Source organism: Planctobacterium sp. AWM4_229, from assembly GCF_056160305.1.
Genome location: NZ_JBSWWX010000006.1, coordinates 1 through 57671 on the forward strand (window position 1 = coordinate 1; position 57671 = coordinate 57671).

Below are 57671 nucleotides of genomic sequence, written 5' to 3' on the forward strand. Positions count from 1 at the left end.
CGGTGTAAGAACTATCCTCCATTGTCCGACTGGCCGATTTCTTGTTCCAGACAAAATCGGCATTCACTACGTCCTTGTAGCTCAAGTCGAATCTACAAGTCAATCACTGATGAATGATTGTCCACGACGGGTTATCTATGGCAGAGCAGCGGCTTATCGGTCAGCTCAACAAATTTTGTAGGTCGACATTTATGTCGACGACGGTGTAAGAACTATCCTCCATTGTCCGACTGGCCGATTTCTTGTTCCAGACAAAATCGGCATTCACTACGTCCTTGTAGCTCAAGTCGAACCTACAAGTCAATCATATCTGAATGATTGTCCACGACGGATTATCTATGACAGAGCAGCGGCTTATCGGTCAGCTCCCCAAATTTTATAGGTCGACAATGAGCGCCATGGATGGCGTAAATGTCTATTTTGCAGGGAGCAAAAATAGACCATGTCGACAATGCATCAGAAATCAACCGCTTTTGTCCGGCTAAAGCCGAACCTACAGGACAGTCATCGATGAATGATTGTCCACGACGGATGATCTATTGTAGGTTGCTTTTTATTCAGCCTGCTGATTCATTGCTTTCCGTTCCACCAATCGCCGTATCCAGGTTAGTGAGCGCAATGGGTTTAGTGAGAATATCGTCAATCATGCCCTGGTTTTTTAATTCACGGGCTGAGTCTTCTATGTCGCCAGTTACCATGATCGTTCGTATGGGCTTTTTCGTAAGGTGTCGGATGGCCAGGATCACCTCAGTACCCAATAGTCCCGGCATATTGTGGTCAGTGAGCAATACATCGTATTCATCTTTCGCTTGCTGGAATATGGCAAGGGCCTCCTGGCCGTTGGCCGCTTCGGTAACAGAAAAGCCTTTCATGGTTAAATAGGTGGAATAGATATTGCGCAGGTTATCTTCATCTTCCACAAGCAATATGCGCTGGTCACTGCCCATGGGTGAGCTTGGTTTGGCGGTGACAACTTCTTCCACTTGTAACTGCGTCGCCGGCAGGCGAATGGTGAAACGCGTTCCCTCTCCCTCGGTACTTACGACAGAAATTGTGCCTTTTATTTTTTGCACTATGCCGTGTACCACTGAAAGCCCTAACCCAGTGCCTTCGGTCTTTTTCTTGGTGCTAAAGAAAGGTTCAAACAGCTTATCCTGTGCCTCCTGAGGAATACCACTGCCATCATCTGAAACGATTAAAACAAATTCCTGTCCCTCCTTGCGCAGAGTTAAATCAACTCTTGTCGCGCCAGCTTGCGAGGCGTTCTTAACAAGGTTGATCAGAATTTGACTGATGGAAGATTCATCCGCCAGGATGTTGCCCTCGGCTTCACAATGAAAGACAACTTCACTCTTCTTTTTCAGTCCGGGCGTTAGCAATTCCAAGGTCTGTTCAATGTTTGCAACAATATCAATCACTTTCAGATATTCGGTATCTGCCCTTGAGAACTGTAGGATCTGTCGTACCATACTGGCACCACGCTCCCCGGCTTCGATAATATGAGCAACACATTTTTGAGCGTTGTTACTGAGATCCACACTCATTTTTAACAGTTCAGAACTACCGCGAATGATGGCTAAAATATTATTAAAATCATGGGCGATGCCGCTGGCAAGTGTGCCCATTGATTCCATTTTCTGGGCATTTTGAGAGCGTTGCTCAACTTCAATTATGGGTCTTAAATCCGTCATGTTGAGCCATACTAATTCTGCTCCGTCTTCTATTCGATGAGAGCTGAAGCGGTCAAATACCACTGGAATTTCACTGCCATCTATGGCAATCAGCCGGGCGGACATGACCGGATGGGTTTCATCGGTATGCACCAAATATACAGTATCAATGGATTCGCCAAGTAGCTGGTTTTTGCTTTGATATTGCAACATTTCCACACAGCTATTATTTACGAAGTTAATTTTACCCGAAGCCTTAACATAATTAATAATCGCGTTTTGTGAATGGTCCGTAAAGGTATCAAAGGTATGGCGTATGCGCGCTATCTGGGTGCGTTGCCTTTCGATTGCCGCTCTGTCGTTTTTAACCCTCCTCAATACCGGGACTACAACAAACAGGATGCTGACGGAAATAATGGTAAGGGAGAGGATTAGCAGTTGCTGTAAAGCCGTTATTTGAAATTCCTGGTGTTGGCGTTGGACTTCTCGCAGGTTGTCTGCAAGTTGGCGTAAGTTGGTGGTCATTTCTCGAATTGACGCTGAATTAAAGTCAGGGATTTGCTCTGGCTGTTCATCTTTCAGAACCGCACGGGTGATATTGATCAATGATTGCAATTGCTGCACTGCACTACTTTCGGGATGCAGAACATTATTCATTGGCTCAGGCAGGGGAGTACTCTGGAAGTAGCTGAGACTTTCGGAAATGCGGGAAAGGTGCTCAACAGCATAGCGCTTCAGGTTCACTCTATGCCTGCCAGGCTGGGCACTGAGCAAGCCTTGCAGTGTCATGGTAAGGGACTTACTGCGTTCGCTCAGCTCGTTAGCTATAGCTGCTTGCACCAGGTTGTGTTTTTGTTGCTCAATCAGACGTTGTTGAATCGCAAAAGACAGTAGCAATACCATCAGCACCGTGATGAGCGAAATAATCGAGCGTGTCTTAAAACCTGTGAGTGACAGTGCTTCCATCTTGCTGTCTATTTTGATTCCTGAATGGACATCGTTTAAAGATAGCACAACTTCCTGTCGTGCCAATGGTAATCAGCTATTGGGTTGCTTAACACCACGGTAAAACAGTTGTGTTCCCGCAAGTGACACCAGACAATAGGCCGTGAAATACCAGAAACCTTGGCCCACATTTGATAAGGTTTGTGAACTTAGCTCAAAAGTAATTTTGAACAGGCCCATGTTGATTTGCTCTGTGCTGGTGGTGCTGGCGTGATCAGTGGACAGTACTGCGAGAAAGATAGCCACTACGAATACGTCTGCCATAGACCATTTGCCAATGCTGGTAACAAAGTTCAGCAGTTTTTGTTTTGTCTCTTGTGAGTTAATAATACGCGCTATAGTCACTAAGCTGGTTTTGAGCAGTGGCACCACCACAGAAAAGAATAAGATAAGAAAGCCAACAAGATAACGCTGCTCATTCCAGAGCTCAGTTACCGTCCCTAATATCGACAGTTCTTTATCAATTAGCGCAGTTGAAAGCGCGGAATTACCAAGATCTGCCTGCATTTCCATATTCATAGAAAAAATCGGTAGCATAATACCGGGTACGAAAAGCCCCAGCGCTAAAATATTCAGTATAAAGCCAATGTTTTGTTTCATATTGGGAAAAATAGTTGAAGTCGTCTTAGTTTATGGTCCTGCGCTGACGCCTGGCTGAATCAGCGCAGTATTGAGATAGTTATAACGATTTGTTGCGCATGTTTTTCCACATTTGATACCAGGTGGGCTCTTTGCCAAACAGGGTAATATTAGCGCGGAAGATGCGACTTGCGTACAGCCTTACCAGCCAAATGCCAGCTACCATAGCGATAAAAGACAGGGATATTTGCCAGAAAGGCACTTCCATCGAAGCCATCCGCATTGGCATGAATGAAATCGCAGTGAGAGGGATCATAGACAGAATCGTTGCCACTTCACCTGCCGGGTCATCCAGCACCATAAAAACCAACATCACGGGCAGCATAGGTAATAGCATCAATCCGGTTTTTCCTGAGTGATTGGGATCGTCGATGGTGGCAGAAAATCCCACAAAAACATAATTCCAGAACACGATACCTAAGACACAGAACAGCACCATCATTGCCAGTGGCGAATCGGAAAGGCTTAAATCAATCTCATTGCCTGGAGAAAAAATACTGACAGCACTAAATATCAGCACCATGATAATCAGAGTGGAAATCAAGCTTTTAATACTGGATAAACAAAGTCCGATGGCTTTGCCATCAATCCACTGTTGAAAGTTAATGCAGGTAAGTAATTGCTCTGTCACTCTGTGCTGTTTCTCCTGTGTCACTGAGGTCATACACAAGGCAAAACTGTTAAACACTGCGATAGCCGTCAGGATGGCAACAATGCTACTCAACAGTTTGGCATCTTCGCCTACTTGTTGTTCCGCACTGTTAATGACTTCTATGTCCAGAGGATTTTCCAGCTTTTCCAGCTGTTCTTGCGATATGGCCAATTCATGTAACAATTGGCTGCGCTCGTAGTCCTGCAACTCGCTTTCCAGTGTTCGTCGCCAGCTGACTTCATTGGGAATAAGCAATTGATATTGATTGGACTCTTGTAGTTTCAGTAAAACACCTGCAAGTGATTTATCAGCCATCAAACGCTGATATTCATCGACAGTCAGGTTATCTGGCAGGGTCGAGACGTTAAATCGCTCACTAAAGCTGACGACTATTTCACCCACTACCGCCAATTCCACTTTTTGTTGCTGAGTTTGTTGCTGCCAATATTGCACGGCAAACAGCGCCCCGTAGAGGGCCAACATGACCAGGTAACCAATGATTTCTTGCTTGAGTTTGAGGTTTTTTAAAAATTCCCAACGAGCCACTATCCATATTTTAGCCATGTTGCTGTTCCTTCTCTGCGGTACTATCACTTAATGCATGCAAATAAATCTCATGCAATCCGGGCTGCTGTAATTGTAGGTTAGCCACGGGCAACAAGGCCATCACTTGCTTTAATAGCGTCGGAATATGACAACCCGCCGACAACTGTAGTTGAATGCTGAGCGGGTCGACTGGGGTTATTGCTAGCACATCGGATAGCTGTTGTTGCGCCATAGCCAATATTTCATTGCCTGGAGGCTCGGCGAGTTCTAGTGATAATGTGCTACCCAGCGTTGAAGCGGCTCTGATTTGCTTCATATCACCATAAAGTACGGCTTTGCCTTGCGCCATCAGCAGCAACCTGTCAGCCAGTTTTTCCACCAGAGACATTTGATGGGCACTGAGTAGTATCGTCGTGCCTTGTTCTTTTAAGGTTGTCAGAAACTGGATCACTTTTTCCTGATTGACGGGGTCCAGTCCGGAAAAGGGTTCATCCAGGATCACCAGTTCGGGGCGATGTATGATACTGCTCAGTAACTGTATTTTTTGTTGATTACCTTTGGACAAGGCTTTCAATGGTTCTTTTTGACGATCCAGCAGGTCAAATTCCTGTAACCAGAACTGAATTTGCTGTTCCGCGTCAGATTTTTTCATGCCTTTCAGCGCTGCAATGTAATGCAGTGTTTTATGAATTGAGGTTTCTTGGTACAAGCCTCGCTCTTCCGGCAGGTAGCCAAATTGTTCGCTACTGAGCCTGGTGATTTGCTGTTCGCCTTTGTTGATAAGGAGCTCTCCCTTATCAACTGTGGTAAGACCCACCAACATACGCAATGTGGAAGATTTGCCAGCGCCGTTAGGACCTAAAATCGCGAAAATCTCACCACTTTTTATATCAAAGCTGAGATTATTGACGGCGTTGACCGTTTTATAAGTTTTACATAGATTGCGAATTTGAATGTGCACAGGTGAACTCCTTGTCGTGCGGAACAGGCAAGCGTTAGATTTTTTGAAATCACTATTTGATGGGCATAACCCGATTGCGACCCAATCGCTTAGCTTCGTATAGTTGTTTGTCGGCAGTCTCAATCAATTTTCCGGCAGATTTACCCGGTTCAAATGCCGAAACGCCAAAAGAAGCAGTAATGTCGCCAATCACCTTACCCGAGGATTTCTGGGTGATCTGTAACTTTTCTATGTTGCGACGCATGGTTTCTGCCAGATGACAGGCTCGGTCCTGGTTGCTCATAGGGAGAATGATGGCAAACTCCTCACCGCCAAAGCGAAATGCTTGAGCACCATCACGGCAAGCCTTTTGCAATTTTTTGGCGACGGCTTTGAGTACCAGATCACCCATTTGGTGGCCATGGGTATCGTTAAACTTTTTAAAGTGGTCAACATCTGCCAGTATCAGTGCGGCCTGGCCACTGGCCACCGCTGTAGCGAATTCCGAGTCAAAATAGCGTCGATTGTTCAATCCTGTCAGGGCATCCACCAAAGCTTCTTTTTTACTGACTTCCAGCTTTTCTTTAAGATCGCTTATCTCTTTTTCAGCATTGGCCATCGCCGCAGAAAAGGTGAGAGTACTGTTGCGAATCTTTTGGCCTTCTTTGACAAGGTTCCGCACCATGGACATGGTTTGCTCTACCGAAAACCCTTCGTTTTCGACTTTTTTGAGACCATCCAGACTCTTATCCATGGCGTTTCTGAAGTCATTAGTTTCGTGTCGTGTATCTTTCACCGTTTGACTGAATTCGGTGATCATGGCGTCGATACTCTGTCGTAACTGCCAGGCACTGACTTCTTGCTTGTCAGCAACGTGAGTGCGATACATGTCTAATGCGCGTGCTTCAGAGATGGTTTTAAAGCTATCGATAGCCGAGTCTACAGCTTGATTGAGCTCAGGAGACTGATTACTGGCATAGGTATACCAGATAGCGTAATTAGTGGGATCAGCAGAAATCTTGTGTTTGATCAGCAAAGGAACCGTTTGCTTGAGGATCTTAAAGGAATTTTCCAGGTCGTCTGATGACATAATTACGCGTTAAACCGAGTTTTAGGATTGTATAGATTATTTCTTCCAAACTCGGTTAACGCAAGGCTCAATCCAGTTTTTCTGCTTCAATAGTGTTACCAAACCAATCAAATTTTTGCTGCATCGAAACAACCGTGCCCACAATAATGAGCGTTGGAGGCTGCAACTTAGCCACGTCGGGATTGTTTAAAATGGTCTGCAAGGTACCCGTTACGACTTTTTGATTTTGTAAGGTGGCTTGTTGTACCAGGGCAATGGGGGTATCAGTGGCAAGGCCGTGCTCTTGTAGCTTCTCGCATATAATTGCAAGACCCGTGAGTCCCATGTAAAAGACAATGGTTTGATTGGGCTGAGCCAGGCCGCTCCAATTCAAATTGATCGTATTGTCTTTCAGGTGACCTGTGGCGAAGACTACTGATTGTGCGTGATCGCGATGGGTTAAGGGGATGCCGGCATAACTCGCTGCACCATTGGCTGCTGTAATACCCGGTACCACCTGAAATTCAATACCAGCGCCAACTAAGGTTTCTAACTCTTCTCCACCGCGGCCAAAAATAAAGGGGTCACCACCCTTCAGGCGCACCACACGTTGTCCTTGCTGTGCTTTTTCTACTAACAAGGCGCTGATCTGCTCTTGGGGGATAGTGTGATTGCTTTTTGCTTTACCTACATAGATTTTTTCGGCGTCACGACGCACCAGATCCATTATCTGAGGAGAAACCAAACGGTCGAATATTACCACGTCGGCTTTTTGCATTAAGCGCAAGGCACGAAAGGTTAACAGCTCCGGATCGCCCGGGCCTGCACCGATAAGGTAAACCTGCCCCTTGGAAAAGTCATCATCTTGCGCCGCCGCAGCGAGTTTTTCCAGAAAAGGTGTTTCCGCTGCTTCTTGTTTGCCCTGTAAAACATTCTCAGCAACATCACTATCGAAGAACCATTCCCAGAAATAACGTCGTTGGGTTACCGTGGGGAGTTGACCCTTAACGGTTTCACGAAACTTCTCGGCAAAATCCCCAAGTAATCTAATATTCTGTGGAATGATGGCTTCCAGTTTTTGACGCAAATAACGCAGCAACACAGGGGCTACGCCGCCACTACTCATAGCAATGGTGATATTGCCACGGTCCACAATTGAAGGGGTGATGAAATCGCAAAGGGGAGGATTATCGACCACATTTACGATAATACCTTTGGCTTTCGCTTGCTGCTGTATTTCGGCATTGAGCTGTTCATCGTTGGTGGCAACAAACACCAGGTTCGAATTGTCCAGATGCTCAGTTTCAAAGGGGCTAATTGTGAGGGTGATTTTTCCTTGCTCCGCCAGCAGGGCCACTGTGTCCGATATAACCGGAGCCACAACACTGACTTTAGCTTCGGTTTTTAATAACAGCTCTATTTTGCGCGCGGCAACTTCCCCAGCTCCCACAACCAAGGCGTTAACGTTTTGTGTATCGTAAAATAAGGGGAAGTAGCGCATGTGTTTTAACCAATAATCAATCTGAGGAGATTTTGCCAGATTTATCTATAACCAATAAATCATTAATTGGTTATAGATATAATCATTGGTTATTTAAGGTTAGTCTTTTTTGTAACGTGGACGAGATGATTTTTCCGGACGGTCTTGCCATTCGGTTAGATCAAGCTTTTGTCCGGCAACCCGTGTTTTCTTCAGAATGTTGCGGATTTCACTCGGCATACCTTTAGGTAAATCAACCGTGGTGAAGTTATCGTAAATATTGATAGCGCCGATAAATTCACTGTCCAGACCCGCTTCATTGGCAATCGCGCCAACAATACTGCCGGGACGAACATCGTGCTTGCGACCCACCATGATCTTGTAGCGCTGCATGTTAGCATCGGGCTTGTTGTCGCGTCGATTGCGACCTTTGCCATCACGACCGCCATCTCTGCCGCGATCTCGTCCACCTTCGCGATTGCGGTCGCGACGATCACCACGATCCGAAACATTAATCTCTGGTACATCTGCTTCGGACAAGAAGATTTGTTCGCCGCCTTGGGCAAGGCTGGCAAATGCCGCCAGTAATGCTTCTGGGCTGGATTCCGTTTCCTGCTGGATCTGTTCTATTACGTCGCTCCAGGCGTCAAGGTTAGTATCATCCAATGCTTCAACTACACGCGCTTTAAAACGGCTCAGGCGCGATTCGTTGAGTTCGCTAACATTAGGGATCGGCAGCGGCGTAATGTTCTGCTTTGTAGCCCTTTCAATTGACTTGAGCATGCGCATTTCGCGCGGTGAAATAAACAGAATCGCTTCACCTTCGCGTCCAGCACGGCCGGTACGGCCAATGCGGTGCACGTAGCTTTCGGTATCGTAAGGGATGTCAAAGTTGATAACATGGCTGACGCGATCAACGTCCAGGCCTCGAGCCACAACATCGGTGGCAACAAGGATATCAATTTGGCCTTGCTTTAATCTGTCGACAGTGCGCTCACGAGATTTCTGTTGAATATCACCATTTAACGGCTCGACATCATAACCACGAGCGGCAAGCTTATCAGCTAACTCAGTTGTCGCGGTTTTAGTGCGCACGAAAATGATTACGCCATCAAACTCTTCCACTTCCAAAACACGGGTTAAGGCTTCCAACTTGTTGTTGGGAGATACCTTACAGAAGCGTTGACGGATTTTTTCTGCTGTGCTGGTTTTGGCTGCAATTTTTACGGTTTTAGGATTGTCTAAAAACTTGTCGGCAATCTTGCGAATTTGCGGCGGCATGGTAGCGGAAAACAAGGCAATTTGGCGCTCTTCAGGCACTTGTTCCATTACCCATTCAACATCGTCGATAAAGCCCATGCGTAACATTTCGTCGGCTTCATCTAAAACCAACATACTGACATTATCCAGTTTTAAGGTTTTGCGTTTAATGTGATCGATAACTCGCCCAGGCGTGCCCACAACGATTTGTACGCCGCGTTTAAGCTGGCGAAGTTGATGATCATAAGAAGAACCACCATAAATGGGCAAAATGCGAATGCGGTCACTGAACGCCGCATAGGCCTGGAATGCTTCAGCAACCTGAATGGCCAGCTCACGGGTAGGCGCAAGTACTACTAGCTGTGGTGAATTTATTTCTGGGTTGACCTTGGCCAACATAGGTAAGGCAAACGCGGCAGTTTTACCTGTACCCGTTTGTGCCTGACCGATCAGGTCATGGCCTTCGGAAAGCAACGGAATTGCTTCTGCTTGAATCGGGGAGGGGGTTTCATAGCCGATTTTGTCCAGTGCATCCAGCACTTGCTGGGGTAAATTGAGGTCACTGAACTTGATGGTATTGGATGTCATGTATAAGAATTTCCGGTAATGCGCGCCGGGAGGCGCAAAAATAAGCGTGATTTACGTTTTTCAGGGTTAAGAGAGCAATTGTAATTCAAATGCTCTCTTGGGGCCAATTTATTGTGCTTTATTTTTAAACAATTTAGTCAATCGCAAGTTAGCTCTTACCTCGTTGCTGCAAAATTTGTTCAAGTTGAGATTGCACCGCGGTTAATTTTGCATCGAGATCTTTGATGGTGGGTTCGTGATTCGCTTCTTGCTCAGCCTTAAGTACCTTTGCATGTTCTTGCTCCATCACATTGACAACAATACCGATGACCATGTTCAAAAAGGCAAAGGCAGTGAAGAAGATGAAGCTGATATAAAATATCCAACTGAGTGGGTAATGCTCCATCGTCTCATACATAACATCAGTCCAGTCTTCAAAGGTCATGACCCGGAATAAGGTTAGTAAGGAAATGGCGATATCTCCCCAAAGTTCTGGATTGATATCGTAGAACAACGTGCTCCCTACCGCGGCGTAGATATAAAAAATGATGAACATGAGCAGCATGACGTAGCCTAGTTGTGGTAAGGCTTTGATCAGACTGGTGAGCAGGATACGCAATTCAGGGATAAACGACACCATACGCAATACCCTGAAAACCCTTACCAGGCGGGCGATTACGGCCGCCTCAGAGTTTTCGATGGGGATTAGGCTGATTAAGACAATTGTCGTATCAAAAATATTCCAAAAGTCTTTGAAAAAGTTCCGCTTCTTGGTTTCAGCTAAAAAGCGGATGGTGATTTCCACAAGAAAAAATCCGGTGATGAACCAGTCCAAAACAAAGGTGATTTGATTAAAAGGGTCGGGTAGCTTGTAGGTTTTTGCACCCACCAAAAGAGCTGAAAAAATAATGACCGAAATAACAAATAATTCGAATATTTTATTCGAGCGAATACGCAAAAAAATGTTTTGAACTTCACGAATTTGCATGGTTGAAAAGCGCCTACCGAAAAAATGCGCATAGCATAGGGTTTTGCTCGGCTCTGTCAAACTAAATCACACCTCTGTTAAGCGCTGTTTACAATTGCGATTTGTGCTATTTTTTAAATAGGCTGCTAAAGCACACAATTGCATTACAATATCGCTAACTTATTTCTGGAAGAACACAATTGGAACAGGTTCTATTTGTCTTTACCTCGCTACTTGCGATGATCAATCCTATTGCTGCAATCCCGGTTTATATCAGTCTCACGCAATCATTGAGTCTTAAAACCCGGCGCAAGGTGATTTTGCTTTCTACTGCTGCCGCCTTCTCGGCCATGGTTATTTTTGCTCTGGCTGGCCAGGCAATTTTTAGTTTCTTTAGTATTCATGTCAGCTCTCTAAGAGTGGTTGGTGGGGTTTTGTTCTTCGTGATGGGTTATGAAATGTTGCGGGGCAGAACCGTGCCTAAAAAGCTACCAGAGGAAAGTGATGACAACTATGGAAAAGACATCGCTGTAACCCCGCTTGGTATCCCTATGATTTGTGGACCAGGAGCCATTACAATGGTAACGCTGTTTATGCAAGAAGCTACTAGTGCAATGCAGCAGGTAAATGTGGTTCTGGGGATTTTAGGAGCTTGTTTGGCCACAGCACTGGTGTTTACTATTGGTGAAAGCGTACTCAGGGTTCTGGGAAAAACCGGGGCGAATGTGATGATGCGCTTGATGGGGCTTATCATGATGCTTATCGCCGTAGAGTTTTTCTTTGCCGGGATACTGTATTACGTTAAAACTATCGGTGCCGCACTTTAATGGCCTTTTTGCATTTGTAAGCATTTTGTAGGAGATCACCTACAGGCTTTTCAGTCATGTCTACTCGTACGAATTTAAAAATAATCTAAACTTTGTAACTGATCAGATGTGTGGCCATTGGTAGTTAGAAAAGAGCGATGCAAAACAGCGGTAATTTAAAATCTTTGCAGGAAGAACTGCGTCAATTAATGGGGGCTTTACAGCAAAAGCCCGACGATATGGGGGATGTACGCAGACTCACAAAACAACTACAGCAGGTAGTGAGTAATGTGGATCAGCTCAAACAGCGGTTGAGCGCCGGTAACTAAACCCCTATTTTGTGTTCTGGTTCTCAATTTTCACTTCTTCCTGAAATAATCCCCGCAAGGAATTCTGGTTGTTGTCGATAAGTAATACAACAGTATAGTGATTAGCGGAGTAACCATGAAAATGTCTCACCAGGAACAGTTCCAAATTCAGGCTTTACAGTTATTCGGTGAATTGGATGGCGCTCATCGCAATGAACGAGATGGTGCACTTCTGGCTCAGCGCTTTCAGAAAATGGTTGAAGACTACAAGTTGGTTCAGCAACAACACCAAAGAGTCTAAGCCGCAAATACGTACTGCTCAGTCCCCTTTGATTTAAGCAAATTAGTGAAACACTTCACCAAAGTGATAAAACTAAATTGGTGGATCCTTGGGATTACATATAATCGTCAGAGATGTCTTACACAAGATTAAGTGTCATGCCAACGCATTAGCACTAACAGAGACATAAAATAGCAGAAATACGCATCCCAACCATGATGAACAGGAAGAGCACCGTGACACCGCAAATGTTATTGGAAGAGTTACAACAGAAAATTGGTAACATCGCAGTTAATCTGAATAATATGCCAAAAGGCGAAGAGCAAGTGGCCAATATTAGCCATTCGCTGGAAGATGTGATTATTGATCTGGAATGTGTTCGCGATTACATCAAGGTACGTGGTTAACAAAAGTTGCACTTACCCCAAATAAAAAAGGATGGCCGCTGCCATCCTTTTTTGTATCTGAGCTGCGCTTAACCTTGGGTTAAGCCACTGTTGATGTCTGCGACATCCTGCTCTGATAAAGTACCCGCCGCTTGTTTCAGGCTGAGAATGCTGGTGATGTAACCGTAGCGTGCACCCGCCAGGTTTCGTTTAGCATCGTAAAGATTTCTGGTGCTTTGCAATACGTCAACGATGGTACGAGTACCCACTTCAAATCCTGCCTCAGTAGCTTTAAGTGCGCTCTCTGCCGATACAACAGCTTGGTTTAACGCCTTAATACGGGAGATAGCTGCAGTTACGTCAAAGTAGTTGGAGCGCACACTGCGAACCACAGAGCGATACACCCGCTCGCGCTCTTCGCTGGTGGCAACAAAGCCGTGTCTTGCGGCTTCTACTGATGCGCTTGTACCACCACCTTGGTATAGTGGGACTTTTACACCCAATTGAAGAAAGCTGGTATTTTCTCTACTGTCAGCACTAACACCATTAATTTCAGTGTCATTCGAACTTAATTGACCGGTAAGCGAAACCGAAGGGTAATAGCCATCTTTTGCAAGTTCAATATCTTCTTTCGCGATATCTACGCCTAATTTCGACGCTAATAATTGCAAGTTGCGCTCTTCGGCTTGGGTCACCCAAGCATTGATATCGCTTGGTGCAGGCATACTGGCACTGAAAGTCTGGGTATTAAGTACATCGATATCAGGATGGTAATTACCCGTGATCTCACGCAAAGCTTCGAGTGAAATTTCTACGTTATTTTGCGCGCTGATTTCGCTGGCTACCGCCGTATCGAACTGGGCTTGTGCTTCATGCACGTCGGTGATGGCCGTTAAGCCCACTTCAAAGCGCTGCTTGGTTTGCTCAAGCTGACGTTCGATGGCGCGTTTTTCTGCTTTGGCAAATTCCAAATCGTCTTGCGCCTGTAACACATTGAAATATGCTGTGACGGTGCGCACAATCAGGTCTTGTTTAGCAAAGCCGTAGTTAGCGTCTGCCTGAGAGGCCTGAAGTTCGGCTTTATCTAAATTTCTCCAATTGGAATAATCCCACAATGATTGAGATACGGTAATGGTGGCATCATTGGACCTTCTGTGGCTATCTCCATTGGTTGTTGATGCAGTAAGATCCAGATCAATTTGCGGTAACAGGCGCGCTTGGTTTTGTGTGATTCCGGCGTACGCTACGTCTTTGTTTGCCTGTGATTGCAGAGTCGCAGGGTCATTCTGTAAAGCCTGTTGATAGACCTGAAGTAAGTCTTCTGCTGCTGCCGTACCAACCAGTCCAAAACCTATCATGATGGACAAGAGTGTTTTTTTCATGTGCATTCCTAGTAAATTGTGCAGCTAATTGTCACTGCAAGCTTAGTCCAATTCCCGTTTATCGGAGCTATCTGTCACCTAAGTTTTCAACAGACAGGTAAAGCAACCCCTATTGTTTTTATGCTGCGCAGTTTACTGAAAGCTTGGGCGATCCCCAAATGCTTTGCAGTAACAGTCATTAAGCAAGTGTAACAGAATATTTTTGCCTGTAACCTCTAAGACCGTGATAGTCTGAAACCGCAACGCTTAACTGACAGAAGGAGCTATTGTGTCCAACTGGCATCGTTTTACCGATTCTGATGTAGAAATTGAACAACAAGAACCTAAATTTGAAGGTTTTTTTACCGTTTTCAACTATAAACTTCGACATAAGTTATTCGCTGGTGGCTGGAGCAACTGGATTTCCCGTGAAGTTTTAGACAGAGGTCATGCTGTCGCCATGTTGCCTTATGATCCTATTCGGCAGGAATTTGTTATGATTGAGCAGTTCCGGGTGGGGGCTGTACCCACCTCTGGTAAGCCTTGGTTGCTGGAAATTGTCGCTGGCATGATAGACGAAGGAGAGAGCCGAGAAGAGGTGGCACTCAGAGAAGCGCAGGAAGAAGCCGGACTCGAAGTCAAAAGCTTGCTTGAGTTGACGGATTATTTGCCAAGTCCGGGTGGCACTACAGAGCGTTTATACCTTTATTTGGGGATCGTGGATGCGCAAGATGCCCAAGGTATTCACGGTCTGGATCATGAGGACGAAGACATACTGGTACATCGCATTCCTGAAGCACAAGTAAGGGAGCTTTTGAAGCAAGGCGAGTTTGACAACTCCGCCACCATTATTGCGCTGCAATGGTTCTTCTTACACAAACAAGAACTATTGGAAAAAGTAGCGGCAAATAAGGTATAACAATAGCCTTAACTGGTAAGCATATTTAAGGAAAACGAAAGATAGATGGCCACCAACGCGCAGCCAAATAAGAAATACTTCCCTAACCTCAAAGGTTTACACACCCTTTGTGAGGTGAATTACGCGCGTCTATTAAAGCTATTACCGGATTGCGATACAGAAAGTCTCAGTTATGAATTTGGTGATGGTGGGAATTTGAATTATCAAATTTCTATTCTCGAAACCAGCCGTTACACCAGTACCCTGGATGTACGCCAGTTAAATGAAGCGTTACCGGGTTGGATGAAGCCAACCATGAAAGTGCGCTTGTACCACGACGCCCGGATGGCAGAAGTGCTGAGTAGTCAGAATGTTTCAGCCATACAACCTAGCTATCCATATCCCAATAAAAACATGCATCAAAAGAATGAAAAAGAAATGACTAATCTGTTTTTGGCGGAATGGTTGGTATTTTGTTTGAAACAACAGGCTAATGCGCCTGTCTGAGTCCCTCATTGTTGTTCAAATACGTTAAGGAATCCCATTGAAAAAGGTGCTCATTTATTTGCATGGCTTCTTGAGTTCGCCCGCCTCGGAAAAAGCACAAGCAACCCTGGCTTACTGGCAACAGCATCACTGCGACATTGAGTTTGTGTGTCCACAATTACCTTGCTACCCCGAAGAGGCTAAAAGCCTGTTGGATGAGCTTGCGCAAACCTACAAGGGGGCCAAGGTAGGCTACATAGGCAGTTCTCTCGGCGGCTTTTTAAGTACCTACATGTCGGATAATTATGGCGGTAAAGCCGTACTGATAAATCCGGCGGCCAAGCCTCATGAAGTACTGGGAGATTATCTCGGTGAGCACGTTCACCCATACACACAAGAGTGTTTTACTTTAAAACCGGAACACATGCAGCAGCTCAAACAGATGTATCATCCCGTCCCTGTTGATCCCGCGCAGTTCTGGGTGTTATTGCAGACAGAGGATGAAACCCTGGATTACCGAGATGCGGAGCAAAAGTATCAGGGTGGTAAATTAACCATAGAGCAGGGCGGCGATCACGCGTTTCAAGGGTACGAGCGATTTTTACCTGATATTTTCCGTTTTTTGTTTGATTAAAGATTGCTAGTATCTTTGAATGAGTTTGACAGACCTGTTGGTCTGCTTGAATGCCGTATGGCGGCGTCGTGTATTTTCAACAAAATAACCATAAGAAAGAAGTATCCGCATGTCAGAACAATATAATGCTGAAGCCATTGAAGTCTTAAATGGATTAGAGCCTGTGCAACGCCGTCCCGGCATGTACACAGACACGACCCGGCCCAACCATCTCGGTCAGGAAGTCATCGACAACAGCGTCGATGAAGCATTGGCCGGACACGCTGATAGTATCAAAGTGATTTTGCATGAAGATCAGTCGTTAGAAGTGATCGACGATGGTCGTGGTATGCCGGTGGATATTCATCCGGAAGAGGGCATATCTGGGGTTGAGCTGATCATGACTAAACTGCACGCTGGCGGTAAGTTTTCCAACAAGAACTACCAGTTTTCCGGTGGTTTGCACGGTGTAGGTATCTCTGTTGTAAACGCCTTATCAACCCGAGTAGAAGTGAATGTGCGTCGTGATGGCAACGTTTTTGCCATTGCTTTCGAAAACGGCAACAAGGTCGAAGAGCTGGAAATTATCGATACCTGCGGTAAGCGCAACACCGGGACGCGGGTGCGCTTTTGGCCGGATGCATCTTATTTTGATTCCGCCAAGTTTTCGGTCAGTAAAATGTGCCACATCTTGCGGGCTAAAGCGGTGTTATGCCCAGGCCTCAAAATTCGCTTTGACAACAAAATCACCAAAGAAACCACGGAATGGCAATATCAGGACGGTTTGCGCGATTATTTGATGCAATCCGCCAAAGACTACATCAGCTTACCCGAAGATGAGCCCTTTGTAGGGCAGTTTTCCGGAAACAACGAAGCCGCCGATTGGGCGGTGATTTGGCTACCCGAAGGGGGCGAAATTGTTAATGAAAGCTATGTTAACTTGATCCCCACTGCCCAAGGCGGTACTCACGTTAATGGACTACGCCAAGGCTTGTTGGAAGCAATGCGCGAGTTTTGCGAATTCCGCAACTTGCTGCCTCGTGGCGTAAAACTCACCCCTGAAGATATTTGGGATAAGTGTAGTTACATTCTTTCTACGAAAATGCAGGATCCGCAATTTGCCGGACAAACCAAAGAGCGACTCTCTTCTCGCCAGGCATCAGCGTTTGTTTCAGGCGTAGTAAAAGATGCGTTCTCTTTGTGGCTTAACACCCATACCGATGTTGCTGAAACCTTATCTGAGTTTTTTATTGCCAATGCTCAGCGCCGATTACGCCAAAGTAAAAAAGTGGCGCGTAAGAAAGTGACATCTGGCCCGGCGCTTCCGGGCAAATTAACTGACTGTACCACTCAAGATACCAGCCGTTCTGAACTTTTCCTGGTGGAAGGGGATTCAGCGGGGGGCTCAGCAAAACAGGCTCGAGACAAAGAATTTCAGGCGGTGATGCCGCTACGGGGTAAAATTCTCAATAGCTGGGAAGTGGACTCCTCTCAGGTACTGGCTTCACAGGAAATTCACGATATCTCTGTGGCTTTGGGTATCGATCCCGACAGCGAGGATATTTCCGGTTTGCGCTACGACAAGGTGTGTATCCTTGCCGATGCCGATTCCGATGGTTTGCACATTGCTACGCTGTTATGTGCCTTGTTTGTTAAACATTTCAGAACGCTGGTAAATGCCGGGCATGTGTATGTAGCCATGCCGCCACTTTATCGCATCGATGTGGGCAAAGAAGTGTTTTATGCCCTGGACGAAGGCGAAAAAGAAGGTGTACTGGATCGCATTCAGGCCGAGAAGAAAAAAGGCAAAGTAAATGTACAGCGCTTTAAAGGTCTGGGGGAAATGAACCCAATTCAGCTGCGCGAAACCACCATGGACCCCAATACCCGCCGCTTAGTGCAACTCACCGTTGATGACACACAAGAAATGCTGGAGTTGATGGATATGTTACTGGCTAAAAAACGCTCCTCAGAGCGCAAGGACTGGTTGGAAGATAAGGGCAATTTGGCGGTGGTTTGATGTCAATTACACAATAAACTTGCCATGGTTTTAAGGCGTCTACATTAGACGCCTTTTTAGTACAATTAAATACTGTTGATGTTGTGCTTCGCTAGCTTTCGTGCGATTTGTGAATGTGATAAACCGAGGCGTTTTGCCAATTTCCTTGATGATGGATATTGCGGGTAGAGCGTGGTTAATAATTGCTTTTCAAATTCGTCTAAGGATTGCTGAAGCGACACTACCTTCTCTGACAATAAATTATCTGGTAATACGTCATGTGATGCGAGTTTACCCGATGCAACATTGTCCTGATCATCAATCCATTCGATGGTGTCAGAGTCATTCATTGCGACAGCGCGGAACAGGGTATTCTGGAGCTGTCTGACATTGCCAGGCCAGGGGTGTTGTCTGATTTGGGCGTAAGCCTGTTGTGAGAGTTGTGCTTGGGGTTGATTGATTTGCTCGCTGGCTTGATGTAAGAAATGGGGCACTAATAAATCCAGGTCTTGCTCTCGATCTCTTAGAGCGGGAAGATTTAGCGCTAACACATTAAGTCGATAAAACAGATCTTCTCGAAAGGTTTTTTCCAGCGTCATTTGTTCCAGATCTCTATGAGTTGCACAAACAATGCGCACATCAACGGTGATTTCTCGTGTGCCGCCAATACGTCTAAAGGTTAGATCCTCTAAGAAGCGCAGTAACTTCGCTTGCAAATACAGCGACATCTCGCCGATTTCATCCAAAAATACCGTGCCGTTATTGGCCAATTCAAACAGGCCGGGTTTCCCCCCTTTTTGCGCCCCAGAAAAAGCACCATTGGAATAACCAAACAGCTCGCTTTCCAACAGGTTTTCAGGTAGAGCTGCGCAATTAATAGTCAGGAATGGCTCTGATTTTCGAGGTCCCTCATAGTGCAACGCTTTAGCAAAGAGCTCTTTACCTGTGCCAGTTTCGCCTGTGATCAATACCGGCAGATCCAGCGCTGAAAAGCGCATGGTTTGCTGTTTTATGGTTCGCATTTTCGATGATTGCCCGATAATACTATCGATTCCCGCTTGTACATTAGCTTGTACAGCTGAAAGTTGCTGACCCAATCGCTCTGGACTGCTCAACAGGATCACCGCCCCGGTAATCAGACTGCCGGACTTTACCGGTGTCGATTGCATTAAAAAAGCACCATTGGCGGTACTCATTTCCTGCGCCATGGTGCCCTTTTTAAGCAGTTGCTGAAGGTCGATGTCGAGATAGTCATTAATAAAGCTTTCTTCCAGTTTTCCTGGATTTCCAAGCAGGGCCAATTGTGCGGCTTGATTCGCTACCAATATCTGACCGTTTGCGTCAATATCAAGGACAGCGTCGGGCAAATGGGATAGTAGTGCATCAAGGTGATTGCGCCGGTGTTCGTTGGGTAATAAGGAAATGGTTTGCACGCCAAGTACGCCTTCCACCTGCATCAGCTTATTGACGATCAACGCTTGCTGAGTTTCGGGCACATCACATGCCACATAAGTGTGATGGGGTTGCATTTCGGTGGCTCGCAAGTCCCATCCTTGCTGTCCAAATACCGCGAGAATTTTTTGGGTAATCCCCAATCGGTCTTCGGAAATAATATCGAATTTCAACTTTTACCCCAAATTGTCTCTAAAAAGATACACGTATCAAAAGAGATACAACTTCCAAATTTAGCGTTAAAACCCCGGTTCGTAAAGGAGTATAGGGGCTCGCCTCATTTAAATGTCACATTAATGATACGGTTTGATTCCTGAGTTGTATCTGTTGAAATCCTAAGGTATTGATTTATAAGGATTAAGTTCTTTGTCGCTGTTGGCAAGGTTTTAGCTATCGTTTTCAACCATTTTCTGCATCTGACTTTGTGCACAATGATGCATGAGTCGGTGTAAATCGCGTTGCATAGCGCTATTCCTATTTAGTCGTGGAGAAGTACAAAAATGAAAATTGAAACCCTGGCCATCCATGCAGGACATGAGAAAGACCAACATGGCTCTCTCGCCACCCCTTTGTATCAAACATCTACCTTCGTTTTTGACGATGCAGAGCAAGGCGCAAAACGATTTGCCGGTGAACAAGAAGGTTATATCTATACTCGCTTGGGTAACCCAACCACGCGTCAACTAGAAAAGAAAGTGGCAGCGTTAGAAGGTATGGACGATGCCGCTGCTGCCGCTACCGGCATGGCTGCCGTCAGTGCCGCCATAATGAGTAATGTGCAAGCGGGTGACCATATAATTGCTTCCCGTGCTTTGTATGGTTGTTCCTTCGCGTTGCTTAGCCATATGTTGCCCAAGTTTGGTGTGGAAGTGAGTTTCGTTGATTTTACCGATGGCGGTGAATGGCAAGAGGCCTTGCAGGAGAATACCAAAATATTGTTCTTAGAATCTCCCATCAATCCGACGATGCAAGTGGTGGATTTACAGGAAGTAGGCCAATTTGTGAAACAGCACAATTTACTGGGGATATGTGACAATACCTTCATGACCCCGATGTTGCAGCAGCCGGTCAAATTTGGTTTTGACCTTGTAATTCACAGTGCCACTAAGTATTTGAACGGTCACGGTGATGTTGTAGCCGGAATTATCTGCGGTTCGCAAGATATGATTAACCACATTAAACTCACCGGGCTTAAGGACATTGGTGGCACAATGAGCCCTCATGATGCGTGGCTCATACTGCGCGGATTAAAAACCTTGTCCGTAAGAATGGAACGTCATTGTAAGAACGCCCAGATCATTGCTGAACATTTAGAAAAGCATGAGTTGGTAGATAAAGTTTATTATCCGGGGCTAAAAGAACATCCAGGGCACCGTTTTGTTGGACAGCAAATGTCAGCAGCAGGTGGGGTAATTGCCTTTGAACTGAAGGGTGGCAAAGAAGATAGTGTTAAAATGTTGGATAACCTGCAATTGTTTCAAATTGCCGTCAGTTTGGGTGATGCCGAATCCCTGATCCAGCACCCTGCGACAATGACACATAGTCCATACACAGAGGAAGAACGCCAACACGCCGGGATCAGTGATTCACTTATTCGCATCTCCGTGGGACTTGAGAACGTCGATGACCTTTTGGATGACCTCAATCAAGCGCTTTATAAAGCTATGAATGACAAGTTGCCCACAGCGAACATGGAAGGCATGATGTTGAGTCAAGATCCTGATTTTAACAGTAACAATGCCCAGCAAAACACAGGGAAATCGGAAGTAACCACATGTCAGGACTAGACAGATAAAGCTCTATTGAAGGCGAACAAGTATGTTCGCCTTTTTTATGTCTACCTAATACTCGATCTCAGGACATTATCTGAGCCGCGAATATGGTGTCAATAATATTTTGCAGGTTGGTTGTCTGGCAGCATTGTTTGAAAAGCCTTTGGGATTGCTATGAGTAAGACGTTCTCAAACGCTTTCCGTAAAAAATAGACTCCACCTATTAAACTTTATTCTAAGTTGTAATCAGTTTTTTTCGATAATTGTAGTGTTTGTATTTTTTACAAACTCCTTCTATTTTGGTTTGCTTAGTAGTTGAATCAAAAGACTATTTTTTTGATTGTCCGAGAGTCGCCGCATTTTTCAGGAACTCTTCTATACTTAACTTCATTCATCATAAGAATGCTCCACCAAGAGTACGTATGGCTAAAAAAATCCTGGTGATCACTGACAAGCACGAACGCGAGAATTGCTCATTAAAGAAAGCGCATGAGGTTGCTGCGCCGCTCGGCGAAGATATAGAAGTGATACGTTTTATTAAAGAAGAGGATCAGCACGATGATGCAACAATTAGATCCTCGGACAATGAGCTTCGCGCTACTCTCAATGAAATTTTCAAAGATTACCCGCAAAAAGATAGCATCAAAAGTCGCGTTGTTGTGACTGCAAATGTAGCCAGGTGGGTGACAGATTATTGTAAATCGGAGAGCTTCGATTTAATTATCAAAACCGGCCATCGCTCCGAATCGTTGTTTCACACTCCGTGTGATTGGGAATTGATTCGCAATGTTTCAGTACCAGTGTTGATTTCCCATCATCGCAGTTGGAATAGCAATCACGCTTTGATGGCAACCATTGATCCGACCTCTAGAGATGAAGCCCATATCGAGTTAACTCGTGCTATTCTGAAGTGGACAAAAAAGTGGGCAATGACCTTCGGTTGCAAAGTGCATGTGCTGTATTGCCTGCCGGTTTCCAGTATCAAACAAGACCTGGATTTGGTGGATATCAAGCGTTATGAGCAGAAACACCGAGCCGAAGCTGAGCAAAAAGTGGCAGAACTGCTGGCAGAATTTGACATACCAGATGTGCAGATTCACGTTGCTGCAGGAGAGCCTGCCAAAGTAATCCCCCACTGTGCTAATGAGATCCGAGCTGAAATGGTAGTTATGGGCAGTATGGGGCGCAAAGGGTTGTCAGGACTGCTGTTTGGCAATACGGCAGAGAAAGTAATGCACCACTTGAGAACGGATTCGCTTGTTATTGAAGCGAAAAAGTAATAAAAAATAACAATATAACTTCGTCAGTGGATTACTGAACAGGAGGGAATGTGCGACATACATTGAGCTTTACCGTCACCTTAATGGTGTTTTGGCTGTTGTTATCAGGTCATATCACATCATTGATGTTGAGCCTTGAAGTCATCTCAGTCGTATCGGTGATTTTCCTGGTACATCGTTTGGGTATGTTCGATCAAGAAACTCACCCGACAAATCTCTTTCTTAAACTTCCCAAATTTTTAAGCTGGTTAATCGTGGATCTGATTGTATCCAACCTGCAGGTTGTGAAGCACATTTGGCAACCCAAGCCACAGCTTTCACCTGCTTTATTAACCGTAAATATGCATCAGCCCGGAGATATGGAACGGGTGATTTATGCCAACTCGATTACCATCACCCCTGGCACGCTGACAGTCGATTTGCAGAATGACACAATCACTGTGCACACCTTAACCGAAGACATGAGCAGTACGATCCGTTCCGGAGAGAGAGATCATAAAGTGAAGGGATTTTTAAGCTGATGTTTACTGCTGCTTCAATCGCTATTCTGGTAACCATGTTTTTAGCCTTGCTCAGGGCTATGGTGGGACCTTCTCTGTACGACCGCATCCTGGCGGTCAACATGTTCGGTACAAAAACCGTATTATTTATCGCGGTAGTGGGCTTTTTGATGGGCAGACCCGAGTTTCTGGATATTGCCTTGGTGTATGCCCTGATGAACTTTATCAGTGTCATCGCTATTTTGCGCTTTTTTGAGTACGACACGCGAGGAGAAACCAATCATGACGGGTGATATGGTGATTGATATTCTCAGCGGAATCCTGCTTGTAGCAGGCAGCTTCTTTTGCTTTTCCGGAGCCGTAGGGTTATTCCGTTTTCCTGATTTCTTCACCCGCATGCATGCCGCCAGCGTTACCGATACCTTGGGAGCGGGAATGGTTTTATTTGGCTTGATGCTGCAAGCTGGACTAACTCTGATTACAGTTAAATTGTTGTTTATATTTGCTTTCTTGTTGCTTACGGGGCCAGCTTCCAGCCACGCAATGGCGAAATCGGCCATTCATAGTGGGCATTTGCCGAAGGGTAAGCAATACACTGTCGATATGCCCGACAATTCTGAGGGTTCTGACAATTCTGGAGGTGCAGAATCGAAACCTTAATTCATATCTTTTTGCTGTTATTCTTGTTGCTAACAGCACTCACCATTATTGCGCTCAAAGACCTGTTCGCTGTTGCCATGTTAAGCGGCATTTATGGCTTGTTGTCAGCCAGCTTATTTGTGGTATTGGACGCGGTAGATGTCGCGTTCACGGAAGCCGCCGTTGGTGCGGGAATTTCAACCATTCTTATGCTCACTACGTTAGCGATAACCGGACGTTACGAGTTGTCAAAACCCAAGCTAAGAACCCGCGTGGGCTTAGTGCTGGTGACAGTGATAGGCGTGTTACTGATTTATGGCACCTTAGGGATGCCGCATTTTGGTGGCACAGACAATCCTGCTAATGGTCATGTAGCTGCCTGGTATATTGCCAATACCACTGAGCAGATTGGCATTCCAAACTATGTTACCGCTGTTTTAGCCAGCTACCGCGGTTTTGATACTTTTGGTGAGCTAGTGGTGGTATTCACTGCAGGTATCGGTGTACTGGCTTTGTTGCCCCACACACCCGGTAACTTCGAAGTGGATGATCATCAACCCATGAAACAGCACTTAATTTTGCGCATCATTTCTAAGTTACTGATCCCCTTTATTTTACTATTTGCTCTGTACGTACAATTTCACGGGGATTTCGGTCCGGGAGGTGGTTTCCAGGCTGGGGTTATTTTCGCTGCGGCGATTATCCTGTACAGCATGATCTTTGGACTGGCCAAAACCATGTCGGTGATTAACCTTGCTGTGGTGCGCTTTTGCGCAGCTTTGGGCGTGTTGTTGTATGGTGCGGTTGGTATTGTTTCCATGCTTAAAGGGGATGTATTCCTCAATTACTCCGCTCTGGCAGAAGATACTCTGGCAGGTCAGCATATCGGTATTATCCTAATTGAGCTCGGTGTGGGGATCACCGTTGCCGCTGTAATGATTTGTGTGTTCTTCACCTTCTCAGGCAGCGTTGATATGTCTGATAAACCCGGTGAAAAACGGGCAATGCAAGATAATATGGAGCAATAATTGCGATGACATTTGACTCTGATTTACTGCAAATGTTTTACGGACTCTTTAATTATTGGATAGTGGTCGCGTTAATGATGTGCGGTTTGTATGTTGTGATCACCGACGGCAATCTGATTAAGAAGGTGGTGGGGCTAACTATCCTGCAAACCTCGGTGTTCATTCTTTACATTAGTATGGCTAACATTGTGGGAGCAACCGCACCAATTGAAGTACCCGAAGGGGCTGTTTATTCCAACCCGCTTCCTCACGTCCTTATCCTAACGGCAATCGTTGTGAGTATTTCTACCACGGCATTGGCTCTGGCATTAATAGTGAGAATAAAACGGGCCTATCACACAGTGGAAGAGGATGTTATTCAGCGCTGGGATGTGAAGAAGTATCGCAACGAAAAACGCGGTAGGGGGCATCATGAATAGCGTGCACTTACCCATACTACAGGTGCTTGTGCCTTTGTTGGCCGCGCCTCTGTGTCTGTTAGTTAATCACAAAAAGCTAAACTGGATATTCACCTTGCTGGTGAGTGGCTTTTCTTTCTTTGTGGCAGTGCAACTGTTAATAACGGTATCCAGTTCAGGTCCTTTGTCTTATCACCTTGGGGGGTGGTTACCGCCTTATGGCATTGAAATTCATGTGGACCAGCTCAATGCCTTTGTGGCGATGATCATTACTGCTATCAGCACACTGGTATTGCTGTCCGCTTATACCAGCCTTGAAAACAAAAATGATATTACCCAAGGCGTCAATACTTACTTTTATGTGGCTTATTTATTGTGCTTTGCTGGACTGCTTGGCATCCTCGTAACTGGCGATGCTTTTAACCTGTTTGTCTTTTTGGAAATCTCATCCCTGGCTTCTTATGTGCTGATCGCTTTGGGCAAAGACAAGCGTGCCTTGTGGGCCTCTTTCCAATATTTGGTGATGGGAACCATAGGTGCCACCTTTATTTTGATTGGTATCGGTCTGCTGTACATGAAAACCGGCACCCTCAACATGGCCGATTTAGCTGCGCGACTACCTGAAATGGCCGACACCAGAACGGTGTTTGTGGCCTTTTGCTTCTTTATTGTGGGTGTCTGTTTAAAGATGGCCGTATTCCCGCTACACATGTGGCTGCCTAACGCCTATGCCTTTGCGCCAACGGTTGTCACCGCGTTTTTAGCAGCGTCGGCCACTAAAGTTGCGCTTTATGTTGTCGTGCGGTTCGTTTTTGTGGTGTTTGGCGTCGAATTCTCCTTCACCATAGTGCCTCTACAGGCTGTGTTTGTTACCTTGGGTGCGCTCGGAGTCATAGTCGCATCGCTGGTTGCTATCAATCAGAAAAACATCAAGCGCATGTTAGCTTATTCCAGTGTTGCTCAAATTGGTTACATGGTATTGGGCTTAAGTATCGGTACGGCAACCGGGCTGATGGCTAGCCTGCTACACCTGTTTAATCATGCCCTGATGAAAGGCGCACTTTTTCTCGCCTTAGGTGCGCTGTTTTACCGTATCGGCGGTGTGAGTCTTAAACATCTACAAGGCATTGGCAAAGAAATGCCCTTAACCATGGCGGCTTTTGTTATTGGCGGCTTGAGCATCATCGGTATGCCCTTAACGGTTGGTTTTGTCAGCAAGTGGTATTTATTGCAGGCCGCCCTGGAGCAAAGCTGGTACATGGTGTCGCTGATTATCCTGTTGGGCTCTTTACTTTCAGTTATCTACATCTGGAAAGTCGTAGAAGCGGCTTATTTCAAACCCGCTATGGCGGATCGTAAACCCGTGACAGAGGCGCCTTTGAGTTTGCTCATACCCATCTGGATTTTGGTATTGGCTAATCTTTATTTTGGTATCGATACCAATCTTTCCGTAACCACAACAGAGCAGATAGCGCAGCAACTTCTGCAGGGTGGTAAGCCATGAATACGATAAATTTGTTGCTCACTACCTTTGCCTTGCCGCTATTACTGATCGCGCTGATATTAATATTTCGCAAGCAACCCAATCTGCGAGAAGCCGCCAGCATTGGTATTGGGGTATTAGTGTTTGTTTGCAATCTGATGTTGTTACAAAACTGGTTAGCAACAGAAGCAATATCGCTGACCCTGTTTACCCTGTTTCCGGGCGTTACTATCGCGTTTAACATTGAACCACTGGGCATGATCTTCGCATTGGTTGCCAGTGCCTTGTGGCCTGTAACAACGCTTTATGCATTGGGTTATATGCGAGCTCATCATGAGCCCAGGCAAACTCAGTTTTATTGCTTTTTCGCGCTGTCGATTTTTTCGGTAATGGGCATTGCCTTTGCTGGCAATCTGATGACTTTGTTTGTCTTTTATGAATTGCTCACTTTGGCCACTTTCCCGTTAGTAGCCCATGCCGGTACCAAAAAAGCCAAACGCGGGGCGAGAACCTATTTGGGTATCTTACTGTTTAGTTCCATTTTATTTTTCCTTTTGGCCGTCATCAGTACCTGGCACTTTACTGGCACCATGGATTTTAAATCTGGCGGCATTTTAGATGGCGTTAGTGATGGTGTGGTTTCGGTACTGCTTATTCTGTTCGTATTTGGGGTAGGCAAAGCGGCCATTATGCCTTTGCATAGCTGGCTGCCTGCAGCAATGGTAGCACCCACTCCGGTGAGCGCTTTATTACATGCCGTTGCGGTAGTAAAGGCCGGGGTATTCACCATCCTTAAAGTGATGGTGTATGTGTTTGGTATCGAACGCCTGGCAACCATTCCTAGTGGCACTTTTTTGCTTTATCTGGCGGGTTTTTCCATCTTGTTTGCCTCGTTAGTGGCTATTCGCAAGCGCAACTTAAAAGCGCGTCTTGCCTGGTCAACCGTGAGTCAATTGGGTTACATCACCATGGGGGCCCTGCTGGCCAGTCCACTAGGTGTGGTAGGCAGTGCAATGCATATCACCATGCATGCCTTCAGTAAAATCACGCTGTTTTTCTGTGCGGGCGCCATTATCGTGGCCGCCCATAAAACTGAAATTCCACAAATGCGAGGCTTAGGCAAACAAATGCCTATTACCATGCTGGCCTTTGGTATCGCCAGTTTGGGCATCATTGGCTTACCGCCAGCAGGGGGAACCTGGAGTAAATGGATGCTGCTGATGGGAACCGCAGAAACAGAGCATTGGATATTGATGTTAATTCTGATGGTAAGTTCCCTGTTGAGTATTGGCTACTTACTACCTGTAACTTTACGCGCCTTCTTCCCTGGTCCGGAAGGCCCAGCTGAGCCTGTGCATGCCAATGGGCGATTTGATCTGGCCCCGACAGCATCATTAATCGCCATCGTTATTACGACGTTTGCCTGCCTTGCGCTGTTTTTTTACGCCGATGCCATTTATCAATTTGCAATGAGGGTGGTGTAGATGAAAGAACCACAAAACTATATGCTCGACAACCCTGTCGTCATCAAACGCATCCTGTTGGTGTTCTACATTATCTGTGGTGTGCTGGTGGCGCTGGATTTTATCCTTCACCGACACACTGAGCACCCTTGGGAGACCTTAACCGCCTTTTACCCCATATACGGCTTTATTGGCTGTGTTGTGCTGGTACTTATCGCTAAGTGGATGCGCATAGTGGTAATGCGCGATGAAGAATATTATGAGCCATTAGACGAGGCGCAAGAAAAGGGAAGGGAAGAACATGTTGGGGAGTGATTTAGCACCTTTCATCCCGTTTTATCTGGGAGCAATACTGGCGGCATTATTGAATGATCGGTTGAGACCTATCGTCACCCTTGTTGTGCCCCTTATTGGATTGGCTTTTCTGTTAAATCTCTCTGATGGTGTGCATTGGCAATGGGGCTTTTTTGGCTTTCAACTCACGCCATTTGTCGTGGATAAGCTTAGTATTCTGTTCGGTATTATCTTCCATATCGCAGCCATCATTGCTGCGCTTTACGCCTGGCATGTCAAAGACAAAATGCAGCAAATTGCCAGTATGCTCTACGCTGGTAGTGCTTTAGGTGCGGTATTTGCCGGTGACTTGATCACTGTTATCGTGTTTTGGGAAATGCTGGCCCTGACCTCAGTATTCCTGGTATGGGCGAGACGCTCAGAACGTGCCATTAGTTCGGGCTTCCGTTATCTGTACTTTCAAATTTTATCTGGCTTGCTACTTATCGCGGGAACGATTTTTTATATCAATCAGACTGGTTCGGTAGAACTAGGATTTATTGGCCTGGAAAGCATAGCCGGCTGGTTAATTTTGCTCGCTTTTGGCGTCAAGTGCGCTTTTCCGTTGTGTCACAACTGGCTTACTGACGCCTATGCCGAATCAACGGTAACGGGCACGGTGTTCTTAAGTGCTTTTACCACCAAAACCGCCGTGTACATGTTGGCCAGAACTTACCCAGGTACAGAGCTGTTGGTGTATATTGGCGCAGCCATGACCTGTTTCCCTATCTTCTATGCGGTAATTGAAAACGACTTACGCCGGGTACTGGCTTACAGTATGATCAACCAGATAGGTTTTATGGTGTGCGGTATCGGGATCGGTACTGCGCTGGCCATCAATGGCGCAGTGGCTCACGCCTTTAACGATATTATCTTTAAAGGGTTGCTGTTTATGTCGGTGGGCGCGGTACTTTACATGACGGGGCGAAGTAATGCCTCAGAGCTAGGCGGGCTGTACAAAAGCATGCCCAAAACCACGATATTCTGTTTGATTGGTGCGGCGTCTATTTCCGCCTTCCCATTATTTAGCGGCTTTGTCAGCAAATCCATGGTGATGAGTGCTGTGCTCAAAGAAGGTTACGACTGGATTTGGCTGATGCTGTTGTTTGCCTCGGCTGGGGTATTCCATCATGCCGGTATCAAAATCCCTTATTTCGCCTTTTTTGCTCACGACAGTGGCATCCGAACTAAAGAAGCACCGCTTAACATGTTACTGGCAATGGGTGTTGCGGCAACTTTGTGTATTTTCATTGGTGTTTTCCCTGAAGTCTTGTACGGTTTGTTGCCATTCGCAACGGATTACACGGCTTACGATACTACTCACGTGTTGGCACAAATGCAGATCCTGTTCTTCTCGGCACTGGCCTTTGTATGGCTCAACCTGAAAGGCTACTACCCGCCTGAATTGCGCTCCGTTAACTTGGATGCCGAGTGGTTATATCGCCGCGTCTTACCGGATGTATTGCGCAGCGGACTTGCCGTATTCCGCAACATGGAAAGAGCTGCCTCACAATGGGTGTCCTTAGGGTTAAATAGCTTCAGCCACGTATTTCTAAACCGCAAAGGCGTATTTGGTAAGTTTTCTAAATCCAACCCAACCAGCACTATGGTTATGTGGGTCACCTTATTCCTGGCGTCCTACCTGATATTTAGTTTTGTTTGAAGTGTAATTGATAGGTATTGACCCTGGTGTAACACCAGGGTTTATACTTCAGCTTATTGTGATTTAGCCGGACCTCTCGGCTCAGCGCAAGTCTGATGCGGCACATTGTGCATAAATTGGTACTTTGCTAACTTTACAATTGTATGAAAAATCTTATCGCTAACATTGTTGTGTTGTTCGTGGTTGTCGTTGCTCTTTTGGGGCAGGCGATGGCGTACGCGACGATGTCATGTGGAATGAAGATGCAAAGTGTCGATGCGGCTGTGGTAAGTCACACTGAAATGAAACATTCAGATATGAATCATGCCAGCAAAGATCACGCTAACATGTCTCATTCGCAAATGGATCATAGCATCCATGGCCATGCGCAAATGAGTAGCGATGATGAGCATTGTGCCTCTGAATGTGAGTGCCCGGCGGGTACTTGCAATGGTTTTTCATGGCTTGCCGTTGAGCCATTTGGCATGAGCAACAGTGCGCTGCACGCTAACATACAATCTCTTACTCAATCCCATTACAGTCTGATTCAAACTTCCTTATATCGTCCCCCCATTTTTGCCTGACACAGGGTTAGTGTGTCCAAAACACACTGATGGAAACCACCATATTCTTCTGAATTAACACTTTTTCACAATGAGTTCTTGCGCAAGTGTTCGCAGTAAATTCCGGTACGCCGGAGGAAAAAAATGAATAGCAGTAAAATAAAAAATCGGGTGAAGTTTACAGCCATAGCTTGCTTGTTTGTAGCGCACAATGTGTTCGCGCAACCAGCACAAACCCTTAATCAAGCCCTAACTTTAGAACAAGCAATCACGCTGGCAAATCAATCAGACCCCTGGCACCAGGAAAGTTTATTGCAACAGCAGGCGATGAAGCATCGCAGTGTGGCTGCAGGGCAGTTACCGGATCCTAAGCTTTCTGTAAGTATGATGAACTTGCCCTTGGATTCCTGGGCAATCGAGCAGGAGCCCATGACGCAACTCAAAGTGGCCGTTGCTCAACAGTTTCCCCGTGGCGAAACTCGTCAACTTATGCAGCAGAAATTGCAGCTTGAAGCCGAACGTTTTCCGGTGCTGCGTGATAATCGCAAAGCGCAAGTTGCAGCAAAAATCTCTGAACTATGGTTGCAGGCTTTTCAGGCGCAGAAAATCATTGAGCTTATCGAAAATGACAGAGTGCTGTTTGAACAAATGCTGGATGTAGCGAAAGCGAATTACTCATCCACTTTGGGCAGAACCCGTCAGCAAGATGTTATTCGAGCACAATTAGAGCTGGCGCAGCTGCAAGACTGGTTAACCGAACAAGCCATGTACAAAGAAGCGGCACTGGCAAAACTCAACGAGTGGTTGACTCCGTATTATGAGACTTCTGAATTAGGTCAGATAGATTTCAAAAGCTTGCCATCCTATACGGTAACAACCGAGCTCCCGAAGTTGGAAGTAACCTATGAAGGTATTCTTACGACGTCACAAATAGATGTTAGTGCAATGGTAAACGTACTTTTGCAGCACCCGGCCATCAAAGCGTTGGATATAAAACATCAAGCAGCACAAAAAAACACGGATATCGCCCGCCAAGGCTACAAGCCTCAATGGGGCGTTAATGCCAGCTATGGTTATCGCGACGATGCCCCCGATGGTAGCAGTCGAGCTGACTTTTTCTCTGTTGGGGTGAGTCTGGACATCCCGCTGTTTACCGAGCATAAACAAGATCAATTGGTTTCCGCCAGTGTCGCTGAGAGTGAAGCGGTGAAAACGGAAAAGTTACTTATGGCAAAAAATATGTTGGGCCAGGTGCAAAGTCTGGTTAAAGAGCTGGTGCGTTATCAGCAGCGAGCCGACTTGTACGAAACTCAGTTGTTAGCTCAAAGTCGTGATCAAGCTTCTGCCGCACTGACTGCTTATACCCATGATGATGGTGATTTTTCTGAGGTGGTAAGAGCCAAAATAGCAGAGCTAAATATGCGTATTGCCAAACTTAAAATTGATGTTGCCATCCAGAGAGCCATTGCAAAACTCAATTACTTCCTGAATCAGTCAAAAAGCAAATTTACTGCTGCACAGCAACAAGGAGAATACTGATGAAACCCGCTGTAAAGTTGTTCGCCACCTTAATTGCCGGTGCGGTTATCGGCGCGGGGGGAGTGAGTTTGCTGCAGACTCCCTCTTCGTCATCGGGAGCTGAATCCACAAGCGAGAAACAACCCCTTTATTGGGTGGCGCCGATGGACGCCAATTATCGTCGCGATAAACCGGGTAAATCTCCGATGGGAATGGACCTGGTACCGGTTTATGAAGATGCCGATGATGAGACGCTGTCTGCTGGAACGGTTAAAATTGCCCCGCATGTAGTGAATAATCTGGGGGTGCGCACTGCACCCGTGCAACTAGCAGAACTGAGTAATGCCATTAATACCGTCGGCTACGTGCAATACGATGAGGACAAATTGTTGCATATCCACCCCCGCGTTGAAGGTTGGATAGAAAAATTGTTCGTAAAAGCGGAGGGCGACCCGGTTAAAAAAGACGCGCCTTTATATACCCTGTATTCCCCACAGTTAGTCAATGCCCAGGAAGAATTCATTCTTGCCCTTAAGCGCAATGATAAAGCTTTGATCGCGGCGGCAAGAGAGCGGTTGCGCGCTTTGCAATTATCAAGTGACTTCATTGGCAAATTGCAGCAGCAGCGTAAAGTCAGTCAGTCGGTGACTTTCTATGCGCCACAAAGCGGCGTCATTGATGCCCTTAAAACCCGCGAAGGCTTTTTCGTGCAGCCCGGAAACACCTTGATGAGCATCGCACAATTGCAGCAAGTGTGGGTGGAAGCCGAAGTGTTTGAACGCGATACCGCCGTTATAACTCAGGGGCAGCCGGTGTCTATGACACTGGATTATTTACCAGGAAAAGTCTGGCGGGGCGAAGTGGATTATATTTATCCTACCTTAAACCCCAAAACCCGTACTTTGCGGGTACGCCTGACTTTCGATAATCCTGAACTGTTATTGAAACCTAACATGTTTGCTCAGGTGGTGATCCATGCACAAGCGCAAAGCGACGCTTTATTAGTGCCTAAAGAAGCAGTTATCAGAACCGGCAAACAAGACCGTGTGGTGTTGGCGTTAGGAGAGGGCAGGTTTAAGTCGGTGGCGGTTAGTATTGGTCGGGTGACTGCGGATCATATTGAAATCCTGGAAGGACTGGAACACTTCGACGAAGTGGTTACGTCAGCGCAGTTTTTGATTGACTCTGAATCAAGTAAACAGTCTGACTTTAAACGCATGAGCCATGATGCAGAGCCAGATTCGGTGTGGCTGGAGGGAAAGGTCAATAACGTCATGGTAGGGCACCGTATGGTCAATATCAGCCATGCACCCGTTGAGGCATGGGGATGGCCTGAAATGACCATGGACTTTATCGTTGCCCAGCAGGTAGATATCAATGAACTAGCAGCTGGACAATCGCTGCATTTTGAACTGAGTAAAATGGCAGAGGGCGAGTATCAGTTGACGAAGATTTATATTATGGACACCCAAGTGACTTATCCCACTGCAACGGTGCAAGGACAGCTCAATACTATCTCATTGGATGAGAGAGTATTGAATATCAGTCGTGAGGCGATTGATAAATGGCAGCGCCCGGCAGCCACCATGGATTTTCGGGTGGATGAGGGAGTGGATATCACAAACCTTATGCCGGGCATGTCCTTCTCGTTTACTTTCGAAGTGCGGGAGGATTTGTATATCACGGCGATTGAGGATTTGGCGGAGGGCGTTTCCAATGACAAAGCCAATGATAAGCCTAGCCACAAGAATCATTCGTCACATGCAGTAGAGGGCACAAACCGTGATTGAGTCTATCATTCGCTGGTCTATCAGAAATCGGGTGCTGGTATTATTGCTGACCATGCTAATCGCTTTTGCCGGATTGTTCGCTGTTAAAAATACCCCGGTGGATGCCATTCCGGATTTGTCCGATGTACAGGTTATTGTTAAAACCAGCTATCCGGGACAATCACCACAGGTGGTGCAGGATCAGGTAACCTTTCCACTGACCACTGCCATGTTATCAGTGCCCGGTGCTCAAACGGTACGAGGCTATTCGTTTTTCGGTGATTCTTACGTTTACATCATCTTTGATGATGATACTGATCTGTATTGGGCACGTAGCCGGGTACTGGAGTATCTGAGCCAGGCGGCGTCAAACTTGCCTGAAAGCGCAAAACCGCAACTGGGGCCCGACGCGACAGGTGTTGGTTGGGTATACATTTATGCTTTAACTGACAAAAGTGGCCAGCATGACATCAGTCAGCTGCGCTCAATTCAGGACTGGTTTTTAAAATACGAGTTGCAAACCGTTCCGGGGGTGTCTGAAGTGGCTTCCGTGGGCGGTATGGTAAAACAGTACCAGGTGCAGGTGGACCCAGACAAACTCAGGGCCTACAACATTCCTTTGTCCCATGTGCAAATGGCCCTCAAACGCGGTAATCAGGAAATGGGAGCCTCAGTGCTGGAAATGGCAGAGGCGGAATACATGGTGACGGCCTCCGGCTATATTCAATCCAGTACCGATATAGAACAAATCCCGCTGGGCCTGAATGAACAAGGCACGCCATTAACTATTGGCGATATTGCGGTGGTGGGCCTGGGACCACAAATGCGCCGTGGTATTGCTGAGCTTAATGGCGAGGGTGAAGTCACAGGCGGTGTTGTGGTGATGCGCTTTCAGGAAAACGCGCAAAAAACCATAGCTGGCGTTAAAGAGAAGTTAGCTTCATTGCAACCGTCATTGCCAGAAGGGGTAGAAGTGGTCACGGTTTATGACCGCTCTGATTTGATCAATCGCGCGGTTGACAATCTTTGGCAGAAATTAGGGGAAGAGCTCCTGATAGTGGCCTTGGTTTGTGCTGCTTTTTTGTTTCACTTGCGCTCAGCATTTGTGGCGGTAGTGACCTTACCTTTGGGTATTTTAGTGGCGTTTATTATCATGTACCTGCAAGGGATCAATGCCAATATCATGTCCCTTGGAGGGATCGCCATTGCCATTGGAGCCATGACGGACGGTGCCATAGTGATGATTGAGAATATGCACAAGCACATGGAGAAAACCCCACTCAATGGGCAAAATCGCTGGCAAATAGTGGCAGACGCCACATCTGAAGTGGGGCCTGCTTTGTTTTTCAGTCTGCTGATTATCACCGTATCCTTTTTACCGGTTTTTATACTGGAAGCTCAGGAGGGCAGAATGTTTGCGCCACTGGCTTACACAAAAACCTATGCCATGGCAGCATCAGCGGGGTTAGCCGTGACCCTGGTACCAGTCTTAATCGGGTATTTTATTCGCGGTAAAGTCACTTCAGAACAAACAAACCCCGTAAATAAAGGGTTGATTGCACTCTACAAACCGGTCTTGGGGGCAGTATTGCGATACCCCAAATTCACTATCATGATCGCTTTGCTGATCACCATCCTTGGCTTTTACCCCATCAACAAGATTGGCAGTGAGTTCATTCCACCCCTGGATGAAGGGGATCTCATGTATATGCCGACTACTTATCCGGGTATTTCTATTGGTAAGGCCCGTGAATTGCTACAGCAAACCGACAAACTGATCCGCACTGTGCCGGAGGTTCAGAACGTATTCGGCAAAGTGGGGCGGGCGGATACGGCCACCGATCCGGCACCACTCACTATGATCGAAACTTTCATTCAACTGAAACCCAAAGTTCAATGGCGTGAGGGCGTCACCACCGAGTCATTAAAAGCGGAACTGGATAGTTTGGTGAAATTTCCGGGAGTAACCAACGCCTGGGTGATGCCGATAAAAACCCGGATAGACATGTTGGCAACGGGTATAAAAACCCCTGTGGGGATTAAAGTGGCAGGGCCGGATCTAAACGTTATTCAGGATATCGGCAGCGAAATTGAGCGGATTCTGCAGGACGTGCCGGGTACCGCTTCGGTGTATTCCGAACGGGTTGCTGGTGGACGTTACATAAAAGTGGACATATTGCGGGATAAAGCCAGTCGTTTTGGCTTGAACATCGCTGACGTACAGCAGGTGGTTTCCACCGCCATCGGCGGCATGAATGTGACTCAAACCGTCGAGGGGCAGGAGCGTTATCCAGTGAATTTGCGCTATCCACTAGATTATCGAGATAGCCCTGAAAAGCTGGCGCGACTGCCTGTGGTTACCCCATCAGGTCAGCGTATAGCGCTTGGCGATGTCGCTGATATCCGCATCGAATCAGGACCGCCGGGAATTAAAAGTGAGAACGCCCGAATTAATGGTTGGAGCTTTATTGACATTGAGGGAGTGGATGTGGGCAGTTACGTACAACAAGCCCAGACGGTGATGGCCCAAGAGTTAGATTTACCCGCAGGCTATTCTGTCAGCTGGGCCGGGCAATATGAATACATGGAGCGAGCCAAAGCCAAGCTGGCCTATGTTTTACCCATGACTTTAGCCATTATCGTGCTGTTGTTGTTTCTCAATTTCCGCCGTTTTATCGAAGTCGCGATGATTATCGGCACGCTGCCGCTGGCTATGATTGGCGGCTTGTGGCTCATGTATTTGGAGGGATTCAATTTTTCTGTGGCCGTGGGAGTTGGATTCATTGCGCTGGCTGGTGTCGCGGTGGAAATCGGTGTGCTGATGCTGGTTTATCTCAATCAGGCCTTCAAAGACGCGCAACAAAGGGCTGTAAAAGACGCCAGACCCATTTCACATGCACAGTATCAACAGGTTTTGTTGCAGGGAGCGAGTTTGCGAGTACGGCCTGTGATCATGACTGTGGCCACCATTATTTTGGGCTTGTTACCCATTTTGTATGGCTCCGGCACCGGTGCCGAAGTGATGAGCCGTATTGCTGCACCCATGGTGGGGGGCATGAGCAGTGCCCTGATATTAACGTTGATTGTCCTGCCGGCAGTGTATAGCTTGATAAAAACACGGGAGCTAGACAGGTTTAACCAACAGTTTAAGCAATAGGTTTCTCGGTAATAGTGGCGGGGGATTGCGCACCTCAAAAATGGTGATTTGTGATGATGCGACTCAAAGCGTTGCTTATTGGATATTAGCGGGTAATATGGAGTTTTTTTGGGGATACCATGCTTGTGTGGCATGATATCCATCCCGAAGTTAAGGAATGCCTCTAAAGAATGTTCACAGATGCGCAAACCAGCGACAATCGCCAATTTAAGAATAAATACGGCAGCGTTTCACTGGAGAGACGTGACCGTATCGTGGTGGCCAGCTTTGCGGGTGCCATTAATGCGGGTGTTTTGAGATTCTTTAGTGAAAATCTTGAGTCTGTAGTGGGCGATCTGAAAGGCACTCCATGGGCCTATCTCAGCAGTTCAGCTGAGGCCATGGTAGGCACCGAAGAAGCTGAAGCGTTATTGTTAGCAGCGGGCAAGTTGGGGCACTTGTGGGGCTGCGTACAAGCCGCTTATGTACTCACTTCTCCGGTTGCGATTGCACAAACCCGACGCATCAGAGAAAAGCTCGGCGTTGAACAACCGCTAAGCGACGTACTGTTTACCACAGAAGCCGAAGCGTTTGACTACCTCTCAGCGTTTCTTGAACAGCTACCGGAGCCTTCGTAAATGGGTGACCGCCGTACGTTAACTGGCTTGTTATGTGCAATGCTATTGATGGCGGGAAAAGCGGCGGCAACTGAAATTCTTTTTGTGGCAGAGCAACTGCCCCCCATTCATTTTATCAACAATCAAAATCAGCCAGATGGCTTTTTAGTGAAGTTGGCAACAACTGCCGCCAACAGAGCAGGATTATCCTCCAGAGTAGCATTAATGCCGCAAGCGCGCGCCTTTGAGCAAAGCACCTCCCAAAGCAACGTATTTATGTTGTCTTTGCTGCGTTCTGATACCCGAGAAAAACAATTTCAATGGATAGGTTCGGTATACGAAACCCAGGCGTTTTTAATTGGTCTGGCAGAGCGTAACGATATACAACTCAACTCCCTTGAGGATGCCAAAAGATTAGTGGTGGGCACGGTGCGCGGCTATTTCTCAGAAACCTGGTTGCGGCAAAGAGGCTTCAGCGATAAACACAACCTGGGCCTTGCGGTACAATATGATCATCTCTGGGGCATGTTGTTTAAAAAGCACGTGGATCTGATATTAACCAATGCATTATCCCAAGAACTGGAAATAAACAAAGCAGGTTATAAGCCGGAGCAGGTAGCACGTTATCTGGCCTTGCCTGAGCTCACCAGAGAGCTGTATATCGCCACCGGGTTAAACACCAACAAAAAAATTGTTGCGCAGTTAAGTACAGCCCTCGAATCAATGAAAGTCGATGGTACTTATCAGGCATTAAAAGCAGAATGGTTAGACTAACCAAGTTGCTATATGACAGATTCTTTACATTTTTGTGAATTGCTACTATCGTTCTTGGGCAGCAATTCAGAGCGTAAAGAATGGAAAGTGAACTCTACAGAAAAGCGATGTCATTTTTTCATGATGCCAAGATGACAGAGAAGTGGCTCAATCACCCCTGTCAGCTATTCGACAATGCCACGCCACTGGAGCTTTACTCTACGTCTGAAGGGCGCCGCAAAATATTGAATTATTTGGATGCCTGTAACGGTGAGTCAGACGATGCCGTTGCAAAATAAACCCGGTCTGGATTCCAGATGCGTTGTTAATCGCTTTCTTCTCTGCACTACTTTCAACACGTCACTGATGTCTGGCGCTGCGTAATCGCTCCTCCCAAAAAGCTTCACCGGTTTTAGCGGCAGGTTAGCAGTGCCAATGCAGTGCTTTACTCTGGCCGCGTTGGATAAGGTTATTGGGGGCATTGAGGTTAAATTCCTGCCTATGGGGCCAGGCTAATTTATCAGATTCCGCAAAAATATTTCACGCTGCACGAAAACAATAACACCAAAGCATAATAATACGTTTGCCTCACTTCGCTAATCATCTTACTCGTTCGACGATCATCAATATTACACGGGCTTACAAATATTCATATTAAACGTGCACTTTTAAAATATTTGGCTATATTTTTACTCCTTTTAAATAAGAAATTAAATGCACTTGTTGCTTTTACAGGTTTGTATTCAGGTGTTTTTTTCAACAATGGAATAAGGAATATGACAAATTTAGAGTTAGATGTAGCCATTGTCGGTGGCGGTGTTTCTGGTGTGTACAGTGCCTGGCGCTTGCAGCAGGCCTATGGAGATAGTCAGAAAATAGCGGTTTTCGAATACAGCAATCGCATTGGCGGGCGTTTGTATAGCCGAAAAATACCCGGCTTACCGAATGTCATCGCTGAGTTGGGAGGCATGCGTTATATCCCAGAAGATCACATTATGGTGAAAACCCTGGTGAATGAACTCGATTTGCAAACTAAAAATTTTCCCATGGGCTCGTCACTACCTATCGATCCTAATGATCCCAATAGTCCGGTGGCGCATGCCGACAACAATTTGTTTTATCTACGCGGTGAGTATTTCCGCTATCGCGACTTTGCTGAGTGTCCGGATCGCATCCCTTACAAAATGAACTGGTCGGAAAAAGGCTATGGTCCGGAAAATCTTCAGGTAAAAGTGATGAACCTGATTTGTCCCGGTTTTGCCGACATGAGCTTGTGTGAGCAAATGCAGCTTAAAGTATTTGGTAAAGAAATCTGGAAGTACGGTTTCTGGAACTTGCTGGAGCGGGTGCTGAGCAACGAAGCTTACCAATTTATGAAAGACGCTGGCGGTTACGATGCCAATGTGGCTAATGCCAGTGCGGTGACTCAGCTACCGGCCACGGAATATTCAGATGATACGGTGTTTCTGACCTTAAAAGATGGCTTCCAGTCTTTGCCACTGACCCTTGCAGCTAACTTTGATGCTATGCCCGGTGGGGTTTTGCCCAGTGGTGAGCGCATCTATATGAATTATCGCCTGGATGAAGTGAAGCTTCGGGAAGATGAGAACAGTAGTTATGAACTGATTTTTTATCCCACAGAGACTGACTCGGCAGGTAAAACCCGTCAATGCAACGATGCTGAACCCATCATCGTGCATACCAAGAAGCTGATCCTGGCGATGCCACGTCGTTCTCTGGAGCTCATTAAATCTGACTTTTTCAACGATCCCTGGTTAAAAGAAAACATCCCATCTGTGCTCATTCAAAAAGCTTTTAAAATGTTTATGGCTTATGAGCGCCCCTGGTGGCGTAGCCTGGGATTAGTGGCAGGGCGCTCAGTTACCGACTTACCCATTCGTCAAACCTATTACATGGGGACAGAATGCGAACAGGAAGGTGGTGAAAACACCATGAACTCTCTGTTGATGGCTTCCTACAACGACATCGAAACCATTCCTTTCTGGAAAGGCCTGGAAAAAGGCGAGCAATATCTGGGCTTTTTACCCAATCAAAGCCGCTGCTCTATTGAAGGGGAAGAAGTGGTGCTGAAGCACGAGTTTCAAATCACCCAAGATATGGTGGAATCGGCGCAGCGTCAGATTGAGGCATTACACAATCAAAAAGAGCTGCCCATGCCTTATTCTGCGGTTTATCAGGAGTGGGGCGAAGATCCTTACGGTGGCGGCTGGCACGAGTGGAAAGCCAATTATCGCCTGGATGAGGTAATGTGTCGGATGCGTCACCCGGTAGCTGAGCAAGACATTTATATCGTTGGCGAAGCCTATTCTTATGAGCAAGGTTGGGTAGAGGGAGCACTCAATACCGCTGAATCCACGCTTGAGTCTTTCTTTGGTCTGCATAAGCCTGATTGGTTAGTGAATGATCCTGATTATCCGGAATGGCTTGAAGCCAATCACGGCTTTAACTTTTTACCTGTACCTTGCCCGGATGGTTGTCAATGCGACCAAAACAAGCCACCGTTTACCTGCAGCAATTGCGGTAAAACACTGAACGAAGTCACCGAATTTGCTTATGAGGGGATTAACCATGTCCAGAAATAATGCCCTTAAAAGTGAGGCTAAAAAAGTGCATTTTTCGGTAGCCGATTACCTGTTAACACGCTTACAACAGTTGGGCCTGGAGAAAGTATTTCAGGTACCGGGTGATTATGTGGCTGAATTTATGGATGCACTGGAAAATTTTGATGGCATTGACGCTATTGGCGATGTTAACGAGTTAGGGGCGGGCTATGCCGCCGATGGTTACGCTCGCTACAAGGGGATTGGCGCTGTTTCGGTGCAATTTGGTGTGGGCACTTTTAGTGTTTTAAACGCCATTGCGGGCTCTTATGTCGAGCGCAATCCCGTGGTGGTGATCACCGCCAGTCCTACTACACAGAATCGCATCACCATTCAGGAAACTGGGGTGTTATTCCACCATTCCACGGGGCGATTGGGAGCGGATCGCAACGTCTTTAGTAATGTTACTGTGGCTGCGGAGATATTATGTGATGCTAAAAAGGCACCGCAACAAATTGACGAAGCCTTAACGCAAGCCATCACTCATCGACGCCCCATTTACCTGGAAGCCTGGCAAGACGTTTGGGGGATGCAATGCCCTGAGCCACAAGGTGAGTTAAGCCCTATTAAGAAGCCCAGCCAAAAAGCTTCATTGGAAGCGATGTTGCAACAAGCCATTAAAAAGATAAAACGCGCCAAACAACCGGTGGTGTTGGTAGGTGTCGAAATTGCCCGTTTTGGTTTGCAAGAGCAGGTGCTGCAGTTATTGCGCGCCAGTGGCTTGCCCTATGCTACAACCACTTTGGGTAAAACCGCGCTGGATGAAAATGATGGTTTGTTTATTGGCACTTATGCAGGTGCTGCATCAAATCCGGATACCAATACTTATTTCAATGAGGCAGACGCAATTTTAGCGCTGGGGGTTATCTTTACCGATGACTACCTGGATGTTCTGGAAAATCAGTTCGCCGATATCATTAACATGAATTCCCAAGAAGCGCGTGTTGGCTTCGAGCATTTTAAAAATGTGCACATGGCGGAATTTATCGAAACCCTGTGTCATGGATTTGAGCAGTCTTGTGATTTTCCGCTGGCGGATGTTGCTCTGCCGCTTATCCCCGCAATGCCTGCGCTGTCGCCGGAATTACTGCAGCAGGCGCTAGGTTATAAAACCTTTTTTGAGGTGTTGTGGGCCTGGCTGGTGGAAGAGGACTTGTTGGCTTCAACAAACCTCATCTTGGGGGAGAGTTCGTCTTTGTATCAGGCTGCGAGATTAACTGGCATGCCCAGAGACAGTTTTGTAGGTGATGCCGCCTGGGGTTCGTTGGGACATGAAACCGGCTGTGTCACGGGCACATCGATGGCCAGTGATAAACGCAGTCTGGTGGTGGCAGGTGATGGTGGCTTTATGATGATGTGTCAGGCGCTGTCTACTGTATCTCGCAACAATTTGAATGCCGTTGTTTTTGTGATGAGCAACGGTGTTTATGCCATTGAACAATCCTTTGTGGATGTGTGTGCTTTTACACCTAACGGCAAATTTGCGCCCTTTGATATTTTACCCAAGTGGGATTATATGGGCTTAGCTGAAGCTTATGATATGCCCGGCTATCAGGTACAAAATTGCGAGCAACTCTTGGAGGTATTGCAGGGTATTCAATTACAGCCGCAACAAGCAGCACTAGTGGAAGTGTTAATACCGGAGCACGACTTGGCTCCGGCACTTGAGGATTTAGTGAAATCCATCACGGGTAAGTCACCTGCCGATTGTAAATAGTCAGCAGAAATAAAGGTTAAAACTCACCCTGTAATCAGGCAGCTTGTCTGGCTTGCTGGGTGAGTTTAACTAACTCCGTTCGTACATCCCCGCCCGACTGACATACTTGCTCAAAGGGCACATAATAGTTGCGCTTTTCGGTGCGCATGTAAAAGCCCTGGCTCTGGATGCCACTCATTTGCGGATTGTTATCATCAACACCGTGATGCTGGGCCAAAATTAAAGCCATGGCGTCGACGTGATCCTCATTCATGTGAGCAATCATACGAGATTCCGTGGCAAAGTCCCAAGGGCTGGCTGCGCTCTGCCACTCCTCTGGCTCTATCCAGAAAATCTTGCCAAACCCGCCGATGTAGCGCACCCGCACGATGTCCATTTGCCAAACATGAAAATCGTGCGCCTGTTTGTAAGACTCTGCTTCCGGATAGCGCATGATATAGCGCTGTAAAATCAGTTCGGCTTGCTCTGAGTCGAGTTTTTTGGCATCACCCACTAAGGTTACCCGTCCATGGGCATTTTGGTCCCCTTCTAGTGCCTGCTCAAAAACCGTGACACTCATCCGACAATCGTGACTGAGGTTTTTAGCATGTTGCGCGATGTCGCTGATGTAAAAGTACAGTTTGCCTTCACTACAGCTGATAAAGGGGGTGACTGAGCCAAAAGGATAACCTCTCAGGTTCTGGGAAATGGTGGACACAACACCACTTTGGGCGCTGTGTACCAGGTGTTTGGCTTCAGAAAGTGCTTGTGATCTCATAGTCTGTCTCCGCAGGTTGAGAAAAAATCATAGGAACATTCAGGATGGGATGGGGTTCGATGTGCATCCTGGTGTGATAAATGGGTTCGAGTAACTCTGGAGTGAGCACCGCTTGGGTCTCGTCGTGACGCAATAACTGACCTTGATGCAGAAGTATGACTTCATCGGCATACAGAGACGCCAGGTTCATATCGTGAATGGCAACAATGGCGCTGTTTCCCGTCCGGACAAAGTCTTTAGTTATTTGAAGCAAGCGGTGTTGAAAGCGCAGATCCAATGCGGACGTAGGCTCATCCAGTAACAGCAGTTTATTGCGACAGCCTTCAGAAAAAGCATCCAATTGCGCCAGACAGCGAGCCATATTAACCCGCTGCAACTGTCCACCTGAGAGTTGTCCGGTATGACGCTGTATCAACGATTGCAAATCCAGCAACTGGATCAACTGAGCCACGCGTTGCTGCTTTTGTGAGTTAGATTCCGCGATAGCAAAGCGGCCCATGGCAATAAATTCAGGTACTTCAAAATGAAAGTTCAAGGCGTTTTGCTGCATCATTACAGCACGGCTTCGAGCCAGATCTTTAGCTGGCCAACCAGACAGGGATTTATTTAACAAGCTGATTCGACCACTAAAAGGTAGGCTCCCTGCAATGGCATGCAGTAGCGTTGACTTGCCAGCCCCGTTTTCACCCACCAGTGCTACTACTTTGCCGGGCTTTATGGTGCAGTTTAGGTTACTCAGTATCTTGTTGTGCCCACGCGATACATGGACAGATTGTAATTGCAGCATGATATCACTCTCTCAGATTAGCGCATTGCTGAGCGCAATTGGCGATGCAATAGCCAGATAAATAATGGGGCACCTAACAAGGCTGTGACTATGCCTATGGGTAATTCGGCAGGCAGTACTATAACTCTTGCCACCCAGTCTGAGGCCAAAATCACCAGTGCCCCCAGTAACAGGCTTACCAGCATCATGGCACGCATATTGGTTCCCACTAAAATCCGCGCCAGATGCGGTACCACCAAGCCAATGAAACCAATCAGGCCTGTAAGGGCAACTGCTGCACCCACGCCGATAGCAACAAACAGTACTATTTGATTTTTCAGGCGGGAGATGTTGATACCGGCGTATTCTGCTTCGGTTTCCCCCAGTAGCAACAAGCTCATTTCTTTGCGTTTTAGCCACAAACCCAGGATGCAAACAAGGAGCAAGGGTAGTGCAGAGAACAAGGTGCTCCAGGTGGCGCCAGCCAAGGAACCCATGGTCCAATAATTGATGAGGCGTAAGGAACTGTCATCCGCGTAAAAGCTAAATAAACCAATTAAGGCAAAGGACAGGGCGTTAATGGCAACACCAATCAGGATCAAGGCGGTAACCTGGATGCCTGCTCCACTTTGCGCAAAACGATACACCAGCATAGTGACCAATAAGGCGCCGCAAAATGCACCGTAGGGAAGAATGGCTTCGGCGCTAAAATTAAGATGCGGACCAAAAGCGATAAGCGCCACTGCAACCACCGCTGCACCAGAGCTGATGCCTATCACTGATGGATCTGCCAGCGGATTGCGGCACAAAGCTTGGGTGGCGGCGCCAGTCTGTGCCAGCACGGCACCAATCAGTAATGCCAGACACAATCGAGGTAAACGAATATCCGTAACAATATTCAATTGCAGCGGCGAAAATTGTGGCCAATAGTCCGGGGCTAACCAGGCCAGGGCCAGCTTTAAATCCCACCCAGCCGGACCAAAACTCAACGATGCAACGCTGGCCATTACCAACAGCATGGTAATCGCCAGTAATAAGGTATGGCGCTTTTGCTGTCTTTGTTGAAAACCCATTGAAACCGCATTGTGATGTAGCAATTTGCTCTCCGGCGAGCTGCTGGCAATACTGTGCATTAGTTCAGTTCTCTCCATTGGCTAACGGCTTCAATGGCTTTTGCCAGTCGAGGAGTCATACCTAAAGACATCAAAGAATCCATAACCAATAAGCGGCATTCCTGTGCGGCGGCGAGTAGTCGCAATGCTGGAGCCTGACAAAATGCCTGTTTACCGCCCATACCTCTTACCACATGCTCTGGCGCCACCAGAAAATCCGGTTGCAATAGTGCCAGCGACTCGCTGTTAAGGCCCTTAAATCCGAAATGCTTGCTGCCCAGATTTTGGATGCCGTTATAGTCAAATAACAGCTGGGGAACGGTTTCCTTACCTGCGGCTATCAAACCTCTGTCTCCTGCAGATAAAAGGTAAACAGCTTTGGTGTCGCTCAGTTGTTTTTTTGAGGGTAGGGAAGATTGTATTTGTGCTTGCAGTAAAGTCGCGGCATTTTGGCGATTGAGATCCACACCCAGAGCGGCGACCAATGCCATTAGATCATGTACCGACTTCGGCTTATCGTAGATGCGCACATCGACACCAATGGCGGCAATTTGCTCTAACACCTCTGGGCTACCAGCGCCTTCAAGAGCCATAAGTTTATCTGGCATGAAGGCCAAAACCCCCTCAGCGGCGAGCTCCCGGTAGTAGCCAACCATGGGGAGCTCCCGGGCGGCTTTGGGGTATTGGCTGGATTGATCTACAGCAACAACGCTCTCGCCAGCCCCTAAAGCGAAAACAATCTCTGTAATTGTGCCACCCGCAGTAATGATTCTCGGTTCTTCCGCACTTTTTGGGGAGGCGGCGCTATAAGCGGAAAAACACACAAACCATAGCAGCGCGGCAAAACGCAGCATTGCTGATACTGACAATATCCCGAAATTGAGTTGTTTTGAAACTGGCAAACTTAAAGCCATGTTGAGATTTCCTAATGGTGGTGTTGTTCGACTTTTTTCAGGATACAAAATTTAAATCTAAATGCAAATAATTATTATTTAGATTGATCTCGAGGGAAGAGTTTGTTTAGAATTGAGTAAATCTAAATGAGAATTATTATCAAAAGTTAAAAGGTCACAACTCAATATGCAATCTGAACAACCCCTTGCACTCTCCTGTTTTCAATCTCGGACCCAAAAAGTGAAACCTAATCAAATGACACTTATCGCGGCCTCCATTTCCACGGCGCTCTGTGTTTCCACTTCGAATGTTTCTGCTGAAGAAGCATTCGAGGGGGAAACCATGGTGATCTCAGGCTCTCGTATTGAGCAAAAGCTAGAGGACACCGCCGGCAGTGTTTCCGTTGTGACGGCTGAAGACATCAATCAGTTTATGATGACTGATCTTGAATCCTTGTTCCGTTATGAGCCGGGCATCACCACCACAGGCTCTGGGGCACAACCACAAACCATTACCGTGCGTGGTGTTGGTGGCAACCGCCTCGTGTACATTAAAGACGGTCGACGCAGTAACGATGGTTATGCCGGTGGTGGCGGGTTTATCGTTGGTCGCGGCTATTTTAATACCGATACTGTGCAACAAATTGAAGTTGCCAAAGGTGCGGCCTCTTCGTTATACGGCTCAGACGGACTCGGCGGTATTGTGGTGATCAGCACCAAGGATCCGGAAGATTACCTGCAAGGAGAATCCCATTTCCTGGGAGCGGGTCTGGGTTACGATGGCGCTGCTGACGAAGTGCGACTGGATATCACTGGTGCTATTAAAACCGGGGATTGGGCTTTAAGTGCGGCGTTGTCCCATACTGACGGGAACGAAATACAAAATTATCAAGAGAACTTGCCGGGATATGCATCTACATCGGATGCGATTTTAATTAAAGCAGTGCGCCAATTGGCAGCGCAACAAAACCTGAAGTTTACCCTGGATATTTTTGAGCAAGAGGTAGACCAGGTCATTGCGCAAGGAGCTAATGAAACCCGCGACAGCGATCAGAACTACGCCTTTAGTGTCGATTATCACAATGAAAATGCCACGGTGCTGTGGGATTCCTTAGATTTACAGACTTACTTTTCGCAATACGAGCAAACAAGTGATCAGGTATTGGCCAGCACCCGCGGCTATACTGATTATAATGATTATCGCTTCGAGCAGGATATCTGGGGGCTACGAGCGGTATTTTCTAAATCATTCACTTCTGACTCTGTCTCTCATCAGCTGGTATATGGTGTTGATCACGATCAGTACGACACGTCTCGCCCGAGAATCAAAACCCGTATTCTGACCGATGGCAGCACGGAATTTAGTGACGAGCCACAAAAAGCTTTTCCCGGAGCTGATACCCGTCTCACGGGGGTGTTTATGCAAGACAATATCAGCTGGACAGATTCGCCATGGTCAATGGTTGTAGGTGGCCGTGTAGACTTTTTTGATATGCAGCCTAAACAAGACAGCCTCTATGACGACGCTGAATTGAAGGCCATTGATGAGACTGCCTTTTCACCCAAAGTCGGCTTTGTTTTCGATGCTTCAGAACAAACAGCCTTGTATGTTCAATATGTGGAAGGTTTTAAAATTCCACCCCACGATCAGGCATATCAAAGCCACGGCGTGGAGCCCATTTATCAAATTCTACCCAATTCAGATTTGGAATCGGAAGAAAGCCAAACCATTGAGGCTGGAATTCGCTTCAATAATGATGATTTGGCTTTAGAGGTAAATGGATTCTACAGCGAATTCGATAACTTTATCGAATCCACCTTGGTGGGTATTGAAGACACATTTATTCCTGGCCTGTCAAAGCAGTTGTTCCAATACCAGAATATCGATCAAACTCGCATTAAAGGTATTGAGATGTCTTTGCGTCAAAATCTCAGTGCTGAATTGGACTGGGCCGTTAATCTGGCTTGGGCTGAAGGGGAGAATCAGGATACCGGCCAGGCGTTGACCTCCATCAGCCCCTTACAGGGCAACATACTCGTGAATTACAGCTGGAATAACTGGCAGTTTAGTAACGCTATCCGCGTTGCCAAGGGGATGACCGATGTGCCGCAAGACAGCGAAGGTAATGATTTAATTCACAGCAACGGTTTTGCTGTGTGGGATATGTATGCCACTTATTATGGCGACAACTGGCAACTGAATGCAGGTGTGGAGAATCTGTTCGATAAAGAATATGTGCGCTATGAGAATATTGCCGGGTTAGCAGCGGATGCGGATACGACACAATTTAGTGAAACAGGCCGTGCCTTTAATGTACGTCTGAGTTATCAGTTTTAATAAACCATGCCATTTGTAAAAAAAGCTGCTTCGGCAGCTTTTTTTATACTTAATTTCGATTAAATCGAATGATAAGGCCGTGTTTTTAACATTTTTATTTAGTTTTTGCTCTGCTATCTTATCACCATTGAAAAACATTGAGATGGCAGATGCTGAAAAATAGCGACGTGCAATTTGGCCTGGTGGCCATGCTTTTCCACTGGCTAACAGCGATTGTTGTACTGGGACTGTTCGCTGTGGGCTGGTGGATGGTAGAGCTTAACTATTACAACGAGTGGTATCGAACTGCGCCTCATTGGCACAAGAGTACCGGCTTGTTGTTGGCAGCTTTAGTGATATTGCGCTTGCTGTGGAAATTAGTGAACCCCAAACCTAAAGCTCTCGGCCAACCCTGGGAGCAAAAAGCCGCCAGTGTTGCTCATGCGCTCTTGTATACATTGATGCTGGCTATTTTTTTTAGTGGTTACTTGATCTCAACTGCAGACGGCCGCGGTATTGATATTTTTGATTGGATAACGGTGCCGAGCCTGGGTGAGTTATTCGAAGACCAGGAAGATATCGCCGGTTTGGTGCATGAATACCTGGCTTATGTACTTATTAGTTTGGTGGTGTTGCACGCTCTGGCGGCGCTGAAACACCACTTTGTAGATAAAGACGAGACACTGCGTCGTATGACGCGCATTAAATAAGTTTTATATCGAGGATAATATTATGAAAAAGACACTTGCTGCGGTTGTACTAACTGCCATGTTATCGCCCTTGGCTAACGCCGCGGATTATGTGATTGATACCAAAGGCGCTCATGCTTTTATCAATTTCAAAACCAGCCATCTGGGTTATTCCTGGTTAACTGGCCGTTTTAACGACTTTGAAGGCACCTTTAGTTACGATGCTGAGAAGCCCGAAAACGCTAAAATATCAGTGACGATTGATACCGCGAGTATCGACTCTAATCACGCTGAGCGTGACAAGCATTTGCGCAGCGACGATTTCTTAAATGTTAAAGATTTTCCCAAAGCAAAATTCGTTAGCACCAAGATCACCGATAAAGGTGATGGGCAACTACTGGTGACAGGTGATTTTACCTTACACGGCACCACCAAAAGCATTACCATTGACGCTGAAAAAATTGGCGAGGGTGATGATCCATGGGGCGGCTACCGCGCTGGGTTTGCGGGCACAACTGAAATTCGCATGGCGGATTATGGTATGAAAGAAATCTTAGGGCCTACAACCGTATTGCTTGAACTGCATGTTGAAGGAATTCGTCAATAAGACATATTGGCAATAAAAAGAAAGGGAGCACGTTGCTCCCTTTTTCATGCTCAGAAGTCGTCTAAGCTGACTGCCGCCAAATCGTCACCGGAGTCACCTAATGCAGCTTTGTGCATGAGTGCCCTGGGGTAGAGTCGCTTAATATAAAAATCACAGGTTTTGGCTTTGCTACTCGCCAATTGGTCATTGCCACTTTGGGCAGCACGGTCTTTCATGCTCAACCAACAAATGGCCAATAGTGAATAGGCACAAAACTGCATATAGTCATAGGCGCGACTTGCCGTGTCAAAGGCATCGCCGGACATCAAAGACTCTGAACCCGCCAACCACTGTTGCTGGATTTCTAACGCCTTGTTTTTGTCTGCTTCGCTTTGAATGGCATTGATCATGTCAGTGAATAGTGCCGCGGTATTCTGCAACATGCGACCACCATCGCGCACCAGTTTACGGGAGATGAGATCCAGTGCCTGAATACCGTTGGTACCCTCGTAAAGCTGTGTGATACGACTATCGCGAATGAGTTGTTCCATGCCCCATTCCTGAATGTAACCATGGCCACCGAAAATTTGTACGCCATGCTGAGACACTTCTTGCCCCATATCGGTAAAGAAGGACTTCGTAATGGGGGTCAGGTAAGCCACGATGGATTCAGCCTTGGCTTGCTCTTCTTCCGTGCCAAAGCGCACTATGTCCACCTGCTTGGCGTATAACAAACCCAGTGCCCGACTGCCTTCGGTCAGGGCTTTCTGGGTGAGCAGCATGCGTCTCACATCGGGCAAATGGATGATGGCATCGGCTTTTTCATCAGGTTGCTGAACACCTTGCGGGGCTCTCGATTGCAAACGCTCTTTAGCGTAAGTAAGTGCTCCCTGATATGAGGCTTCTGCAATCCCTGTACCTTGTAGACCCACCTGGAATCTGGCGTCATTCATCATGGTGAACATACAGGCTAGTCCACTATGGGGGGCTCCGATTAACCAGCCTTTTGCACCGTCAAAATTCATCACACAAGTGGGGCAGCCATGTAGCCCCATTTTGTGCTCAATACTGCCTACTGAAAGGTCATTGGCGATAGTGAATTCACCATTGGCATCCGGTAACATTTTGGGTACTAAAAATAAGCTGATCCCTTTAACCCCTGCAGGTGCATCTGGTAACCGAGCCAATACCAAGTGGATGATATTGTCTGTCCATTCGTGGTCACCACCGGAAATAAATATTTTTGTTCCGGAAATTTGATAGGAGCCGTCGTTATTCGCTTCGGCTTTGGAAGTGAGCAAGCTGAGATCAGAACCTGCCTGAGGCTCAGTCAGGTTCATGGTACCGGTCCATTCACCACTAATCAGATTTGGAAGGTAGGTTTCCTTAAGCTCGTCACTGCCGTGTTTTTCTAACGCCAACACAGCACTCTCGGTTAAGCCGCATACCAATCGCCAACTCACATTGGCAGATACCAGCATCTCGTGCACGGGAATAGCCACGGAGTAAGGCAGCTCCTGGCCACCGTATTCTTCTGAGCCCAGCATAGCGTTCCAGCCATTTTCAATGTAGCTCTGATAAGCTTGTGGAAAGCCCTCAGCGGTGGTTACCTTGCCATCTTTTAAGGTACAACCTTGTTGATCACCGATTTGATTAATGGGGGCAACTTCTGATTCGGCAAAGCGAGCGCCTTGAGTGATAATCTCATTAACTAAATCCGCATCAATGTCATCTTTACCAATTTGGGCATAATGCTCAGAGACATTGAGCCAGTCGTGCAATAAAAATTCAAAGTCAGCCAAGGGTGCGCGGTATTCAGGCATGGAAATTCCTCGTTATTCTGTCAAGTGGTCAGAGGAGTTTGCCAGCGGTAAGTTAAAAAGTAAACGGAAATGCCGAATCCGGCAGTTTTTCTGCCTTAAGTTCATGAAAGTGAAAAAAAAGTTGTAGAAAATTGACTATCCGGTCGAAATACGGAGTATAAGAACTATTGGAAAAGAGACAAATCCTCGGTATCGGGTTTGTCATTTTGTGGATGGGACTCCTACAATACAAAAAGCAATTGCGCAAAAGACAGGCAATCAATGAACTTAGCATCTTTATCAATCAAACAATTATTTGTTTATTCCTTGCTCTCGGCTGTTTTGATTTCGGCAGTTATGGTGGGCGCAATAGGACAATTCACCGCAAGGAGTCTGGTGTCGGAACGGTTAGAGGAAGTGGAACTGCCCAACACTCTGCAGCGCATCCGCAATGAGTTGGACAAGGAAATTTCCATTATGCGCAGCGCGACGATGCAGCTAGCCAATGATGAGTTTGTCAATGTTTGGATACGTGATGGCTCACCTGATCAGCAGGAAAGCATAATTATTCGTAATTTAAATAATATTAAAAATCAATACGGGCTGACTAATGTCTCCGTAGCAAATAGAAATACCGCGCAATATTGGAATCAGGAAGGTTTCCTCCGAGTCCTTAACAACGACAATATTGACGGTTGGTTTTATGCTTTCAAAGATTCCGGACAATCCACCTCCATGAGCCTCTACTCGGAAGAAGGCGAGACAAAAATGTTCGTCAATTATCAGCAGCTTAATGGCCAGGTGCTGGCGGGGATTGGATTGTCAGTTAACCAGATGGTAGACAAATTAAAGAGCAATAAAATTGCAGAAAGTGGATTTGTCTTTCTCACCGATGGGAATGGCTTGGTACAAATCCATCGCAATCAAAACTATTTGAATAAAAGTGATCTCGGTAGTCTGTATAGTAATGAAGTAGAACGCAAACTATTGTCTCGATCTGAATTCGCGATGGCAGAAACTTCGGTTGATGGAGAGAGTGTGTTTGTTGCCAGTAGCTATATAGAGTCGGCGGGATGGTATGTGGTGGCACAGGTTCCGGTGGATGAGATTTTTGCTGAACTTAACGCTGCCCGTAATCAGATGATTATCTGGATCGCGCTCGTGGCGGCAGGTTTCGCGGTGCTGGCAATATTTGTGGCCAATATTATCGCGGGGCCAATCTGTAAATTATCGGCGGTATTTGAAGATTTAGGTAAGGCGGAAGCCAACCTGGATGTGCGCCTGGAACGGCAATCTTCCCAAGAGCTTCAATCTCTTGGAGAAGGCTTTAATGCCTTTGTTGAGAAAATTCAACGAACCGTGGAGATGGTCGCCAATACCAGTGAAGATTTGCGCAGTGAGGCAGATTCAGTCGCTGACTCTGCCAGAACCTCGCTAAGGCTGGGTAAGCGCCAGTCAGAGCACACAGGTGAAGTGGTAACTGCTATCAGCCAGATGGGAGATACCGTTGATGAAGTGGCGCGCAATGCCAATCGCGCAGCAGAAACGGCCAATGAGTTAGAGGATGCCAGCCACAAAGGTAAGTCTGTTTCCATGCAGGCGAAACAATCCATTGAACAGTTGTCTTCTCAAGTGGAATCGGTCGCGGTGGTAATTGATGAGCTGGCCAGTCATACCGATGCTATAGGTAGTGTACTGGAAGTGATCAGGGGCGTGTCAGAGCAGACTAACCTGCTGGCATTGAACGCAGCTATTGAGGCGGCCCGTGCTGGTGAGCAAGGTCGAGGTTTTGCAGTGGTGGCGGATGAGGTTCGCTCATTAGCGCAACGCACAGGTGAGTCCACGGAAGAGATTCAAAAGACCATCGACCGTTTACAGCAAGAGGCATCACGAGCAGTATCCTTGATGAAAGACAGCCGAGAGCAGGCTCATACTGGCGTGCAGTCAGTGGTGGAAGCTGAGCAGTCTTTGTCCAGCATCACTGAAGGTATTACCGCGTTGCGTGATATCAACAATCAGGTGGCGACTGCAACAGAAGAGCAAGCCCAGGTGGCTCATGTTATCAGCGAGAACCTGAAGGAAATTCAAGGGGAAACCCAGGAAAACTTGAAAGTCTCTGATGAGGTGGCCAGAGCCAGTGAAGCGCTGCAACAGTTGGCAGGAATGCTGGATAAGTTGGTAGAGTCTTATCGCTAGTACACACTGTTGAGCTGTAGTGCAAAAGTATTATGGTATGCGCCCGGAGACTGTGAAATACTCAATATCCGGGCCAGGCTGTTGAGTGTCAAAGCCTATTGCACAGGTAACAAACCTTAAATGTATGCCAACAGTGATGTGTTATGTGCACGTCAACCTATCTTCACCAAAAAGCATAGCATTTTTGCTTACGAACTATTGTATCGCTCAAAAAGCAGCGCCGATAAGGCTGAGTTTAGCGATGGTGATGTTGCCACAAGCGAGTTGCTGATTAACGCCTGTGGCAGCATTAATGACGATGAAGCTTTATCCCGATATCCGCTTTTTTTTAATGTTACCCGTAACTTGTTGTTGTCAGATTCTTTTTTTCCGGTAAAGCGCAATACGGCCGTTATCGAAATACTGGAAAATACGCCTGTTGATGAGCAACTGACTAATCGGATATTCAAACTTAAACGTTTGGGTTATCAGTTCGCTCTGGATGACTATTGCTTCGCCGATAAATTCGCGCCGCTTTTGCCTTTTGTCAAATTCATCAAAGTGGATCTGCTGCACAGTGATATCGAAAAGCACTTACATCTTATTCGCGATTTTAAGGAAATGGGGAAAGTCCTCGTTGCCGAGAAAGTGGAAACCATTGAAATGTTTGAGCGCTGCAAAGAGCTCGGATTCGATTTATTTCAGGGTTTTTACCTCGAACGGCCTCAAATCATAGAGGGGCGTAAGATAAACGCCAATGTTAATCTGGCCCTCACCATTATCAACAAACTACAACAGACCGATGTAAGCTTTGACGATTTATCCTATCTGGTGTCGAAGGATCCCAAATTAAGCTATCAACTATTGCGGATTTTAAATAGTCCGGCTCAAGGTTTAAAGCGAGAAGTGAGCAGTCTTAAACAGGCAGTTGTCTTTTTGGGAATAGCGGCACTTAAGAAATGGGTTATTCTTATTTCCCTGTTACAAAACAGCGATGTGCCCGATGCGTTTTTTACTATTTTGCTGACCCGAGCCCGAACCTGTGAGTTGTTAGCCAAAGCGATAGAGCACAAGGACGCAGACAGTTATTTTACTATGGGGCTTTTTTCCGGGTTGGACAGGGTGTTGAATATGGACATGCAATCCGTAGTAAAACATCTTGTTATCCCGCAGGAATTGCAGGTAGCCCTATTGGACAGAACCGGGTTTATGGGGGACATCCTCAACAAGGTAGTTATGCTGGAGCGCGCCGAGTGGGATTGTTTACGCAAGAGTTGCGGTTGGGCCCAAGCCGAGCTGTTGTCAAAACTGATGGAGCAAGCGCGAGACTGGACTGAAGAATTGCTGTCAAATATCGGATAGGGAAGCTGGCGATAGCACCAGCCAACCTTGATATTGCGTTACTGACTATCTTCTGGTTTGGTTTGATTAAACATATCCAGGTTTTCGATGTGGCGTTTGGGGTAGCGCCACTCGCTGGCCAAGGTGTCAAACGGGTCAGTGAGTTTGATAAAAGCGACTTCGTGCTTAGACCAGTCCGGTACCGGAAAACGCTCAATATCTTCACCTACGTCTTCAGCCAGCTGGCAGTGATAAAACCGGAATCCATTCTCTGCAACACCCAACAGCTTGCCCACTTCCACGTTAAAACCGGTTTCCTCGAAGGTTTCCCGGTGAGCAGTACATTGAGCAAGTTCACCTTCTTGGGTATTGCCGCCAGGAATATCCAAAGCGCCGGTTTTAATATTTCCTATAGTTACAAGCTTGTCGTTAACCCGAATAAAGCAGCCGGCGTTACCTTTTGCGTCATCCAGGAACTGGTCGTTGATACGGCAAATAGGATTTGCAGGTTTGGCGGTATCACATGCCCACAAAAGACCACATAAACTTAAAATCAGATATTTTTTCATGGCTATAAAAAAGGCGCTCAAAGCGCCTTTCCTCATTATTGTTCGTCTAAGAAACTTCGCAACTGCTCCGAACGGCTCGGATGGCGTAACTTGCGCAATGCTTTGGCTTCGATCTGACGAATACGCTCACGGGTAACGTCAAACTGTTTACCCACTTCTTCCAAGGTGTGGTCGGTATTCATATCGATTCCGAAACGCATTCTCAATACTTTCGCTTCACGCGCTGTCAAGCCAGCCAGGACGTCTTGAGTCGCTAGCTTAAGGTTGTTATTGGTGGCGGAGTCGAGTGGCTGCACAATGGTGCTATCCTCGATAAAGTCACCTAAGTGCGAATCTTCATCATCACCAATCGGAGTTTCCATGGAGATGGGCTCTTTGGCGATTTTCAGCACTTTGCGGATTTTGTCTTCTGGCATCAACATGCGCTCTGACAATTCTTCCGGTGTGGGCTCGCGACCAATCTCTTGCAGCATCTGACGTGAAATACGATTAAGCTTGTTAATGGTTTCAATCATGTGCACTGGAATACGAATGGTTCTTGCCTGGTCCGCAATCGAGCGAGTAATAGCCTGACGTATCCACCAGGTCGCGTAGGTTGAGAACTTGTAACCACGACGGTATTCAAACTTATCAACCGCTTTCATCAAGCCGATATTGCCTTCCTGAATCAAATCCAGGAACTGCAAACCACGGTTTGTATATTTTTTGGCAATAGAGATAACCAAACGCAAGTTGGCTTCCACCATTTCCTTTTTGGCACGGCGAGCTTTGGCTTCACCGATAGACATGCGACGGTTGATATCTTTGATATCATCAATTATCAGGCCGGTTTCTTCTTCCACCTGATTGATCTTGCTGACGCAGCGCTCGATGTCTTCTTGTAGATTCTTCAGCATGGCAACGTAAGGTTGCTCGCTTTCCAGCACTTCATAGAACCAATCTAGAGAGGTTTCATTGCCTGCGAATTTACGGATGAAGTCACGCTTTGGCATTTTGGCCTGAGCAACACAATGCTTCATAACCAGACGCTCTTGTACGCGTACTCTGTCCATCATAGAGCGCATGTTCTTAACCATGCGATCAAATTGTTTGGGTACCAAGCGAAATTCCTTGAAGACTTCACTTAGTTTGGCAATTTCTGCTTTGGCTTTGGCATGAGCACGACCGTTTTTAGTAATGACATCACGTGTTGCTTCGTACTGAACCCGCAATTCAGCGAATTTTTCACGAGCCACTTCCGGGTCGATGCTGTTATCTTCTTCCTCGTCATCGTCATCGTCGTCGTCATCGTCGTCTTCATCATCAAGATCTTCCTGAGATAACTCCGAGCCAATGTGGGTCGCCGTAGGGGCAACATCTTCTTCGTTAGGGTCAACAAAGCCCAAGATAATGTCACTTAAGCGGATTTCTTCTGCTTCGTACAGGTCCCATTGATCTAACAGATAGGTAATGGCTTCAGGGTATTCTGCTACTGAGCACTGTACCTGGTTGATACCGTCTTCGATTCGCTTAGCGATTTCAATTTCGCCTTCACGAGTTAGAAGTTCTACAGTGCCCATCTCACGCATGTACATGCGCACGGGGTCGGTAGTACGGCCAATTTCACTCTCTACGGTGGCAAGCGCTTGAGCTGCAGCTTCTGCCACTTCTTCATCGGTAGAGGATTCCTGCATTAACAACTCATCGGCATCCGGGGCGTTTTCAAACACCTGAATACCCATGTCGTTGATCATGCGAATAATATCTTCAATTTGATCGGAATCTACGATATCTTGCGGGAGGTGGTCATTTACTTCAGAAAAGGTCAAAAAACCTTGTTCTTTACCTTTAGCAATGAGGAGTTTAATCTGTGACTGCTTGCTTGCCATATGCTTCCACAATATAAATTTACTAGTTCAAGTACGCCGCATGACTGCATGAAATATGCTAGCGGAGCACTCCTGAAGAGGTTGCGCCATCGCGCGCGGAATTAGCGATTATAGCAGATAAAAAAGTGTACAATCTATGCTTTGCACAAAATTTGTTTTAAGTGACTGTTTATAATTCCT

At 46.6% G+C, this 57671-nt stretch carries 50 protein-coding genes; 33 read left to right on the forward strand and 17 right to left on the reverse strand.

All coding sequences use genetic code 11. From position 1 onward, the window contains the following. Positions 1-557: 557 nt before the first annotated feature. The 8 genes from ACXAGP_RS13970 to ACXAGP_RS14005 form a co-directional block, all read right to left on the reverse strand. Complete coding sequence (locus tag ACXAGP_RS13970; protein WP_475262137.1) at positions 558-2684, reverse strand: sensor histidine kinase; 2127 nt, start codon at positions 2682-2684, stop codon at positions 558-560. Between the two features lie 24 nt (positions 2685-2708). Then, a complete protein-coding gene (locus tag ACXAGP_RS13975; RefSeq protein WP_475262139.1) occupies positions 2709-3275 on the reverse strand; it encodes a paraquat-inducible protein A in 567 nt (188 codons plus the stop codon). 79 nt (positions 3276-3354) lie between these two features. Then, positions 3355-4530 carry an ABC transporter permease gene (locus tag ACXAGP_RS13980; protein ID WP_475262141.1) on the reverse strand — a complete coding sequence of 392 codons (1176 nt, stop codon included), beginning with the start codon at positions 4528-4530 and terminating at the stop codon, positions 3355-3357. Continuing rightward, a complete protein-coding gene (locus tag ACXAGP_RS13985) occupies positions 4523-5473 on the reverse strand; it encodes an ABC transporter ATP-binding protein (protein WP_475262143.1) in 951 nt (316 codons plus the stop codon). Before ACXAGP_RS13985 ends, ACXAGP_RS13980 begins: the two co-directional genes overlap by 8 nt. Positions 5474-5525: 52 nt before the next feature. Continuing rightward, the gene (locus ACXAGP_RS13990) at positions 5526-6542 is read right to left on the reverse strand and encodes a GGDEF domain-containing protein (protein WP_475262145.1); all 1017 of its coding nucleotides are present in this window, start codon (positions 6540-6542) and stop codon (positions 5526-5528) included. 67 nt (positions 6543-6609) lie between these two features. Beyond that, complete coding sequence (gene cysG / locus ACXAGP_RS13995) at positions 6610-8022, reverse strand: siroheme synthase CysG (RefSeq protein WP_475262147.1); 1413 nt, start codon at positions 8020-8022, stop codon at positions 6610-6612. Positions 8023-8121: 99 nt separating this feature from the next. Beyond that, the gene (locus tag ACXAGP_RS14000) at positions 8122-9849 is read right to left on the reverse strand and encodes a DEAD/DEAH box helicase (RefSeq protein WP_475262148.1); all 1728 of its coding nucleotides are present in this window, start codon (positions 9847-9849) and stop codon (positions 8122-8124) included. A 148-nt stretch (positions 9850-9997) separates the two neighbouring features. Further along, positions 9998-10816: an ion transporter gene (locus ACXAGP_RS14005; protein ID WP_475262149.1), complete on the reverse strand. Its 819-nt coding sequence runs from the start codon at positions 10814-10816 to the stop codon at positions 9998-10000. Between the two features lie 179 nt (positions 10817-10995). On the opposite strand from ACXAGP_RS14005, the gene ACXAGP_RS14010 reads away from it, so the two are divergent. From ACXAGP_RS14010 to ACXAGP_RS14025, 4 genes are all read left to right on the forward strand, one after another. Continuing rightward, on the forward strand, positions 10996-11622 hold the full coding sequence (locus ACXAGP_RS14010) for a MarC family protein (protein ID WP_475262151.1): 627 nt from the start codon (positions 10996-10998) through the stop codon (positions 11620-11622). A 137-nt stretch (positions 11623-11759) separates the two neighbouring features. After that, entirely contained in the window at positions 11760-11930 is a 171-nt protein-coding gene (locus ACXAGP_RS14015; protein ID WP_475262152.1) for a hypothetical protein, read from the forward strand. A 115-nt stretch (positions 11931-12045) separates the two neighbouring features. Further along, on the forward strand, positions 12046-12210 hold the full coding sequence (locus ACXAGP_RS14020; RefSeq protein WP_475262153.1) for a hypothetical protein: 165 nt from the start codon (positions 12046-12048) through the stop codon (positions 12208-12210). Positions 12211-12425: 215 nt separating this feature from the next. Next, positions 12426-12596: a hypothetical protein gene (locus ACXAGP_RS14025; RefSeq protein WP_475262154.1), complete on the forward strand. Its 171-nt coding sequence runs from the start codon at positions 12426-12428 to the stop codon at positions 12594-12596. Positions 12597-12664: 68 nt separating this feature from the next. On the opposite strand, the gene tolC is transcribed toward ACXAGP_RS14025, so the two are convergent. Further along, complete coding sequence (gene tolC / locus ACXAGP_RS14030; protein ID WP_475262155.1) at positions 12665-13957, reverse strand: outer membrane channel protein TolC; 1293 nt, start codon at positions 13955-13957, stop codon at positions 12665-12667. Between the two features lie 268 nt (positions 13958-14225). Here tolC and nudF point away from each other — a divergent pair, with 268 nt between their 5' ends. The 4 genes from nudF (at position 14226) to parE (ending at position 17953) form a co-directional block, all read left to right on the forward strand. Next, positions 14226-14855 carry an ADP-ribose diphosphatase gene (gene nudF / locus ACXAGP_RS14035; protein WP_475262157.1) on the forward strand — a complete coding sequence of 210 codons (630 nt, stop codon included), beginning with the start codon at positions 14226-14228 and terminating at the stop codon, positions 14853-14855. 45 nt (positions 14856-14900) lie between these two features. Continuing rightward, positions 14901-15341 (forward strand): DUF1249 domain-containing protein, encoded by a 441-nt coding sequence (locus tag ACXAGP_RS14040; RefSeq protein WP_475262158.1) that lies wholly within the window; start codon positions 14901-14903, stop codon positions 15339-15341. 46 nt (positions 15342-15387) lie between these two features. Further along, complete coding sequence (locus ACXAGP_RS14045; RefSeq protein ID WP_475262531.1) at positions 15388-15954, forward strand: YqiA/YcfP family alpha/beta fold hydrolase; 567 nt, start codon at positions 15388-15390, stop codon at positions 15952-15954. Between the two features lie 109 nt (positions 15955-16063). After that, positions 16064-17953: a DNA topoisomerase IV subunit B gene (gene parE, locus ACXAGP_RS14050; RefSeq protein ID WP_475262159.1), complete on the forward strand. Its 1890-nt coding sequence runs from the start codon at positions 16064-16066 to the stop codon at positions 17951-17953. 65 nt (positions 17954-18018) lie between these two features. Here parE and ACXAGP_RS14055 read toward each other — a convergent pair whose 3' ends face one another. Further along, positions 18019-19557 carry a sigma 54-interacting transcriptional regulator gene (locus tag ACXAGP_RS14055; RefSeq protein WP_475262161.1) on the reverse strand — a complete coding sequence of 513 codons (1539 nt, stop codon included), beginning with the start codon at positions 19555-19557 and terminating at the stop codon, positions 18019-18021. Between the two features lie 327 nt (positions 19558-19884). Between ACXAGP_RS14055 and megL the strand changes: the two genes are divergently transcribed. From megL to ACXAGP_RS14155, 20 genes are all read left to right on the forward strand, one after another. Next, a complete protein-coding gene (megL, locus tag ACXAGP_RS14060) occupies positions 19885-21171 on the forward strand; it encodes a methionine gamma-lyase (RefSeq protein WP_475262163.1) in 1287 nt (428 codons plus the stop codon). A 407-nt stretch (positions 21172-21578) separates the two neighbouring features. Next, a complete protein-coding gene (locus ACXAGP_RS14065) occupies positions 21579-22436 on the forward strand; it encodes a universal stress protein (protein WP_475262164.1) in 858 nt (285 codons plus the stop codon). A 50-nt stretch (positions 22437-22486) separates the two neighbouring features. Then, positions 22487-22957, forward strand: a complete 471-nt coding sequence (locus ACXAGP_RS14070) for a Na+/H+ antiporter subunit E (protein WP_475262165.1) — start codon at positions 22487-22489, stop codon at positions 22955-22957. Next, positions 22957-23229: an MrpF/PhaF family protein gene (locus ACXAGP_RS14075; RefSeq protein WP_475262167.1), complete on the forward strand. Its 273-nt coding sequence runs from the start codon at positions 22957-22959 to the stop codon at positions 23227-23229. The genes ACXAGP_RS14070 and ACXAGP_RS14075 overlap by 1 nt, the downstream gene beginning before the upstream one ends. After that, complete coding sequence (gene mnhG, locus ACXAGP_RS14080; RefSeq protein WP_475262168.1) at positions 23219-23596, forward strand: monovalent cation/H(+) antiporter subunit G; 378 nt, start codon at positions 23219-23221, stop codon at positions 23594-23596. The genes ACXAGP_RS14075 and mnhG overlap by 11 nt, the downstream gene beginning before the upstream one ends. 23 nt (positions 23597-23619) lie before the next feature. Beyond that, positions 23620-24603: a Na(+)/H(+) antiporter subunit B gene (locus ACXAGP_RS14085; RefSeq protein WP_475262169.1), complete on the forward strand. Its 984-nt coding sequence runs from the start codon at positions 23620-23622 to the stop codon at positions 24601-24603. A gap of 5 nt (positions 24604-24608) precedes the next feature. Continuing rightward, positions 24609-25022, forward strand: coding sequence for a cation:proton antiporter subunit C (locus tag ACXAGP_RS14090; RefSeq protein WP_475262170.1), 414 nt, complete (start codon positions 24609-24611; stop codon positions 25020-25022). Continuing rightward, positions 25015-26505 carry a monovalent cation/H+ antiporter subunit D family protein gene (locus ACXAGP_RS14095; RefSeq protein WP_475262171.1) on the forward strand — a complete coding sequence of 497 codons (1491 nt, stop codon included), beginning with the start codon at positions 25015-25017 and terminating at the stop codon, positions 26503-26505. Before ACXAGP_RS14090 ends, ACXAGP_RS14095 begins: the two co-directional genes overlap by 8 nt. Beyond that, on the forward strand, positions 26502-27968 hold the full coding sequence (locus tag ACXAGP_RS14100; protein ID WP_475262173.1) for a proton-conducting transporter transmembrane domain-containing protein: 1467 nt from the start codon (positions 26502-26504) through the stop codon (positions 27966-27968). The genes ACXAGP_RS14095 and ACXAGP_RS14100 overlap by 4 nt, the downstream gene beginning before the upstream one ends. Continuing rightward, the gene (locus ACXAGP_RS14105) at positions 27969-28262 is read left to right on the forward strand and encodes a hypothetical protein (protein WP_475262175.1); all 294 of its coding nucleotides are present in this window, start codon (positions 27969-27971) and stop codon (positions 28260-28262) included. Next, the gene (locus tag ACXAGP_RS14110) at positions 28249-29943 is read left to right on the forward strand and encodes a Na(+)/H(+) antiporter subunit D (protein WP_475262177.1); all 1695 of its coding nucleotides are present in this window, start codon (positions 28249-28251) and stop codon (positions 29941-29943) included. Before ACXAGP_RS14105 ends, ACXAGP_RS14110 begins: the two co-directional genes overlap by 14 nt. A 143-nt stretch (positions 29944-30086) precedes the next feature. Next, positions 30087-30506: a hypothetical protein gene (locus ACXAGP_RS14115; protein ID WP_475262178.1), complete on the forward strand. Its 420-nt coding sequence runs from the start codon at positions 30087-30089 to the stop codon at positions 30504-30506. Positions 30507-30629: 123 nt separating this feature from the next. Continuing rightward, positions 30630-32024, forward strand: a complete 1395-nt coding sequence (locus ACXAGP_RS14120; protein WP_475262180.1) for a TolC family protein — start codon at positions 30630-30632, stop codon at positions 32022-32024. After that, positions 32024-33793 carry an efflux RND transporter periplasmic adaptor subunit gene (locus tag ACXAGP_RS14125; RefSeq protein ID WP_475262181.1) on the forward strand — a complete coding sequence of 590 codons (1770 nt, stop codon included), beginning with the start codon at positions 32024-32026 and terminating at the stop codon, positions 33791-33793. The genes ACXAGP_RS14120 and ACXAGP_RS14125 overlap by 1 nt, the downstream gene beginning before the upstream one ends. Beyond that, entirely contained in the window at positions 33786-36929 is a 3144-nt protein-coding gene (locus ACXAGP_RS14130) for an efflux RND transporter permease subunit (protein WP_475262183.1), read from the forward strand. The genes ACXAGP_RS14125 and ACXAGP_RS14130 overlap by 8 nt, the downstream gene beginning before the upstream one ends. A 170-nt stretch (positions 36930-37099) precedes the next feature. Next, complete coding sequence (locus ACXAGP_RS14135; protein WP_475262185.1) at positions 37100-37546, forward strand: hypothetical protein; 447 nt, start codon at positions 37100-37102, stop codon at positions 37544-37546. Further along, complete coding sequence (locus ACXAGP_RS14140) at positions 37547-38299, forward strand: substrate-binding periplasmic protein (RefSeq protein ID WP_475262187.1); 753 nt, start codon at positions 37547-37549, stop codon at positions 38297-38299. 107 nt (positions 38300-38406) lie between these two features. After that, entirely contained in the window at positions 38407-38577 is a 171-nt protein-coding gene (locus ACXAGP_RS14145) for an MbcA/ParS/Xre antitoxin family protein (RefSeq protein WP_475262188.1), read from the forward strand. 477 nt (positions 38578-39054) lie between these two features. Next, positions 39055-40881, forward strand: a complete 1827-nt coding sequence (locus ACXAGP_RS14150; protein WP_475262189.1) for a flavin monoamine oxidase family protein — start codon at positions 39055-39057, stop codon at positions 40879-40881. Further along, positions 40868-42616 (forward strand): alpha-keto acid decarboxylase family protein, encoded by a 1749-nt coding sequence (locus tag ACXAGP_RS14155; protein ID WP_475262190.1) that lies wholly within the window; start codon positions 40868-40870, stop codon positions 42614-42616. Before ACXAGP_RS14150 ends, ACXAGP_RS14155 begins: the two co-directional genes overlap by 14 nt. A 34-nt stretch (positions 42617-42650) precedes the next feature. On the opposite strand, the gene ACXAGP_RS14160 is transcribed toward ACXAGP_RS14155, so the two are convergent. From ACXAGP_RS14160 to ACXAGP_RS14175, 4 genes are read right to left on the reverse strand one after another with little or no spacing between them, the layout of a single operon-like run. Further along, positions 42651-43373, reverse strand: a complete 723-nt coding sequence (locus tag ACXAGP_RS14160; RefSeq protein ID WP_475262191.1) for a HugZ family pyridoxamine 5'-phosphate oxidase — start codon at positions 43371-43373, stop codon at positions 42651-42653. Next, on the reverse strand, positions 43351-44160 hold the full coding sequence (locus ACXAGP_RS14165; RefSeq protein WP_475262192.1) for a heme ABC transporter ATP-binding protein: 810 nt from the start codon (positions 44158-44160) through the stop codon (positions 43351-43353). Before ACXAGP_RS14165 ends, ACXAGP_RS14160 begins: the two co-directional genes overlap by 23 nt. 17 nt (positions 44161-44177) lie before the next feature. Beyond that, complete coding sequence (locus ACXAGP_RS14170; RefSeq protein WP_475262194.1) at positions 44178-45272, reverse strand: FecCD family ABC transporter permease; 1095 nt, start codon at positions 45270-45272, stop codon at positions 44178-44180. Next, positions 45272-46165 carry a heme/hemin ABC transporter substrate-binding protein gene (locus ACXAGP_RS14175; protein ID WP_475262196.1) on the reverse strand — a complete coding sequence of 298 codons (894 nt, stop codon included), beginning with the start codon at positions 46163-46165 and terminating at the stop codon, positions 45272-45274. The genes ACXAGP_RS14170 and ACXAGP_RS14175 overlap by 1 nt, the downstream gene beginning before the upstream one ends. A gap of 220 nt (positions 46166-46385) precedes the next feature. Here ACXAGP_RS14175 and ACXAGP_RS14180 point away from each other — a divergent pair, with 220 nt between their 5' ends. The 3 genes from ACXAGP_RS14180 (at position 46386) to ACXAGP_RS14190 (ending at position 49757) form a co-directional block, all read left to right on the forward strand. Beyond that, complete coding sequence (locus tag ACXAGP_RS14180) at positions 46386-48482, forward strand: TonB-dependent hemoglobin/transferrin/lactoferrin family receptor (RefSeq protein ID WP_475262197.1); 2097 nt, start codon at positions 46386-46388, stop codon at positions 48480-48482. A 149-nt stretch (positions 48483-48631) separates the two neighbouring features. After that, entirely contained in the window at positions 48632-49171 is a 540-nt protein-coding gene (locus ACXAGP_RS14185; RefSeq protein ID WP_475262198.1) for a cytochrome b, read from the forward strand. A gap of 22 nt (positions 49172-49193) precedes the next feature. Further along, positions 49194-49757, forward strand: a complete 564-nt coding sequence (locus ACXAGP_RS14190) for a YceI family protein (protein WP_475262200.1) — start codon at positions 49194-49196, stop codon at positions 49755-49757. 50 nt (positions 49758-49807) lie between these two features. Here the strand turns inward: ACXAGP_RS14190 and ACXAGP_RS14195 are convergent, their stop codons facing one another. Continuing rightward, on the reverse strand, positions 49808-51559 hold the full coding sequence (locus ACXAGP_RS14195; protein ID WP_475262201.1) for an acyl-CoA dehydrogenase family protein: 1752 nt from the start codon (positions 51557-51559) through the stop codon (positions 49808-49810). 261 nt (positions 51560-51820) lie between these two features. On the opposite strand from ACXAGP_RS14195, the gene ACXAGP_RS14200 reads away from it, so the two are divergent. Together ACXAGP_RS14200 and ACXAGP_RS14205 are read left to right on the forward strand one after the other, a co-directional pair. Continuing rightward, positions 51821-53734 (forward strand): methyl-accepting chemotaxis protein, encoded by a 1914-nt coding sequence (locus ACXAGP_RS14200; protein WP_475262202.1) that lies wholly within the window; start codon positions 51821-51823, stop codon positions 53732-53734. 120 nt (positions 53735-53854) lie between these two features. Beyond that, positions 53855-55075, forward strand: a complete 1221-nt coding sequence (locus ACXAGP_RS14205) for an EAL and HDOD domain-containing protein (RefSeq protein ID WP_475262203.1) — start codon at positions 53855-53857, stop codon at positions 55073-55075. Between the two features lie 38 nt (positions 55076-55113). Here the strand turns inward: ACXAGP_RS14205 and ACXAGP_RS14210 are convergent, their stop codons facing one another. Together ACXAGP_RS14210 and rpoD are read right to left on the reverse strand one after the other, a co-directional pair. Beyond that, entirely contained in the window at positions 55114-55644 is a 531-nt protein-coding gene (locus ACXAGP_RS14210) for an NUDIX hydrolase (RefSeq protein ID WP_475262204.1), read from the reverse strand. Positions 55645-55658: 14 nt separating this feature from the next. Then, positions 55659-57491: an RNA polymerase sigma factor RpoD gene (gene rpoD / locus ACXAGP_RS14215; RefSeq protein ID WP_475262205.1), complete on the reverse strand. Its 1833-nt coding sequence runs from the start codon at positions 57489-57491 to the stop codon at positions 55659-55661. Positions 57492-57671 lie beyond the last annotated feature (180 nt).

Coding starts and splice junctions, on each gene's coding strand:
- ACXAGP_RS13975 (WP_475262139.1), bottom strand. CDS start 3,275: ATGAAACAAAACATTGGCTTTATACTGAATATTTTAGCGCTGGGGCTT.
- ACXAGP_RS13980 (WP_475262141.1), bottom strand. CDS start 4,530: ATGGCTAAAATATGGATAGTGGCTCGTTGGGAATTTTTAAAAAACCTC.
- ACXAGP_RS13990 (WP_475262145.1), bottom strand. CDS start 6,542: ATGTCATCAGACGACCTGGAAAATTCCTTTAAGATCCTCAAGCAAACG.
- cysG (WP_475262147.1), bottom strand. CDS start 8,022: ATGCGCTACTTCCCCTTATTTTACGATACACAAAACGTTAACGCCTTG.
- ACXAGP_RS14000 (WP_475262148.1), bottom strand. CDS start 9,849: ATGACATCCAATACCATCAAGTTCAGTGACCTCAATTTACCCCAGCAA.
- ACXAGP_RS14005 (WP_475262149.1), bottom strand. CDS start 10,816: ATGCAAATTCGTGAAGTTCAAAACATTTTTTTGCGTATTCGCTCGAAT.
- ACXAGP_RS14015 (WP_475262152.1), top strand. CDS start 11,760: ATGCAAAACAGCGGTAATTTAAAATCTTTGCAGGAAGAACTGCGTCAA.
- ACXAGP_RS14020 (WP_475262153.1), top strand. CDS start 12,046: ATGAAAATGTCTCACCAGGAACAGTTCCAAATTCAGGCTTTACAGTTA.
- tolC (WP_475262155.1), bottom strand. CDS start 13,957: ATGAAAAAAACACTCTTGTCCATCATGATAGGTTTTGGACTGGTTGGT.
- ACXAGP_RS14040 (WP_475262158.1), top strand. CDS start 14,901: ATGGCCACCAACGCGCAGCCAAATAAGAAATACTTCCCTAACCTCAAA.
- parE (WP_475262159.1), top strand. CDS start 16,064: ATGTCAGAACAATATAATGCTGAAGCCATTGAAGTCTTAAATGGATTA.
- megL (WP_475262163.1), top strand. CDS start 19,885: ATGAAAATTGAAACCCTGGCCATCCATGCAGGACATGAGAAAGACCAA.
- ACXAGP_RS14065 (WP_475262164.1), top strand. CDS start 21,579: ATGGCTAAAAAAATCCTGGTGATCACTGACAAGCACGAACGCGAGAAT.
- ACXAGP_RS14075 (WP_475262167.1), top strand. CDS start 22,957: ATGTTTACTGCTGCTTCAATCGCTATTCTGGTAACCATGTTTTTAGCC.
- mnhG (WP_475262168.1), top strand. CDS start 23,219: ATGACGGGTGATATGGTGATTGATATTCTCAGCGGAATCCTGCTTGTA.
- ACXAGP_RS14090 (WP_475262170.1), top strand. CDS start 24,609: ATGACATTTGACTCTGATTTACTGCAAATGTTTTACGGACTCTTTAAT.
- ACXAGP_RS14095 (WP_475262171.1), top strand. CDS start 25,015: ATGAATAGCGTGCACTTACCCATACTACAGGTGCTTGTGCCTTTGTTG.
- ACXAGP_RS14100 (WP_475262173.1), top strand. CDS start 26,502: ATGAATACGATAAATTTGTTGCTCACTACCTTTGCCTTGCCGCTATTA.
- ACXAGP_RS14105 (WP_475262175.1), top strand. CDS start 27,969: ATGAAAGAACCACAAAACTATATGCTCGACAACCCTGTCGTCATCAAA.
- ACXAGP_RS14110 (WP_475262177.1), top strand. CDS start 28,249: ATGTTGGGGAGTGATTTAGCACCTTTCATCCCGTTTTATCTGGGAGCA.
- ACXAGP_RS14115 (WP_475262178.1), top strand. CDS start 30,087: ATGAAAAATCTTATCGCTAACATTGTTGTGTTGTTCGTGGTTGTCGTT.
- ACXAGP_RS14120 (WP_475262180.1), top strand. CDS start 30,630: ATGAATAGCAGTAAAATAAAAAATCGGGTGAAGTTTACAGCCATAGCT.
- ACXAGP_RS14125 (WP_475262181.1), top strand. CDS start 32,024: ATGAAACCCGCTGTAAAGTTGTTCGCCACCTTAATTGCCGGTGCGGTT.
- ACXAGP_RS14135 (WP_475262185.1), top strand. CDS start 37,100: ATGTTCACAGATGCGCAAACCAGCGACAATCGCCAATTTAAGAATAAA.
- ACXAGP_RS14140 (WP_475262187.1), top strand. CDS start 37,547: ATGGGTGACCGCCGTACGTTAACTGGCTTGTTATGTGCAATGCTATTG.
- ACXAGP_RS14145 (WP_475262188.1), top strand. CDS start 38,407: ATGTCATTTTTTCATGATGCCAAGATGACAGAGAAGTGGCTCAATCAC.
- ACXAGP_RS14150 (WP_475262189.1), top strand. CDS start 39,055: ATGACAAATTTAGAGTTAGATGTAGCCATTGTCGGTGGCGGTGTTTCT.
- ACXAGP_RS14155 (WP_475262190.1), top strand. CDS start 40,868: ATGTCCAGAAATAATGCCCTTAAAAGTGAGGCTAAAAAAGTGCATTTT.
- ACXAGP_RS14160 (WP_475262191.1), bottom strand. CDS start 43,373: ATGAGATCACAAGCACTTTCTGAAGCCAAACACCTGGTACACAGCGCC.
- ACXAGP_RS14165 (WP_475262192.1), bottom strand. CDS start 44,160: ATGCTGCAATTACAATCTGTCCATGTATCGCGTGGGCACAACAAGATA.
- ACXAGP_RS14170 (WP_475262194.1), bottom strand. CDS start 45,272: ATGCACAGTATTGCCAGCAGCTCGCCGGAGAGCAAATTGCTACATCAC.
- ACXAGP_RS14175 (WP_475262196.1), bottom strand. CDS start 46,165: ATGGCTTTAAGTTTGCCAGTTTCAAAACAACTCAATTTCGGGATATTG.
- ACXAGP_RS14185 (WP_475262198.1), top strand. CDS start 48,632: ATGCTGAAAAATAGCGACGTGCAATTTGGCCTGGTGGCCATGCTTTTC.
- ACXAGP_RS14190 (WP_475262200.1), top strand. CDS start 49,194: ATGAAAAAGACACTTGCTGCGGTTGTACTAACTGCCATGTTATCGCCC.
- ACXAGP_RS14195 (WP_475262201.1), bottom strand. CDS start 51,559: ATGCCTGAATACCGCGCACCCTTGGCTGACTTTGAATTTTTATTGCAC.
- ACXAGP_RS14200 (WP_475262202.1), top strand. CDS start 51,821: ATGAACTTAGCATCTTTATCAATCAAACAATTATTTGTTTATTCCTTG.
- ACXAGP_RS14205 (WP_475262203.1), top strand. CDS start 53,855: ATGTATGCCAACAGTGATGTGTTATGTGCACGTCAACCTATCTTCACC.
- rpoD (WP_475262205.1), bottom strand. CDS start 57,491: ATGGCAAGCAAGCAGTCACAGATTAAACTCCTCATTGCTAAAGGTAAA.